53 protein-coding genes (1 of these 53 running past the window's edge) are annotated in these 57,671 nt (G+C 34.8%); 24 read left to right on the forward strand and 29 right to left on the reverse strand.

The window, feature by feature from the left end; translation table 11 throughout:
* Nucleotides 1–153: 153 nt before the first annotated feature.
* The 3 genes from FNW38_RS04275 to FNW38_RS04285 all read right to left on the reverse strand — a co-directional run bounded on the left by FNW38_RS04275 (nucleotide 154) and on the right by FNW38_RS04285 (nucleotide 5,227).
* Nucleotides 154–2,472, reverse strand: coding sequence for a TonB-dependent receptor (locus FNW38_RS04275; RefSeq protein WP_143386914.1), 2,319 nt, complete (start codon nucleotides 2,470–2,472; stop codon nucleotides 154–156).
* A gap of 971 nt (nucleotides 2,473–3,443) precedes the next feature.
* The gene (locus FNW38_RS04280; protein WP_143386915.1) at nucleotides 3,444–4,367 is read right to left on the reverse strand and encodes a DMT family transporter; all 924 of its coding nucleotides are present in this window, start codon (nucleotides 4,365–4,367) and stop codon (nucleotides 3,444–3,446) included.
* Nucleotides 4,364–5,227: a Rossmann-fold NAD(P)-binding domain-containing protein gene (locus FNW38_RS04285; RefSeq protein WP_143386916.1), complete on the reverse strand. Its 864-nt coding sequence runs from the start codon at nucleotides 5,225–5,227 to the stop codon at nucleotides 4,364–4,366. Before FNW38_RS04285 ends, FNW38_RS04280 begins: the two co-directional genes overlap by 4 nt.
* Before the next feature lie 471 nt (nucleotides 5,228–5,698).
* Between FNW38_RS04285 and hflX the strand changes: the two genes are divergently transcribed.
* The gene (gene hflX / locus FNW38_RS04290; RefSeq protein ID WP_143386917.1) at nucleotides 5,699–6,928 is read left to right on the forward strand and encodes a GTPase HflX; all 1,230 of its coding nucleotides are present in this window, start codon (nucleotides 5,699–5,701) and stop codon (nucleotides 6,926–6,928) included.
* Nucleotides 6,929–7,197: 269 nt separating this feature from the next.
* Here the strand turns inward: hflX and FNW38_RS04295 are convergent, their stop codons facing one another.
* The 7 genes from FNW38_RS04295 to FNW38_RS04325 form a co-directional block, all read right to left on the reverse strand.
* Nucleotides 7,198–8,046, reverse strand: coding sequence for a DUF3078 domain-containing protein (locus FNW38_RS04295; protein ID WP_143386918.1), 849 nt, complete (start codon nucleotides 8,044–8,046; stop codon nucleotides 7,198–7,200).
* A gap of 49 nt (nucleotides 8,047–8,095) precedes the next feature.
* On the reverse strand, nucleotides 8,096–8,608 hold the full coding sequence (locus FNW38_RS04300) for a DUF2480 family protein (protein WP_143386919.1): 513 nt from the start codon (nucleotides 8,606–8,608) through the stop codon (nucleotides 8,096–8,098).
* An 87-nt stretch (nucleotides 8,609–8,695) separates the two neighbouring features.
* Nucleotides 8,696–9,019: an SUF system Fe-S cluster assembly protein gene (locus FNW38_RS04305; protein ID WP_143386920.1), complete on the reverse strand. Its 324-nt coding sequence runs from the start codon at nucleotides 9,017–9,019 to the stop codon at nucleotides 8,696–8,698.
* A gap of 69 nt (nucleotides 9,020–9,088) precedes the next feature.
* Complete coding sequence (locus FNW38_RS04310; protein ID WP_143386921.1) at nucleotides 9,089–9,502, reverse strand: GxxExxY protein; 414 nt, start codon at nucleotides 9,500–9,502, stop codon at nucleotides 9,089–9,091.
* A 151-nt stretch (nucleotides 9,503–9,653) separates the two neighbouring features.
* A complete protein-coding gene (locus FNW38_RS04315) occupies nucleotides 9,654–10,073 on the reverse strand; it encodes a SufE family protein (RefSeq protein ID WP_143386922.1) in 420 nt (139 codons plus the stop codon).
* Nucleotides 10,074–10,096: 23 nt separating this feature from the next.
* Nucleotides 10,097–10,531, reverse strand: coding sequence for a hypothetical protein (locus FNW38_RS04320; RefSeq protein WP_143386923.1), 435 nt, complete (start codon nucleotides 10,529–10,531; stop codon nucleotides 10,097–10,099).
* Between the two features lie 142 nt (nucleotides 10,532–10,673).
* Nucleotides 10,674–11,888: an aminotransferase class V-fold PLP-dependent enzyme gene (locus tag FNW38_RS04325; RefSeq protein WP_143386924.1), complete on the reverse strand. Its 1,215-nt coding sequence runs from the start codon at nucleotides 11,886–11,888 to the stop codon at nucleotides 10,674–10,676.
* A 253-nt stretch (nucleotides 11,889–12,141) separates the two neighbouring features.
* Here FNW38_RS04325 and FNW38_RS04330 point away from each other — a divergent pair, with 253 nt between their 5' ends.
* On the forward strand, nucleotides 12,142–13,488 hold the full coding sequence (locus FNW38_RS04330) for a serine hydrolase domain-containing protein (RefSeq protein WP_144064594.1): 1,347 nt from the start codon (nucleotides 12,142–12,144) through the stop codon (nucleotides 13,486–13,488).
* 72 nt (nucleotides 13,489–13,560) lie between these two features.
* Here the strand turns inward: FNW38_RS04330 and sufD are convergent, their stop codons facing one another.
* The 5 genes from sufD to FNW38_RS04355 all read right to left on the reverse strand — a co-directional run bounded on the left by sufD (nucleotide 13,561) and on the right by FNW38_RS04355 (nucleotide 18,033).
* Nucleotides 13,561–14,877 carry a Fe-S cluster assembly protein SufD gene (gene sufD / locus FNW38_RS04335; protein WP_144064595.1) on the reverse strand — a complete coding sequence of 439 codons (1,317 nt, stop codon included), beginning with the start codon at nucleotides 14,875–14,877 and terminating at the stop codon, nucleotides 13,561–13,563.
* Nucleotides 14,878–14,957: 80 nt separating this feature from the next.
* Nucleotides 14,958–15,710: a Fe-S cluster assembly ATPase SufC gene (gene sufC / locus FNW38_RS04340; RefSeq protein WP_144064596.1), complete on the reverse strand. Its 753-nt coding sequence runs from the start codon at nucleotides 15,708–15,710 to the stop codon at nucleotides 14,958–14,960.
* Nucleotides 15,711–15,752: 42 nt separating this feature from the next.
* Nucleotides 15,753–16,142 (reverse strand): four helix bundle protein, encoded by a 390-nt coding sequence (locus tag FNW38_RS04345; RefSeq protein WP_143386928.1) that lies wholly within the window; start codon nucleotides 16,140–16,142, stop codon nucleotides 15,753–15,755.
* A 94-nt stretch (nucleotides 16,143–16,236) separates the two neighbouring features.
* Entirely contained in the window at nucleotides 16,237–17,685 is a 1,449-nt protein-coding gene (sufB, locus tag FNW38_RS04350) for a Fe-S cluster assembly protein SufB (protein WP_144064597.1), read from the reverse strand.
* An 18-nt stretch (nucleotides 17,686–17,703) separates the two neighbouring features.
* Entirely contained in the window at nucleotides 17,704–18,033 is a 330-nt protein-coding gene (locus FNW38_RS04355) for a HesB/IscA family protein (RefSeq protein WP_039108447.1), read from the reverse strand.
* Between the two features lie 165 nt (nucleotides 18,034–18,198).
* On the opposite strand from FNW38_RS04355, the gene FNW38_RS04360 reads away from it, so the two are divergent.
* From FNW38_RS04360 to FNW38_RS04375, 4 genes are all read left to right on the forward strand, one after another.
* Nucleotides 18,199–19,059, forward strand: a complete 861-nt coding sequence (locus FNW38_RS04360; protein WP_144064598.1) for an MBL fold metallo-hydrolase — start codon at nucleotides 18,199–18,201, stop codon at nucleotides 19,057–19,059.
* A 74-nt stretch (nucleotides 19,060–19,133) separates the two neighbouring features.
* Nucleotides 19,134–20,759: a S8 family peptidase gene (locus tag FNW38_RS04365; protein WP_144064599.1), complete on the forward strand. Its 1,626-nt coding sequence runs from the start codon at nucleotides 19,134–19,136 to the stop codon at nucleotides 20,757–20,759.
* A gap of 186 nt (nucleotides 20,760–20,945) precedes the next feature.
* Complete coding sequence (locus tag FNW38_RS04370; RefSeq protein WP_144064600.1) at nucleotides 20,946–22,556, forward strand: S8 family peptidase; 1,611 nt, start codon at nucleotides 20,946–20,948, stop codon at nucleotides 22,554–22,556.
* Nucleotides 22,557–22,698: 142 nt separating this feature from the next.
* A complete protein-coding gene (locus FNW38_RS04375) occupies nucleotides 22,699–24,573 on the forward strand; it encodes a M1 family metallopeptidase (RefSeq protein WP_143386933.1) in 1,875 nt (624 codons plus the stop codon).
* A 69-nt stretch (nucleotides 24,574–24,642) separates the two neighbouring features.
* On the opposite strand, the gene FNW38_RS04380 is transcribed toward FNW38_RS04375, so the two are convergent.
* A complete protein-coding gene (locus FNW38_RS04380) occupies nucleotides 24,643–25,581 on the reverse strand; it encodes an L-threonine 3-dehydrogenase (protein ID WP_143386934.1) in 939 nt (312 codons plus the stop codon).
* Between the two features lie 314 nt (nucleotides 25,582–25,895).
* On the opposite strand from FNW38_RS04380, the gene FNW38_RS04385 reads away from it, so the two are divergent.
* Both FNW38_RS04385 and mfd read left to right on the forward strand, forming a co-directional pair.
* Complete coding sequence (locus tag FNW38_RS04385; protein ID WP_144064601.1) at nucleotides 25,896–26,513, forward strand: hypothetical protein; 618 nt, start codon at nucleotides 25,896–25,898, stop codon at nucleotides 26,511–26,513.
* A complete protein-coding gene (gene mfd, locus FNW38_RS04390; protein WP_143386936.1) occupies nucleotides 26,506–29,871 on the forward strand; it encodes a transcription-repair coupling factor in 3,366 nt (1,121 codons plus the stop codon). Before FNW38_RS04385 ends, mfd begins: the two co-directional genes overlap by 8 nt.
* A 70-nt stretch (nucleotides 29,872–29,941) precedes the next feature.
* On the opposite strand, the gene FNW38_RS04395 is transcribed toward mfd, so the two are convergent.
* The 3 genes from FNW38_RS04395 to FNW38_RS04405 all read right to left on the reverse strand — a co-directional run bounded on the left by FNW38_RS04395 (nucleotide 29,942) and on the right by FNW38_RS04405 (nucleotide 32,689).
* On the reverse strand, nucleotides 29,942–30,598 hold the full coding sequence (locus FNW38_RS04395) for an aspartate kinase (protein WP_035669162.1): 657 nt from the start codon (nucleotides 30,596–30,598) through the stop codon (nucleotides 29,942–29,944).
* Between the two features lie 107 nt (nucleotides 30,599–30,705).
* Entirely contained in the window at nucleotides 30,706–31,065 is a 360-nt protein-coding gene (locus FNW38_RS04400; protein ID WP_144064602.1) for a YraN family protein, read from the reverse strand.
* 727 nt (nucleotides 31,066–31,792) lie between these two features.
* Entirely contained in the window at nucleotides 31,793–32,689 is an 897-nt protein-coding gene (locus FNW38_RS04405) for a S66 peptidase family protein (RefSeq protein WP_235890147.1), read from the reverse strand.
* 233 nt (nucleotides 32,690–32,922) lie between these two features.
* Here FNW38_RS04405 and FNW38_RS04410 point away from each other — a divergent pair, with 233 nt between their 5' ends.
* The 3 genes from FNW38_RS04410 to amaB all read left to right on the forward strand — a co-directional run bounded on the left by FNW38_RS04410 (nucleotide 32,923) and on the right by amaB (nucleotide 36,760).
* Complete coding sequence (locus tag FNW38_RS04410) at nucleotides 32,923–34,008, forward strand: endonuclease/exonuclease/phosphatase family protein (protein ID WP_143386939.1); 1,086 nt, start codon at nucleotides 32,923–32,925, stop codon at nucleotides 34,006–34,008.
* Nucleotides 34,009–34,049: 41 nt separating this feature from the next.
* The gene (locus FNW38_RS04415) at nucleotides 34,050–34,580 is read left to right on the forward strand and encodes a 3-hydroxyanthranilate 3,4-dioxygenase (protein WP_143386940.1); all 531 of its coding nucleotides are present in this window, start codon (nucleotides 34,050–34,052) and stop codon (nucleotides 34,578–34,580) included.
* 626 nt (nucleotides 34,581–35,206) lie between these two features.
* Complete coding sequence (amaB, locus tag FNW38_RS04420; RefSeq protein WP_143386941.1) at nucleotides 35,207–36,760, forward strand: L-piperidine-6-carboxylate dehydrogenase; 1,554 nt, start codon at nucleotides 35,207–35,209, stop codon at nucleotides 36,758–36,760.
* A 117-nt stretch (nucleotides 36,761–36,877) separates the two neighbouring features.
* Here the strand turns inward: amaB and FNW38_RS04425 are convergent, their stop codons facing one another.
* The 3 genes from FNW38_RS04425 to FNW38_RS04435 all read right to left on the reverse strand — a co-directional run bounded on the left by FNW38_RS04425 (nucleotide 36,878) and on the right by FNW38_RS04435 (nucleotide 39,828).
* Nucleotides 36,878–37,372, reverse strand: coding sequence for a DUF6646 family protein (locus FNW38_RS04425; RefSeq protein ID WP_143386942.1), 495 nt, complete (start codon nucleotides 37,370–37,372; stop codon nucleotides 36,878–36,880).
* 45 nt (nucleotides 37,373–37,417) lie between these two features.
* Entirely contained in the window at nucleotides 37,418–38,143 is a 726-nt protein-coding gene (locus tag FNW38_RS04430; protein ID WP_143386943.1) for a metallophosphoesterase family protein, read from the reverse strand.
* A 545-nt stretch (nucleotides 38,144–38,688) separates the two neighbouring features.
* The gene (locus FNW38_RS04435) at nucleotides 38,689–39,828 is read right to left on the reverse strand and encodes an ATP-binding protein (RefSeq protein ID WP_143386944.1); all 1,140 of its coding nucleotides are present in this window, start codon (nucleotides 39,826–39,828) and stop codon (nucleotides 38,689–38,691) included.
* Nucleotides 39,829–39,947: 119 nt separating this feature from the next.
* On the opposite strand from FNW38_RS04435, the gene FNW38_RS04440 reads away from it, so the two are divergent.
* On the forward strand, nucleotides 39,948–40,814 hold the full coding sequence (locus FNW38_RS04440; protein ID WP_143386945.1) for a DUF4382 domain-containing protein: 867 nt from the start codon (nucleotides 39,948–39,950) through the stop codon (nucleotides 40,812–40,814).
* A 134-nt stretch (nucleotides 40,815–40,948) separates the two neighbouring features.
* Here FNW38_RS04440 and FNW38_RS04445 read toward each other — a convergent pair whose 3' ends face one another.
* Nucleotides 40,949–41,821, reverse strand: a complete 873-nt coding sequence (locus FNW38_RS04445) for an aldo/keto reductase (RefSeq protein ID WP_143386946.1) — start codon at nucleotides 41,819–41,821, stop codon at nucleotides 40,949–40,951.
* Nucleotides 41,822–42,033: 212 nt separating this feature from the next.
* Here FNW38_RS04445 and FNW38_RS04450 point away from each other — a divergent pair, with 212 nt between their 5' ends.
* From FNW38_RS04450 to FNW38_RS04490, 9 genes are all read left to right on the forward strand, one after another.
* Nucleotides 42,034–43,038 (forward strand): AAA family ATPase, encoded by a 1,005-nt coding sequence (locus FNW38_RS04450; RefSeq protein ID WP_131990630.1) that lies wholly within the window; start codon nucleotides 42,034–42,036, stop codon nucleotides 43,036–43,038.
* A 186-nt stretch (nucleotides 43,039–43,224) separates the two neighbouring features.
* Nucleotides 43,225–44,088 (forward strand): DUF58 domain-containing protein, encoded by an 864-nt coding sequence (locus FNW38_RS04455; RefSeq protein ID WP_143386947.1) that lies wholly within the window; start codon nucleotides 43,225–43,227, stop codon nucleotides 44,086–44,088.
* Between the two features lie 153 nt (nucleotides 44,089–44,241).
* Nucleotides 44,242–44,601: a four helix bundle protein gene (locus tag FNW38_RS04460; protein ID WP_143386948.1), complete on the forward strand. Its 360-nt coding sequence runs from the start codon at nucleotides 44,242–44,244 to the stop codon at nucleotides 44,599–44,601.
* Nucleotides 44,602–44,694: 93 nt separating this feature from the next.
* On the forward strand, nucleotides 44,695–46,326 hold the full coding sequence (locus tag FNW38_RS04465) for a hypothetical protein (protein ID WP_143386949.1): 1,632 nt from the start codon (nucleotides 44,695–44,697) through the stop codon (nucleotides 46,324–46,326).
* On the forward strand, nucleotides 46,326–47,327 hold the full coding sequence (locus FNW38_RS04470) for a vWA domain-containing protein (protein WP_143386950.1): 1,002 nt from the start codon (nucleotides 46,326–46,328) through the stop codon (nucleotides 47,325–47,327). Before FNW38_RS04465 ends, FNW38_RS04470 begins: the two co-directional genes overlap by 1 nt.
* Before the next feature lie 46 nt (nucleotides 47,328–47,373).
* Entirely contained in the window at nucleotides 47,374–48,405 is a 1,032-nt protein-coding gene (locus FNW38_RS04475; protein WP_143386951.1) for a VWA domain-containing protein, read from the forward strand.
* Between the two features lie 15 nt (nucleotides 48,406–48,420).
* The gene (locus FNW38_RS04480) at nucleotides 48,421–49,221 is read left to right on the forward strand and encodes a tetratricopeptide repeat protein (RefSeq protein WP_143387036.1); all 801 of its coding nucleotides are present in this window, start codon (nucleotides 48,421–48,423) and stop codon (nucleotides 49,219–49,221) included.
* Nucleotides 49,222–49,241: 20 nt separating this feature from the next.
* Nucleotides 49,242–50,999 (forward strand): BatD family protein, encoded by a 1,758-nt coding sequence (locus tag FNW38_RS04485; RefSeq protein WP_143386952.1) that lies wholly within the window; start codon nucleotides 49,242–49,244, stop codon nucleotides 50,997–50,999.
* Between the two features lie 128 nt (nucleotides 51,000–51,127).
* Nucleotides 51,128–51,871: a tetratricopeptide repeat protein gene (locus tag FNW38_RS04490; protein ID WP_143386953.1), complete on the forward strand. Its 744-nt coding sequence runs from the start codon at nucleotides 51,128–51,130 to the stop codon at nucleotides 51,869–51,871.
* Between the two features lie 140 nt (nucleotides 51,872–52,011).
* On the opposite strand, the gene FNW38_RS04495 is transcribed toward FNW38_RS04490, so the two are convergent.
* Complete coding sequence (locus FNW38_RS04495; protein WP_143386954.1) at nucleotides 52,012–52,515, reverse strand: CvpA family protein; 504 nt, start codon at nucleotides 52,513–52,515, stop codon at nucleotides 52,012–52,014.
* 151 nt (nucleotides 52,516–52,666) lie between these two features.
* On the opposite strand from FNW38_RS04495, the gene FNW38_RS04500 reads away from it, so the two are divergent.
* From FNW38_RS04500 to FNW38_RS04510, 3 genes are all read left to right on the forward strand, one after another.
* Entirely contained in the window at nucleotides 52,667–53,023 is a 357-nt protein-coding gene (locus tag FNW38_RS04500; RefSeq protein ID WP_143386955.1) for a hypothetical protein, read from the forward strand.
* Nucleotides 53,024–53,124: 101 nt separating this feature from the next.
* Nucleotides 53,125–54,144, forward strand: a complete 1,020-nt coding sequence (gene pheS, locus FNW38_RS04505; RefSeq protein ID WP_143386956.1) for a phenylalanine--tRNA ligase subunit alpha — start codon at nucleotides 53,125–53,127, stop codon at nucleotides 54,142–54,144.
* A gap of 85 nt (nucleotides 54,145–54,229) precedes the next feature.
* On the forward strand, nucleotides 54,230–54,637 hold the full coding sequence (locus FNW38_RS04510) for a hypothetical protein (protein ID WP_143386957.1): 408 nt from the start codon (nucleotides 54,230–54,232) through the stop codon (nucleotides 54,635–54,637).
* A 1-nt stretch (nucleotide 54,638) separates the two neighbouring features.
* Here FNW38_RS04510 and FNW38_RS04515 read toward each other — a convergent pair whose 3' ends face one another.
* The 5 genes from FNW38_RS04515 to FNW38_RS04535 all read right to left on the reverse strand — a co-directional run.
* The gene (locus FNW38_RS04515) at nucleotides 54,639–54,857 is read right to left on the reverse strand and encodes a hypothetical protein (protein WP_143386958.1); all 219 of its coding nucleotides are present in this window, start codon (nucleotides 54,855–54,857) and stop codon (nucleotides 54,639–54,641) included.
* A 45-nt stretch (nucleotides 54,858–54,902) separates the two neighbouring features.
* Nucleotides 54,903–55,898, reverse strand: a complete 996-nt coding sequence (locus FNW38_RS04520) for an NAD(P)H-dependent glycerol-3-phosphate dehydrogenase (protein ID WP_143386959.1) — start codon at nucleotides 55,896–55,898, stop codon at nucleotides 54,903–54,905.
* A 322-nt stretch (nucleotides 55,899–56,220) separates the two neighbouring features.
* Complete coding sequence (nadD, locus tag FNW38_RS04525) at nucleotides 56,221–56,802, reverse strand: nicotinate (nicotinamide) nucleotide adenylyltransferase (protein ID WP_143386960.1); 582 nt, start codon at nucleotides 56,800–56,802, stop codon at nucleotides 56,221–56,223.
* Between the two features lie 97 nt (nucleotides 56,803–56,899).
* Nucleotides 56,900–57,472 carry a guanylate kinase gene (gene gmk / locus FNW38_RS04530; protein WP_143386961.1) on the reverse strand — a complete coding sequence of 191 codons (573 nt, stop codon included), beginning with the start codon at nucleotides 57,470–57,472 and terminating at the stop codon, nucleotides 56,900–56,902.
* 118 nt (nucleotides 57,473–57,590) lie between these two features.
* Nucleotides 57,591–57,671, reverse strand: the 3' portion of a protein-coding gene (locus FNW38_RS04535) for a YicC/YloC family endoribonuclease (protein WP_143386962.1). Its footprint extends 780 nt past the window's final position; only the last 81 of its 861 coding nucleotides appear in the window; its start codon lies beyond the right edge, outside the window; the stop codon is at nucleotides 57,591–57,593.

A 57,671-nucleotide genomic window follows, 5' to 3' on the forward strand; every position in this document is an offset into this window, starting at 1 on the left:
ATCAAATTTCAAGATCAAAAAAATTAAAAACAGCTGTGTTTTTAAGAGAAATACTATTGAATTCTTTTTCGTTTTTTCAAAATTTGTCTATGACGTACAATTCCTGCTGGAGTCAAAGCGGATGTTAGCGTTTTCTTTATTCATTTAGCATGTTTAAAATTTGAAAATCAAATTACAAAACAATTGTCTTCCATGTTGTAAAAATTGTTTTGGACCACCTAATCTAATGTCGGGTTGATAAAATGTGGAATCAAATAGATTCGTAACTAGTAATTGTGTAGTAATTTCGGCATCATATACTTTTATTTTTACATAAGAAAATGTCAAATCAATCTTGGTATAAGATGGAATGGTAATTATTTGCATAATGTCTTTATTTCCATGTTTTGCTTGAATTTCAGAATAATAATTGATTCTTGAATTTATTGTAAAGGTATCAGTTGCATTATAAGTTAAACCTCCGGTTATTCGATGTTTATAAACGCCAAGATTTACAGTACTCGCTCCAGCGTAATCGTCAGCATCTTTTTGAACATAAGAATAACCAATTTCAGTTCTAATTTTTCCTATTTTATAAAACAATTGACTTTCAATGCCAAAGACATTGATTACTTTATCTGAATTTCTGAAACTTGTCGTTGCAGCCGGTTCAATAAAATTTGTTGCTGTATTTTTGTAGGCAACAATATTCATTACTAAATTACTTGTAAACGATTGATTAATTCCAATCTCAAAAGTGTTCATACGTACTGGATCAATTGTAGCAGTCTTATTGTTTATCGATAAATTACCAAGTTCAAAAATAGTAGGTTCACGAAAAGCCTGTCCAAAAAGGAATTTTATTGAAGTTTTCTGAAATGGGGTATAAACCAAACCACTGCGAAAGGTAAAAATGGATTTATAAATATTGTGATAATCAAATCGTCCGCCCAGTGTGAGATAAAATTTATCAAAAAGTGTTTTTTGCAATTGTAAAAACAGTGAATTTTTATACTGACGGAAAAAGGGTTTACGCATGCTATTATCAATAGAACGGGTTTCGTTAAAATCAGGATTTAATCTATCTGTAGAAAGCGCTATGCCTAATAAATCAAACATATCAAAAGTATACCCCCCGATAATAGATAAAGTTTGACTTGGAACATAATTTAATTGTATATTTCCTTTGTATCTTTTTGAACCTGAACTCGATTGCTGTGAATAGATATCCATAAAATTTTCTTGTATTTCTTGATCCGTAAGCGGTAAGTCCGGATTATGTCCGTTTTTTACAAGAGTATCATAAATAGCTTTGTTAAAAGAAGTGTTTAATCCCCAGAATCTTTCTTTATAAAATTGAAGCTCTGTATTAATTTTAAGTTTGGCAGTAATTACTTTGTCCATTCCGGCATAATACAAGGCTAATTGGCGGTAATCGTATTGCGCTTTATAGTCTAACGTTATATTTTCAAGTCCTCTACTGCCTCTAAGTTCGTATCCCTCTATTCCCACATAAAACCCTTTGTAAGAAATTTTTGCAGCATATGGAAGCGACCAGCTAGTCTGTTCAAATTGTTGGTTTACGGGAAATGCTTTAGCCGGAACTCCTTGTCTGAAATTTATGGTATCTTTTATAAAATCTTTATAATCCCAAAGATCACTGCGAAAATATCGAAAACTCCCACTAATACGAAAATCATTTAAATTTTTTCCAAAAACGATACTATGAGATTGAGTTTGTTGTGTTCCAATTCCAGCATGATACTCTGTTGCATTAAAATCAGCGGAATCATTTTTTGTGATGATATTAATAACGCCAACCAGAGCATTTGCACCATAAAGAGCAGAAGCCGGGCCTTGCAGAATTTCAACCTGTTTTATGTTATGTGTTGCAAATTGCGTTGCAATAAATGTTTCGGAAGCTATTAAATTTTGCATTTCTCTTCCGTTGACCAACAGTAGCGTTTGTGAAAAATTACTTAAAAAACCACGTTGTCCGCCAAAAGCAAAATGGTCGGTTCTTATAGCTACCACACCCGGAACGTTTTCCAATAAACTGGTTAAATCAGTGTAACCGTTTTCAATAATATCTTTTTCAGTGACAACATAAATTGTTGCCGGTGCAATTTTCTTATTTTCTGATTTTTTCGAAGCAGTTATAACTTCAATATTCATTAGTTCATCCAAACTGAGTTCAAACAAGTCAGTATCAGCAATCAATGTCATGTTTAAATCTACCACATCATCGGTAATTTCAACCACTTGGACTTTAAAATTTTCTTTTGCAAATTCAAGTGTTCCATAAGCTGCCGGCACTTCAATTGAATAGGCACCAGTCGCAGCTGTAAAAGTTTTTAGGTCTGTATTTTTTACGCTAACTTTTACACTTTCAATAGGTCTGTTTGTTTTGTCGGTTATTACCCCAGTTACTATTCGTTGTGCAAATGCTATATTCACTGTGAGAACCAATATAATAAGTAAAGACTTTTTCATAATTTCTTTTTTCAGTTATGACTAAGTAATCTCAATTAACGCTATAAAATATTTTCTTCTGTTACCTTTTAAATAACCACTAACTTTGGCACGTTTTGGACGATGGATTTGTTCAATCTCCATTTTTTTGAATTCAACGGTCTTGAAAAAGAGTTTTATCGTATTTACAATTTGGTTTCGATAGTATGCCGATAAATTGTTTTTAAGGATGAAGTTAGTATTCTAAAGTATCACATCCTCGGTGATTTCGGCAACTGTTTTTTCATTGAAGAAAACCAAAAACGATTTTAATGTTTCAGTATAAGTCGTGCTGTAACCATAGCGTTTGGATAGTAACCAGTGTTCAAATTTTTCTATTTGTGTCCTTACTTTCTATAGATGGAAGTTTAGGACTTTCTTCTTCTATCTTGAAAATAATTTTATTATCGGATGTATCGGGCAAGTGCCAAGCATCCAAAGTCAGGCTCCATCTTGCGCCTTATTGTTGTCTCATACTTGGAATCAAATCCGCTTTCTTATAAATAAACCGCGAACCGATTTTCACTTCAGTGTTTTATAGGTTTCGCTGTTGAAACTTTTTTTGGTTTTGGCGTATTAAAGTTAGTGAATTTTTTGTTTAGGATCGTTGCTTTTCTGATAAAAATGGATAAAAAAGAAGCCAAAAAAAGACTTCTCAATTAAAATCGTAATTTAATAGTTGCAAAATTTAAAATACGATTGATGAAAATAATTATTTTTCCCGTTTGTTTTCTGGGATAATAAGTCGATTTTGCGTCAACTTATTTCAGGACGGGACATTTTAGAAGATCCAAAAAGATTGGATTATTGATAAAGCTGAAATAGACCAACTATCATTTTTTTGACACCTTGTTTTGGGGAAAAATAAAACGCAAATAGCTAATTAAAAAATAGATATAAATTTAGAATCATCGAATTTTATTTTATCGGTCAATAATGACAAATAATATATTTTATTTACGGCCTTTTCTCAAGGAATAATTCACCATATACAATCCGCTTAATGTAACTGTGCCACCTATTGCAATGGCAGTTGTAAGAGATTCACCAAAAATTACAGAACCTAAAATTACTGCAATAATTGGATTGATGTATGCGTAGATACTACTTATTTCTGCAGGTAGGTTTTGAAGCGCATAGATAAAGGCAATGAAAGTAAGCACAGAACCAAAAACAACTAAATAAGCGATGGACCACCACGAAATGGCTGGAATAGAACTTAAACTGACAGATGTGCCGGTTGCTCCTGTATAAGCAAAAAGCAAAATACTGGACAGGAACATTTGTAATCCTAAACTAAAATAAGGATTAAAACTAGCTGCTTTTTTCTTAGTGTATAAAGATCCAAATGCCCAGGTTAGAGTAGAAATAATCGAAATGAAAATCCCAAATCTAAAATCAGGAATCAAGAAATCATTTAAATGGTCGTAGAAGATAACACAAACGCCACCAAAACTGACGATCAAACCAATAACGGCTAATCGTGCCAATCGTTCGCCTCTAAAAAAAGTAATAATCACAATCCATAAAGGGACAATAGCTCCAATGATAGCTCCCAGTCCGCTACTGATGTATTTTACACCCCAAGTGCTTAATCCGTTACTTAAAACAAAATTAAGAATGCTTAAAATAATGATGGTTTTCCATTGTTTCCCTTTTGGCCAAGGTGTTTTCTTGAATAAGAAAAACGAAATATACAGAAACCCGCCAATGAATTGTCTGATGGCGGCAAGTTGTAATGCAGGCATGTGTTTTACGCCTTCTTTTGAAGCAATCCAGGTGGTGCCCCAAAAAAAACTGACCCAACACAAAGCTAATATGGGTAATCCAATGGCATTAACTTTAGACGAAAAAGCGTTTTTAATTTTAGTTCTCACGTTATAAATTTGGTAAAAGTATAGCCCAAAACGGTTTCAATTTTTTTACTTAAAATGGTTTTCCCAATTGATGGTTTCGAATGATTAAATTTTGGTAAAGCCAAATTCAAATCAATTGCTTTTTGCGTATAATAAACGGAACGGGAAGGATGGGAGGGAGCTACTGCATTGAAGGTTTCGTTCCAAGAATTGTTTTCAATAATTTTCAGAATAATACCTATACAATCTTTCTGATGAATTAGATTTATTGGGGCATCTGGATTATCTAGGTTTTCTCTTCCCGATAAAAATTTTACAGGTTGACGATCTTCACCGATCAAACCACCAAAGCGAAGAACAGTAGTTTTGAAATGTTCATTGCTTTGCAAGAGCTGCTCTGTCTCTAGTAATTGTTTGCCGCCTTCGGTATCCGGTTTCGGAATTGTTTCTTCAGTTACAAATGGTTCGGCATCATTATAAACGGATGTGGAACTGATGAAAAGCACGTTTTTAACAGATGATTTTTCTATAAACGGAATTAAGATTGCTATTTTCTTAACGAATGTCTTCTCGAGCGCTCCCGAAGCATCGGGAGAGAGACCTTTAGCGTTTCCTCTCAATTTGGGTGGAATATCGATAATCAAAGTCGTACTTTTCTGTAAAAAAGAGTCAATAGTCCCCGAAATACTTTTGCTGTCAAGCGCCCCTTCGACTGCGCTCAGGGTGACATTTATTAAAAAAGGATTAATCCCAGAATTTTTTAATCCTGAAATTTTCTCCACCGTAGTCGTCGATCCATTCACGGAAAAGCCATTTCCTAACAAGGCTTTCGCCAAAGGTAAACCCAACCAACCACAACCCAGAATGCTAATTTTTGTCATTTCTATTTTAAATTTTTTAAATCACGGCTCGTCATTCCATCTGGTTTGTCATCCTGTGTTTGTTCTTTGAAAGAATTGAATTGATTTGAAGTAAATTCATCATAAACGTTTCAACAGTAGAAAGGAAAAGATAAAAATTAAAACGTGTCATTGGTCAAAAGTACTGTTCACAATGGGTACTCCTTTCTCTATCTGCGCTAAACTTGGACGATTTATTAGACATTGTAGCCTGTATTTTGGATTGATAAGTCAAAAGTAGTTTTCTTACGTTTACTCTTTTTTTCTAAAAACAAAGTTATGATAAAAACAATGATTATGCTGGTATTGACATCTCAAAATTAAGTTTTGATGTTTCCATTTGTCATAGTGCTTTCGCAAAAAACTATCATTATTCACGCCTTCTGACTTTTTATAAACTCAGAACTCCATAAGTCCCTCACAAATCATTAAATTTGTAGCTTATTCAAAGACATGTTAGAAAAAGAAGTAATAAATTTCGAAAAAACGGCTATAGTTGGTATTGTAACTCAAAATCAAAGTGAAGAGAAACTAAACGAATATCTTGACGAATTAGAGTTTTTGACCTTTACCGCTGGGGGCCAAGTGGTAAAACGTTTTTCGCAAAAAATGGAACGCCCAAATCCCAAGACTTTTGTTGGAACAGGAAAAATAGAGGAAATCAATCTTTTTGTAAAAGAGAATGATATCTCGACTTTGGTATTTGATGATGAATTGTCACCTTCCCAACAAAAAAATATATCTAAAATTATCGATTGTAAAATCCTAGATAGAACGCACCTAATCCTTGATATTTTTGCACAACGTGCCGAAACTTCGTATGCGAGAACGCAAGTAGAATTAGCGCAATGTCAATATTTATTACCAAGACTTTCGGGAATGTGGACTCACTTAGAGCGTCAAAAAGGGGGAATTGGAATGCGTGGACCCGGGGAAACCGAGATTGAAACAGACAGACGTATCGTTCGTGATCGGATAGCTTTATTGAAAGATAAAATAAAAACCATCGACAAACAAATGGGCGTGCAACGCGGCAATCGTGGCGCCATGGTTCGTGTCGCTTTAGTAGGTTATACCAATGTTGGGAAATCAACTTTAATGAATGCCGTTGGGAAAAGCGATGTTTTTGTAGAGAACAAACTTTTTGCAACACTGGACACAACCGTTCGAAAAGTAGTGATTAAAAATTTACCTTTCTTGCTTTCAGATACAGTAGGATTTATTAGGAAATTGCCAACACAATTGGTAGATTCTTTCAAAAGTACGTTGGATGAGGTTCGTGAAGCTGATTTGTTATTGCATGTGGTGGATATTTCGCACCCTGAATTTGAAGATCATATCGCATCGGTAAATCAAACTTTATTGGATATCAAAGCGAATGATAAACCCGTTATTATGGTTTTCAATAAAATCGATGCGTACAAGCATTTGACTATTGATGAGGATGATTTAATGACCGAAAAAACGCCAAGACACTACACATTAGAAGAATGGAAATCGACATGGATGAGTCGCGTAGGCGAACAAAATGCTTTGTTTATTTCGGCAACAAAAAAAGAGAATTTTGAGGAATTTAGGGAACGTGTTTATGAAGCGGTAAGACAAATTCACATCACCCGTTTTCCTTACAATAAGTTTTTATATCCTGATTATAAAGACGCGGTTGAAAAAGAGGAAGAATAATCCTCACCCCTCCCGACGCTTCGGGACTCTCCAAAGGAGAGGGAGAAAGAGCAAAAAAAATCCCTTTTGACTATTTCAAAAGGGATTTTTTTGTCAAACGCTGTTTTTTAGAAACCATAATTACCCCACTGGCGCTCGTTTATCCACGTTCTCTGGTGCTCGTCTGTGACGAGTGCCTACTTAAATTAAAAGACAAATTGTAGCGTTTGCAACGCGGATGGCTAAAACAGGAGTAACTCTAAAGGTCTTTTTTATAAAAATGCGTTTTTTTAGAAACCGTAATTTACCCCTAAACCAAAGACTTCTCTTACCTGAACTGCTTGTATGGAATTGTCGTCATATATTGCCTGTACGGCTACATTAGCCGACAAGTATTTGTTGATTCTCATAATCACATTCATTTGGTAATCGACATCAACATTTTGCGGATTTTCCAAATAATTAGAATATAAATTTAATCTGTTTTCTATGGACACATTTGTCATTACGTTAAATTTATAATATGCTGAAATACTTGCGCCAAATTCAAATCGGGAAGAGTCGCCTTGTAATACACCAAAGGAAGGACCAAATTCAGTAAAATGGGGGTGAACTAAAATTAATTTTGCGGTAGCGGGAGAAAAATTAACACTTAAGTTATTGCTTTTTTTCCACCACATTCCGGGTCCAAATTGAAAATAAGCAGGGGAGAAAAAATGAGAAATTCGTGTTCCATTTTTATCAAAGCCAGAATCCATTTGTGTTTTAAAATTAAAAAACAGGGAATAGTACCATTCTCCTTTGGTCTTCTTACCCCAAAGCGAGTTCAATTCTAAACGATCATCCGTCTTAGCTGTTTTTTCGGCTCCTTTTATTTTGCTTAAACCGTAAGCCAGGATGAACTTATTATCCCAGACTACATCACCATTTTTATAATTGAAATCGTAATTAAGACCAAAATTTCCCGCAACGTTTGAAGTTCCACCGCCAAGCCATTGTTTGTTGTAAGAGGATTGATTAAAAAGCAAAGAAAAATTTCCTTTTTTTATCCAAAGTTTCGTGGTGTCTGTTGCCGTTTCCTGTGCATTAATAGCAATTACTACTAAAAATAACACTAAAGAAAACACTGTTTTTTTCATGTCTTTATATTTTAAATTCTATCGTCAAAGTATAAATAAACGTAATACACTACTCTTTTTTATTCGCTTTGTACAATGGAACGGCAGAACACGCTTCGCCATACATAATACTTCGTGCAAAAGGTTGTAGGTAATGCGCTGCTAATACGTAAGCCCGCATCGGGACCGGTTTTCTGGAGCATCCTTTTATAATAACAGGCTTATTTTCATAAACCGAATAATCAATTTTAGGCAACAATTCTTCATAAAGCGAAGCGTCTAAATCTTCCAAAGTTCCGTTGATGATTTTCTTTGCAAATGGTGCTAATTGAATGGCGACTAAAATAGATGCCCAAGCAGGAACAATCGCATCAGTACTGCAATTAATAGCAACGTATTGATCTTGATATTGTGACCAATCGTGATTTTTCAGCTGCTCTCTAAAGTCTTTTTCTTTCAATAAAAATCCTTCTAAAAGCCATTGCGAAATGTCTATTTGTATACGAATTCCCTTTGGATAATAATCTTCGAGATCGAAAACTTCCAAGACACTATTCGCAACTTTGTTTATTATTTCTTCCATTTTTTAAATATTCAGTGTTCAGTGTTCGGTTTTTTAGTATTCAGTTAGTAACTGACCACTAAAAAACTGACCACTGACCACTTTTTGCTAAAGCATTCCCAATTCTAATTTTGCTTCTTCGCTCATTAAATCTTTACTCCAAGGCGGATCGAAAGTAATTTCTACTTCAGCATCTTTTACATTGTCGATTGATTTTACTTTTTCTTCCACTTCTCTTGGTAAACTTTCTGCAACTGGACAGTTTGGTGAGGTAAGTGTCATCAGGATTTTTACTTCATAATCGGTATTGACCATTACGTCATAAATCAATCCTAATTCGTAAATATCTACAGGAATCTCCGGATCGTAAATAGTCTTTAATATTTTTACGATTGATTCTCCTAATTCGGCAGTGTCTATTTGTTGTTCCATGTTTTTTAACAATTTATTTTTTATTATTTTTTTAAACCATATAAGGAAAATAAGTTCATTAAAGGTTTTTTATTCTTCCTCTAATCTTCTGTATAATTCGTTAACGTAGGTTTTTTGTCCTTCATTGTAAATATTTACAACATTATAATTTATCATTAATCCAATTGGTGATTCCAAAAGATTCATATAAGACATTAATTTTGCAACGTGAATTGGTAAAACCTTGTCAGAGGCTTTAAGTTCTAATACCAAACATTTTTCAATAAATAAATCACATCTTAAATCAGATTCTAATTCTAAACCTTTGTATTCAATTGGAATTGTTAATTTAGATTGAAAATTAATTCCTCTCAAAGATAATTCCTTAATCATACATTTATGATAAATACTTTCTAAAAGACCAGGTCCTAAATGTTTATGCACTTCTATTGCAGCTCCATTAACTCGGTAAACTAAATCTTTCAAGTATTTTTTTGTAACCATATGTAAAATTAAATTTTAAAAAGTAACGAAAGTTTATTTGAAATTATGTTGGGCACTTATAAATAGTATAACCTTTTTAAGTTATTTACTATCTTCTTAAATGACCTTAAAAGAACTTTTATGTTTTAAAAAAAATCTAAAAGGTTTTAAATCAATTCTTCGTGTTGAATGCCAAAGCATACATTTTTATATTTTTTATCATGGATACCAATCCATTGGCACGAGTAGGGGATAAATGCTCTTTTAAACCTATTTCGTCAATAAAACTCATGTCGGCTTCCAGAATATCGGAGGCTTTTTGATTCGAAAAAGTGCGGATTAATATCGCAATAATCCCTTTGGTTAAAATGGCATCGCTGTCGGCAGTGAAAACAATTTTATCGTCTTTTTTCTCTCCCTGCAACCAAACTTTTGATTGACAACCTTTAATCAGATTGTTTTCTGTTTTGAATTCTTCTTTTATCAAAGGAAGATTTTTTCCTAATTCGATGATGTATTCATAACGTTCCATCCAGTCGTCAAACATAGAAAACTCATCAACGATTTCTTCTTGTATGTCTTTAATTTTCATAGTATGCTGAATTTATTTCAGTATTATTCTTTTTTAGCAAATGAAGTTATTTTATTTACGAATTTCTTAATTTGTTTCGGTGGGAAACCATGATCAAAACTAGTCGTTTCATAGGCTTTGTCTTTGTAGGTGATTTTCAGATTGGCGATGGCGGCACCGTCATAAAAACGTTTTTCAGTAGGCGCTTTTAATCTTGCCAAACTATCCAATTCTACTGTTTTAAAACATTCTACTAGTTCTTTCCAGTCGGCATCAGCTATTTTTGTTGGTACCGGTTTGTCGTTTCCGCTTCTATCTTTTGAAACAGTGACCATCTGATTTTTCACTGTTATTTTTTGATAAAAACCTCTGGTATTGGCTTCATATTCAATTACAGCATTGCTAATTTCTTGTGCTTTGGCACTGTCACAACCTTTTCCAAGAAAAATAGTCAGGAACAATAAAGATAGTATTTTCATGTGTAGATAATATTTGTTTTTTATAGGAACATGGTATCGCCATTCTTCGTTATTGTTTATCTCACAGCACTTTTATTATTAGCTGTGTTCGATGATTTTCAATTGTGATTTCGAATCATGGCGATTTCATGATTTAAAATTTTTAAGACAACATGAGTTGCGCTTTTTTAATAGCTTCAACCATAACGTCAATTTCTTCTTTGGTATTATAAAAAGCAAATGAAGCTCTTATCGTTCCTGGAATACAAAAGAAATTCATAATCGGTTGTGCACAATGATGACCCGTTCTTACGGCTATTCCTAATTTGTCAATTATCGTACCAATATCATACGGATGAATTCCTTCAATATTAAACGAAACTACAGAAGTTTTTGCTGCCGATGTTCCAAAAATCTTCAAACCTTCAATTTCCAGTAAGCGTTGCGTTGCATGCTCCAGTAATTCTTTTTCTTGCTGTTGAATGTTTTCAAAGCCAACTTCATTCAAATAATCAACTGCAGTTCCCAGAACAATTCCTCCGGCAATATTTGGGGTTCCAGCTTCAAATTTATGGGGTAAATCAGCATAAGTCGTTTTTTCGAAAGTCACTTCCTTAATCATTTCGCCTCCACCTTGATACGGCGGTAATTTATTCAACCACGCTTCTTTTCCGTATAAAATTCCCGTTCCTGTTGGACCACACATTTTATGTCCTGAAAAAGCATAAAAATCACAATCTAATTCCTGAACATTTGGTTTCAAATGCGGAACGGCTTGTGCTCCATCAATCAAAATCGCTGCTCCAACTTCATGTGCTTTGTCAATCATATATTTAATTGGATTGACAGTTCCTAATGCATTCGAAATATGGTTTACGGTTACAACTTTAGTTTTATTCGAAAGTAATTTATCATATTCTGACATCATCAATTCGCCATCGGCATTCATTGGAATTACGCGCAAAGTCGCTCCTGTTTTCTCACATAACATTTGCCAAGGCACAATATTGCTGTGGTGTTCCAATGCTGAAACTAAAACTTCATCACCCGGTTTTAAAATCGAAGCAAAACCATTGGTAACCAAATTAATTCCGTGTGTTGTTCCCGAAGTAAAAAGTACTTCATGGGCAAATTTGGCATTGATATGATTTTGAATTTTACCACGTGAAATCTCGTAGGCATCGGTTGCTAATTGACTCAAAGTGTGAACGCCACGATGAATATTAGCATTAATTTCCTGATAATATTTTGAAATCGCATCAATCACAACTTGTGGTTTTTGCGAAGTAGCTCCGTTGTCGAAATAAACTAACGGCTTTCCGTTTACTTTCTGGGAAAGGATTGGGAAGTCGGCTCTAATTTTATTTATATCTAACATTTTATCTGCTTGTTTTTATTGTTTTTTATTGGTCAGATAGAACGCCAATAATTAACATTTTTTAGATAACCCAATTTGCTATTGGCGTTTCATTATTTAGAATTTTTCTAAATACAAAAGTAATAAAAACTAAATTGTTTTAGCCATGAATTCACCAATTTACTTCTATTAATTTCAGGGTTCTTATTAAAATAAAATTCGTGAATTTGTGACTAAAAAATAATTATATTGCATTATTTTTCAATTAGCTACTATGAAAAAATTTTTCAGGTTTGTTGGTTTTACCTCTTTTATTGGGGTTTTTTATTTTGGATTCACCACGTATCCTAAACTGGATTTAATTTCTGGCTTTTCAGCCAAAAGTATCGCTTCGGGACATTTTATTGATAATCGTTCTCAGGAAATGATTGAGAAAGGCGACAATGATATCGATATGATTGATTTGGCCAACAACAAAATTGAAGCTGTCGGAAAATATGCAGCCGCTTCGGTTTATGGTTTGAAAGAGCGAAAAGCGATTTACCGTGAAGGTTTGGGAGCGACTTTGATCAACGATGATTTTGATGTTTCAAAACGATATGAAGTTCCCAAAAGAATAAAATTGAACAATAATTTGCCTTTTCCGTATGGCAATAACGAACCCAAAGACACTGTTTTTAGCAATGTTGATTATACTAAATTAAATGCGGCTGTCGCCAATGCTTTTGATGCAAAAGGCGAAATCAAAAAAAGAACCCGTTCTGTTTTAGTAATTTATAAAGACAAAATCATAGCCGAAAAATATGATCGGGGTTTCGATAAAAATAGTAAATTATTGGGATGGTCCATGACTAAAAGTATCACGAGCGCGTTATTTGGAATCCTTCAAAAACAAGGAAAATACGATATTTACAAACCGGCTCCCATTGTGGAATGGCAAAATGACGAGCGCAAAATCATCACCACAAACGATTTGATTCACATGAATTCCGGTTTGGAATGGGAAGAGAAATACGATAAAATTTGCGATGCGACCAAAATGCTTTTTCAGGCCGAAGATATGTCACGCGTACAACTGGAGAAACCTGCCGCATTCAAACCGAATACCCATTGGAATTATTCTTCGGGAACGACGAATTTACTTTCTGGGATTTTACGACAACAGTTCAAAACATATAAGGAATACTTAGATTTTTGGTATTCGGCATTGATTGATAAAATAGGAATGAACTCCATGATTGTAGAAACCGATATGGTGGGGAATTATGTAGGCTCTTCTTACGGTTGGGCAACGACTAGAGATTGGTCAAAATTTGGGTTGTTGTATTTACACAAAGGCAACTGGAATGGAGAACAAATTCTGGAGGAGAGTTGGGTAAAATATTCAGCAACTCCAACGAATACTTCTAAAGGCGAATATGGCGCACACTTTTGGCTCAATGCGGGAGGAAGATACAAAGATGTTCCTAGAGATATGTATTTCTGTAGTGGTTATCAAGGACAGATGGTTGCGATTATCCCGTCTTTGAATTTAGTAATTGTTAGAATGGGTTTAAAAGAAGATCCTGGATTTGATTTTAATGGGATGTTGAGTGGGATTATTGAGAGTTTGGAGAAATAATGGTATAAAAAACCCTTTCAGAGTTTTAAACTCTAAAAGGGTTACTATGACAATTTCTTTCTTCGTAATGACTTACAAATCAAATCCCAATTTCACGCCTAATTTATTGGCGATAATAGTGGTAATTCGTTTTTTGAGTTCCGGTATTTTGATGTTTTCGATAACAGCATTCGAGAACGCATACATCAATAATGCTTTGGCTTCTTTTTTAGGAATTCCGCGTTGTTGCATGTAGAACATTGCTGTTTCGTCCAATTGTCCAACAGTACATCCGTGAGAACATTTTACGTCATCAGCAAAAATTTCCAATTGTGGTTTTGCATTTATAGTCGCTTTGTCGCTCAATAAAATATTGTTGCTTTTTTGGAATGCATTCGTTTTTTGAGCTTCTTTCTCCACATATACTTTTCCGTTGAAAACGCCTGTAGAACGATCAGAATAGATTCCTTTATAATCCTGAAAACTTTCGCAATTTGGAGTCGAGTGCTTCACCAAAGTATAATGATCTACGTGTTGCTTTTCGCCAATAATTGTTATTCCATTCAATGTACTTGTCAATCGTTCACCAAAGTGATAAAAATTCAAGTTGTTTCTCGTTAAGTTTCCTCCAAAAGAAAAAGTATGTACTGAAACGTGGCTTTCTTTTTGTTGAGAAACGTAGGTGTTGTCAATTAGATTTGCTTCAAGCGTATCGTTTTGAATTTTGTAATAATCAACGATAGCGCGTTTTTGGGCAAAAATCTCGGTAACGGAATTCGTCAACACGGGATTTTCGTTCAAACTTTGATGGCGCTCGATAATTTGAACATGAGAATTCTCCCCAACAATCACTAAGTTTCTTGGTTGGACCAAAAGAGCCGCTTCATTTCCTGTTGAGAAATACATAATCTCAATAGGCTTGTCAGTCACTTTACTTTTTGGGATGTGGATATATGCTCCTTCATTGGCGAAAGCCGTATTCAAAGAAGTCAAACTTTCGTCTTTACTCGCTATTTTATTAAAAAAGGTATCAATGATCATTTTGTATTTTGGTTTGGTCAATGCCGAAGACATCAAACAAACATCAATTCCGTCGTGTGTTGTTGACGATAAATGCGAACTGAAAACGCCATCAATAAACACCACTTTATAAGTGTCTATTTCGTGTAAAAAGTATTTTTTTACTTGGTTAAATTCAACTGCATTGTCTTGTTTAGGAAATACGGTAAAGTCATTTTTTAAGATGGCACTTAGCGAAGTATATTTCCAAGCTTCGTCTTTTTTGGTTGGGAAACCTTTATTTTCAAAGTTTTTTATGGCCGAAGTTCTCACATCATGAAGTTCAGATTGAACATCGATGCGCTCTTCGAAAGCCATAAAAGACGATAGTAATTTTTCTTTTAATTCCATTATTTTATTGTTTAAAGTTTAAGGTTTAAAAGTTTAAAGTTATCTCGTGGCAACTTTAAACTTTAAACTTTAAACAAAATTTATGCTTCTTGTTCTTGTTTAATCCAGTCGTATCCTTTTTCTTCCAGTTCGTGCGCTAATGCTGCCCCACCGGATTTTACAATTTTTCCGTTGTAAAGAACATGAACAAAATCAGGAACGATATAATCTAATAGTCTTTGATAGTGCGTGATAACGATGATTGCATTTTTGTCGCTTTTTAGTTTGTTAACGCCATTAGCAACAATTCGTAACGCATCAATATCAAGTCCAGAATCGGTTTCATCAAGAATAGCCAATTTTGGTTCCAGCATCGCCATTTGGAAAATTTCGTTACGTTTTTTCTCACCACCAGAAAATCCTTCGTTTAGAGAACGAGAAAGAAATTTTCTGTCGATTTCCAATAACTCTGATTTCTCACGAATCACTTTTAGCATTTGGTTGGCTGGCATTTCTTCCTGACCGTTTGCTTTACGAGTTTCGTTGATAGCTGTTCTCATGAAGTTGGTTACCGAAACTCCTGGAATCTCCACTGGATATTGAAACGATAAGAACACCCCTTTGTGTGCTCTTTCTTCTGGGGCTAAATCAGAAAGGTCTTCTCCATCTAAAGAGATTTCACCTTCGGTTACTTCGTAGTTTTCGTTTCCTGCAATGATTGAAGCAAGTGTGCTTTTTCCAGCACCGTTTGGCCCCATTATCGCGTGAATTTCTCCAGCTTTTACTTCAAGGTTAATCCCTTTTAATATTTCTTTGTCTCCAATGGAGGCGTGTAAATTTTTTATACTTAACATTTGTTTCTTTGGTTTAAAGTTTAAAGTTTAAAGTTCTCGTGTTTACTGAAACTTGGTGCCTTTAAAATCTTTCTTGTTTAAATATGATATAAAATTGTTTATTTTTCCGCTTAAATTCTCGTAATCAATTCTTAAAATATTGAATTTTTCTTCATTGATATAATTGTAATCAAAAACTCGGTATAATTGTGACCTAGATTCTCCAGCCGAACCTTTAGCAATTGACAAAAACTGTCTGAATTCTAAATTTCCATTTCTTTCAAATCCTTCAGCAATATTATCCATTACAGAACCGGATGATGCTTTTATTTGATCTCTAAACCTAAAATCATTTTTTAAATCTGATTCTATAGAAATAATATGAATTTCTTTGGCCAGTCGTCTGGCTTCCTTCCAAATTTCTAAATCTTCAAATCTAGTTACTGTCGCCATTCAATATTTTGTTTAAAGTTTAAAGTTTTTCTTTGTTTAAAGTTGTCAGTCGTTTCCGGTTATACAACGTTAAACCTTAAACTTTAAACAAATTTTATCCGACCGAACCTTCCAAACTAATCTCCAGTAACTTTTGTGCTTCTACTGCGAATTCCATTGGCAACTTATTCAATACATCTTTACTGAAACCGTTTACGATTAAGGCAATGGCTTTTTCGGTTGGAATTCCACGTTGGTTGCAATAGAAAACTTGGTCTTCGCCAATTTTACTTGTCGTAGCCTCATGTTCAATTTTTGCCGTTGGATTTTTACTTTCTATATAAGGGAAGGTATGTGCTCCACAATTGTTCCCCATTAATAAGGAATCACATTGTGAAAAGTTTCTGGCATTATCCGCTCTAGCGCTAATTTGCACTAAACCACGGTAGCTGTTTTGTGATTTTCCTGCAGAAATTCCTTTAGAAATAATAGTCGATTTAGTGTTTTTACCTAAATGGATCATTTTGGTTCCTGTATCGGCTTGTTGAAAATTATTGGTAACAGCAATTGAATAAAATTCGCCTACTGAATTATCTCCTTTTAAAATAACAGAAGGATATTTCCAAGTTATGGCAGAACCAGTTTCTACTTGAGTCCAAGAAATTTTTGCATTTTTCTCACACAAACCTCTTTTGGTTACAAAATTGAAAACCCCGCCTTTACCTTCTTTATTTCCAGGATACCAATTTTGAACAGTAGAATATTTTATTTCGGCATCGTCTAATGCAATTAATTCTACTACTGCAGCGTGCAATTGATTCTCATCACGACTTGGAGCGGTACAACCTTCTAAGTAAGAAACATAACTACCTTCGTCAGCAACTAATAATGTTCGCTCGAATTGTCCTGTTCCAGCCTGATTGATTCTAAAATAAGTAGAAAGTTCCATTGGACAACGAACGCCTTTTGGAATATAACAGAAAGAACCATCAGAGAAAACTGCCGAATTTAGGGCAGCATAAAAATTATCTTTTTGTGGCACAACCGTTCCTAAATATTTACGAACTAATTCTGGATGCTCTTTGATGGCTTCGGAAATACTCATAAAGATAATTCCTTTCTCCCCTAATGTTTTCTTGAAAGTAGTCGCTACTGAAACCGAATCAACTACGATATCCATAGCTACATTATTCATCATCTTTTGCTCATCAACAGAGATACCTAACTTTTTATACATTTCTAAAAGTTCAGGATCTACATCGTCCAATGTTTTATTAGGATCTACTGCTTTTGGAGCTGAATAATAGGAAATGGCCTGAAAATCAGGTTTAGTATAATGTACATTAGCCCATTCTGGCTCTGTCATTTGCTCCCAAGCACGAAAAGCCTCAAGACGCCAATCAGTCATCCATTGAGGTTCTCCTTTTTTGTGTGAAATAGCCCTAACGATATCTTCATTTAAACCAATAGGAAACGTTTCTGATTCTAATTCGGTATAAAATCCGTATTCGTATTCTTTGTTTTCGAGTTCGATTTTTAAGTCGTCTTCGGTATATTTTGACATATTTTTTTATTTAATGTTTTACAGAGAAAATGATTCTCCACATCCACAAGTTCTATTGGCATTTGGGTTATTGAAAACAAATCCTTTACCATTTATTCCTCCCGAAAATTCTAATATTGTTCCGGCTAAGTACAGAAAAGATTTTTTTTCTACAGCGATAGTGATATCGTTGTCTACAAAAATTTTATCGTCTTCGCTTTTTGTTTTATCAAATTTTAAATCATAAGACAATCCAGAACATCCGCCGCTTTTTACACCAACTCTTACGTAGTCGATTGCAGCATCAAAACCATCATCTTTCATTAGATCGATGATTTTTTTTCTTGCAGTGTCAGAAACTTTTATCATAGCTTATATTGATTTTGTCTAAATTAAGCACAAAGATACTATATAAAAAGCTTTTTCCATAATTGATGCCATTTTTATAGCCAATGCCAAAATAGAAAAAAGTTATTTGGAATGAGTAATAGCAATTGAATTCCTTAACTTTGGTTCCTCTCAAAAAAGAAAAAAATGAAATTATATCCTATAGAAACAGGCAATTTTAAATTGGATGGTGGTGCGATGTTTGGCGTGGTGCCAAAAACCATTTGGAATAGAACCAATCCAGCCGATGAAAACAACTTAATTGATATTGCTGCTCGTTGTTTATTGATTGAAGATAACAACCAATTGATTTTGATTGATACCGGAATGGGAAACAAACAATCAGAGAAATTTTTTGGGTATTATTCGCTTTGGGGAACGCATTCGATGGATAAATCCTTAGCCAAATTTGGCTTTCATCGCGATGATATTACCGATGTTTTTATGACGCATTTGCATTTTGATCACTGCGGGGGAAGTGTGCAGTGGAACAAAGACAAAACGGGTTACGAACCGGCGTTTAAAAATGCTAAATTCTGGAGTAATGATAAGCATTGGGAATGGGCGACAAAACCTAATTTAAGAGAAAAACCCTCTTTTTTGTCAGAGAATATTTTGCCGATGCAGGAAAGTGGCCAGCTCAATTTTATCCAAAGACCGGAAGGTGATTTCCTTGAAAAATCGGAACTGGGTTTTGGTATTTTCTTTGCCGACGGCCATACCGAAAAGCAAATGATTCCGCATATTCAATATCAGGATAAAACGATTGTCTTTTGTGCTGATTTATTGGCAACAGCCGGACATATTCCAATTCCTTATGTAATGGGCTATGATACCAGACCACTTTTAACATTAGACGAAAAAGCAAAATTTATGAATGCTGCGGCGGATAATAATTACTATTTGTTTTTGGAACATGATGCGCATAATGAAATCATAACCGTTGAAAAAACGGAAAAAGGAGTTCGGTTGAAGGAACGATTTACTTGTGACCAAATCCTAATATAGTGTTAATACTGTTTATTTTTGTAACAAAAAGATATACTTTAGACCAATTTTGTAACTTTTTAAAAAACGTACACATGAATAGCATTAAACCCATTTACATTTCTGCTTTTGCCATTTTAGCTTTAGCAGGATGTGGCGCTTCAAAACAAGTTTCAAATACTTCGGCGGTAGTTGCCGTAAGCGCACCATTAAACATTAAAAAAAATGCACCAATAAATGAAAGTGATTTAAAACGCTGGAGTCATTTAGATATAGTAAAAGATACTATTCCGGGAATGAGTGTTGATAAAGCCTATTCCGAATTATTGAAAGGTAAAAAAGGAGTAACTGTAATTGTTGGGATTGTAGATTCTGGAGTGGATATCGAACATGAAGATTTAAAATCGGTGGTTTGGACCAATAAAAAAGAAATCGCCGGAAATGGAATTGATGATGATAAAAACGGATATATCGATGATATTCACGGTTGGAATTTCTTAGGAGATATCACCAAAGAAAATTATGAATATGAGCGAATTATTAAAAATAAAAACCTCGTAGACGAAAAAACGTATCAAGATGCTAAAGCCATAAGTGATAAAAAAACAGCTGATGCAACAGCTGGGAAAACGCGTTCGGAACAAATGTTAATAGCCCTAAATGAGAGTGATGTAACTCTAGTGAGACATTTTGGAAAATCGGTTTATACGATTGAAGAGGTAAAAGCAATTGTTTCACAAGAACCGGAAATGCAAAAAAGTAAGGCCGCTATGGAACAAATGTTTTCTTTTGGGATTCCTATAGCAGACCTGAAAGTTGCTGTTCAAAAACAACTTAATGGTTTTAATACAGTCTTAAATGGAGAAAATCTAAAAACTGACTACAGAAAAGTTTTGGGTGATAATCCAGAAGATATTACAGATACAAAATACGGAAACAATAATGTTATGGGTCCGGACAAGAATAGTATTCTTCATGGAACCCACGTTGCCGGAATTGTTGCTCAAACTAGAAACAACACAATGGGTGGTGACGGAGTGGCAAACAATGTTGAGATTTTAACCGTTCGTGCCGTGCCAGACGGAGATGAATATGACAAAGATATCGCTCTTGGTATTCGTTATGCAGTTGACAATGGCGCTAAAGTAATTAACGGAAGTTTTGGAAAAAGCTTTTCTCCTCAAAAACAATGGGTTTATGATGCTATCAAATATGCAGAAAAAAAGGATGTGTTGATTGTTCATGCAGCCGGAAATGATGCTAAAGACATTGACTTTGCGGATAATTTTCCAAATGATTCTGAGGATAAAATAACTGAATTTGCTGATAATGTAATTACAATTGGGGCATTAAATTTTGAATACGGAAACAAAGTGGTGGCACGATTTTCTAATATTGGAAAAATCAATGTTGACGTTTTTGCTCCAGGAGTGAAAATTTATGCCACTACGCCAAATGATTCTTATAAATATTTGCAAGGAACATCCATGGCGGCACCAAACGCTGCCGGAGTTGCCGCACTAATACGTTCGCATTATCCAAAATTATCTGCGCAACAGGTAAAACATATTTTGATGGATTCAGGAGTGGCGATTATAACAGATGTTGTTATTAGTGGAAAACCTAATGACACACGTTCTTTTGCTACCTTATCTAAATCAGGAAAAATAGTGAATGCTTATAATGCATTACTGATGGCTGAGAAAATGTCTAAAAAATAATAGTTCCAATTTATTTATAAATGGAAGGGCAATTTGTCCTTCCATTTATATTTTAACCCATATTAAGAACTCCTCTGATATTCATTCTTTTACTTTCGACCAAATCTTAATAGAGTGTTAATCCATTTATATTCTGTTGTAAAAAGACATAATTTAGGCCCTGCATTTAATTTTAAAAATTTATAAATGAACAATATTAAACCAATCTATTATTCTGCCGCTGCTTTTTTTGCATTAGTAGGATGTAACGCTCAAAAACAAGTTTCCAAAAGTACTGTGCCTATAGCAGTAAGTACTCCGTTGATTATTAATAAAGTTGCACCTATAAGTGATACAGATTTAAAGCGTTGGAGTCATTTGGATTTAATAAAAGATACGATTCCTGGAATGAGCGTTGATAAAGCGTATGCCGAATTATTGAAAAATAAAAAAGGAGTAAAAGTTATTGTGGGAATTGTTGATTCAGGAGTCGATATTGGTCATGAAGATTTGAAATCAGTGATTTGGACAAATACCAAAGAAATTGCCGGAAATGGCATTGATGATGATAAAAACGGATATATCGATGATATTCACGGTTGGAATTTCTTAGGAGATTCAGGATTTGAAAATTTAGAAATGACTCGTATTCTGAAAAAAGCGGATGATGGATCGGTGACATATAAAAATGCTAAAGCGGATTATGAAGATGAATATAAAGAAGCATTAGAAGGGAAACAACAAGTAGATTTTCTTTTAAACACCAATAAAATAATACAAACGTACTTAAAGAAAGACGATTATACACTTGAAGAACTGAATGCAATTGTTAGTACAGATGAAGTTTTGAATAAAAGCAAAATGATTATGACTCGAGTTATTGGGCAGTCAGGTCCAAAATTTAGTGCTGATATTGAGGAATACAAAAAGTACATTTACGACCAATTGAATTATAATTTGAACAAAGATTTTAATGGTAGAAAAGTTGTTGGCGATAATCCTGATGATATAAATGATACCAAATACGGTAACAATATTGTTTATGGACCGGATAAAGAAGAAGCATTGCACGGAACCCACGTTGCCGGAATTATTGCTCAAGTGAGAAATAACAATATTGGCGGTGACGGAGTTGCAAATAATGTCGAAATTATGGCTGTAAGAGCTGTTCCTAATGGTGATGAATACGATAAAGATGTTGCTTTGGCAATACGTTATGCAGTAGATAATGGGGCAAAAGTAATCAACGGAAGTTTTGGAAAAAGCTATTCTCCACACAAGCAATGGGTTTTTGATGCTATAAAATATGCTGAAAAGAAAGATGTTTTGTTTGTACACGCATCAGGAAACGATGGGAATGATATCGATCTAGAAAAAAATATCAATTTTCCAAATGATTCTGAAGACAATAAAACGGAGTTTGTTACTAATGTTCTTACTGTTGGAGCCTTGAATAATACGTACGGAGAAACGGTAGTAGCGCCTTTTTCGAATTACGGAACAATCAATGTGGATGTTTATGCTCCAGGAATGGAAATTTACGCATCAGTGCCAAATAACAAATACAAATACGAACAAGGAACATCGATGGCTTCACCAAATGCGGCTGGAGTTGCGGCATTAATCCGCTCGTATTATCCAAAATTATCAGCAGCGCAAGTCAAAAAAATTATGATGGATTCCGGGACGCCGCTACCAGCAACAGTTGAATTGGGAGAATCTCAAGAGAAAAAATCAATAGCTGATACTTCAAAATCAGGAAAAATGGTCAATGCTTATAATGCCTTGATTCTTGCTGAAAGAATGTCAAAAAAATAAATTAAATAGTTATTAATCTAAAGGAAGAGCGCTTGTTCTTCCTTTTGTATTAAAGAAATAATGAAATCGACAAGATTTAAAAATACAAATCCACATAAAGAATGACGATTCCATATTCCATTAAAAAAAATATTATCCTCGTATGAAAAAATTCCTTTTACTATCTTTTATCACACTTAATTTTGGGTCCCTATTTGCCCAAAGTTCTACTTATTGGCAACAACACGTCGATTACAAAATGGACGTTACGATGGATGTGAAGCATTACCAATACAAAGGAAAACAAGAATTGGTTTATACCAATAATTCTCCTGACACTTTAAGAAAAGTCTATTACCATTTATTCAATAATGCCTTTCAGCCCGGAAGCGAGATGGATGCCAGAATCCAAAGCATCAAAGATCCAGACGGAAGAATGGTGAACAAAATAAAAGTTGGCGATAAAGAAGTCAAAGAAAGCCGAATCAAAACTTTGAAACCGAATGAAATTGGGTATTTGCGAATCTCTAATTTCAAACAAGACGGAGTAGTTGCTAATGCAAAAGAGGTTGGAACGATTCTCGAAGTTACTTTGGCGAAGCCAATAGTACCGAATTCTAAAACCATTTTTACATTAGATTTTGACGGACAGGTTCCAATTCAAATTCGTCGTTCCGGAAGAAATAATGCCGAAGGCGTAGAATTATCGATGGCGCAATGGTATCCAAAAATAGCCGAATTTGATTTTGAAGGTTGGCATGCTGATCCTTACATCGCTAGAGAATTTCACGGTGTTTGGGGAAATTTTGATGTCAATATTACTATTGATAAAGCATACGTTTTAGGAGGTACTGGTTATTTGCAAAACAAAAACGAAATAGGTCATGGTTATCAAGACCAAGGGCTTGTAGTCTCTGTTCCAAAGAAAACAAAAAAACTGACTTGGCGTTTTACAGCGCCAATGGTTCATGATTTTACTTGGGCTGCCGATAAAAATTACATTCATGATGTGGTGAAAGGACCTAATAATGTTGATTTGCATTTCTTGTATAAAAATAATCCAAAATATATTCAGAACTGGAAAAGCCTACAACCTAAAACGATTCAGTTGATGGAGATTTACAACAAAACAGTTGGGGATTATCCATACAAACAATATTCCGTGATTCAAGGCGGTGATGGCGGAATGGAATACGCGATGTGTACTTTGATTTTGGGTCAAGGCGATTTCGAAGGTTTGCTTGGTGTAACCGCTCACGAAATGGCACATTCCTGGTTTCAACATGTTTTGGCTTCCAATGAATCAAAACACGGATGGATGGATGAAGGGTTTACCTCTTTCCTTGAAGATTTTGGACTGAATGAAATGGCAGATAAGAAAATGGAAAACCCATTTACGGGAGCTTATAAAGGGTATTCCTCGATGGCGAATTCCGGAAAAGAATTGCCTCAAACCACACATGCGGATCGTTTTGATGAGAATAGAGTGTACAGCATCACTTCTTACAGCAAAGGAGAACTTTTCCTGACACAATTAATGTATTTGATAGGAAAGGAAAATTTAATGAAAACCTTGAAAAAATACTACCAGGATTTCAAATTCAAACATCCTACGCCAAATGATATCAAAAGAACTGCTGAACGTATTTCAGGAGCAAATTTAGATTGGTATTTGACCGATTGGACGCAAACTACCAATACGATTGACTACGGAATAAAAGACGTAAAAGAAAATGCAGATAAAACTGTTGCAACATTAGAAAGGATTGGCAGAATGCCAATGCCAATTGATCTGACTGTTGAATATATGGACGGAACAAAAGAAAGTTTCTACATTCCGTTGCGAATGATGAGTTTCGAAAAAGAAAATCCGAATCCTTCATTAAAAAGAACGATTCTGAATGATTGGGCTTGGGCGTATCCAACTTTTGAATTTAGTATCTCGAAATCTAAAACTTCAATCAAGAAAATCACTATCGATCCAAGTGGATTAATGGCGGATCTAAAACCAGAAAATAACACGTTTGAAATAAAGTAAGGTTTTATTAAAATCAAAAAAAGTCTAGTTTTAAAGCTAGACTTTTTTTGGGGTTTGTTTTTTTGGGAACTATTTCAAATGCTCTAACATATCTACCGTCATTGATTCCAGATCAAATTTATGTTTCCAGTTCCAATCTTTTCTGGCTTCGGAATCATCAATACTCGCTGGCCAGCTGTCGGCTATTTTTTGACGAAAGTCAGGTTTGTAAGTAACAGTAAATTCAGGAATATGTTTTTTGATTTCGGCAGCAATTTCAGTTGGTGTAAAACTCATTGCGGCCAGATTGTAGGAAGAATGAATTTTAATTTGTTCAACTGGTGCTTGCATAATCTGTATCGTCGCAGCAATCGCATCATCCATATACATCATGGGCATTTTAGTTTCGGAGGATAAAAAGCATTCGTATGTTTTATCCGAAATTGCCTTGTGGAAAATATCTACGGCATAATCCGTAGTTCCGCCACCAGGAGGCGTAGACCAGCTAATTAAGCCGGGATAGCGGATGCTTCGCACATCGACACCAAAAATATTGTGGTAGTATTCACACCATCTTTCGCCAGCTTGTTTACTGATTCCATAAACCGTTGAAGGTTCCATGATTGTGTATTGTGGTGTGTTTTCTTTGGGCGTTGTTGGGCCAAAAACAGCAATACTGGAAGGCCAAAATATCTTTTTTATTTTTTTTGCTTTCGCCAAATTCAAAACATGAAACAAAGAATTCATATTTAAGTCCCAAGCAAAAGCTGGATTTTTCTCGGCAGTAGCCGATAATAATGCCGCCATTAAATAGATTTCATCGATTTGGTGAATCTCTACAAGATGCTCAATTTGATTAAAATCCAGCGCATTTACTACTTCGAAAGGACCCGAATTGACAACGTCATTATTCAGTTTTCGAATATCAGAAGCAATTACGTTTTCTGTTCCGTATATTTTTCGCAACTTATGGGTAAGTTCTGTTCCAATTTGTCCGCAAGCGCCGATAATCAATATTTTAGTACTCATTTTGTCTGTTTTGAAATACAAAGATAACGTTTTCGTAAATAACACAAATTTGATGTAAAAAGTTATAAATTTACTAAAATAGTGTTTAAAATGGGTGTAAAATTCTTAATTTTTTGTTTTTTTAAATACAAAAAGAGCTTCAGGAATATTAGATTGTTATTCCTATGCCGTAATTCGTAATTGTAAATTTACTTTGTAACTTTGTACTTTAATGAAAATTCAAATGAAATGAGCATAATGGTAATTTTATGCTAACAAGATGGAAGATGTATGCGAATTACATGCGACCATTAAAAAACAATAAATAGCTACACATGAAATACAATATAACGGTCTTCCTTTCTCTGATTTTCATTTTGTTCTCGTGCCAAAATGACAATCAAAAACGCATTGCCGAAAATAAGAAAGAGATCAAAAAAAGAGAAATCATATTTAAAAACATAGAAAAAGGCTGGGTTTTTTACGACACGCCTATAACGGAGGCTTCTGAAAAAAGCATCGCTACCTGGAACGAATTGCGTATGTTTTTGGCTGAATTAGCTCAAAAACCAAAAAAAACCATTGGAGCATTTCAACAAAAATCGAAAGCACTTTCTAAAAAAGCAATGGCCTTAAATGAGAATATTCCTTTAGAGTTTAATAAACCTCAGATAAAAAGTAGAATTTCGACGTTAATCACTAAAGTACGATTGTTGGATTTATTCATTCATTTGGATAATATTCCAGATAAAAAAGTGACGCAGTTAGTTGCGGAAATTAATTTGGAATTGGTTTCCTTACAAAGACAAATGGACAAAATTGTAGAGAAAAGCAAAATTCCTGTTGAAGAAGGAGAATCTGACTTATTGAAAATGATGGATACTGCAAGAGCAATTCCTAGTACGCCTATTCCTAATACACCAATCGACCCAAATCTGCCACGCGTTGAGTAAAAAAGCCTTATATAGTATTTACGATAATTCGCCAAAAACCCAGCAAATAGTTACTCGTTTATTGGAAAATAATCAAGTAAAAATGCATCTTTCGGGATTACTCGGATCAGCACTTTCATTTGTAATTCGTTCGATTTTTAAGAAATCAGAACTTCCTTTTTTGGTTGTTTTAAACAATAAAGAAGAAGCCGCTTATTATTTGAACGACCTCGAACAGATGGTTGGCGACCAGGATGTCTTGTTTTATCCTGGTTCGTATCGTCGCCCGTACCAAATTGAAGAAACTGATAATGCGAATGTTTTGCTTCGCGCCGAAGTCCTAAACAGAATCAATTCCCGCAAAAAACCGGCGATTATTGTCACCTATCCCGAAGCATTATTCGAGAAAGTGGTGACTCGAAAAGAATTGGATAAAAACACACTGAAAGTATCCGTTGGAGACAAAATTTCTATCGATTTTATCAATGAAGTATTGTTCGAATACGAATTCAAAAGAGTTGATTTCATTACGGAACCCGGAGAATTTTCGGTTCGTGGTGGAATTGTTGATGTGTTTTCGTTTTCGAATGATAATCCATACCGAATTGAGTTTTTTGGAGATGAAGTGGAGAGTATCCGTAGCTTTGATGTTGCGACCCAATTGTCGATTTTACAACAGAAGAAAATTACGATAATTCCAAATGTGGAGAACAAAGTTTTTCAGGAAAACCGAGAAAGCTTCTTGGATTATATTTCAGAAAAAACGGTTGTTTTCATTCAAAACACCGAAGATTTTTTAGCTCAATTAGACAAACAATTTGCCAAAGCCGAAGAAGCTTTCGCAAAATTATCGCAGGAAATAAAACGTGCTGCACCGGAACAATTGTTCTTGAATCAAACGGAGTTTATAAAAAGAGCCTTAGATTTTTCAATTGTTGAATTGAGTTCTAAAGCTATTTTTAGAACCACCAAAAAATTCGAATACCACATTCAGCCGCAACCGTCGTTCAATAAGCAATTTGATCTGTTGTTGAATAACCTGAATGAAAATCATTTCAATGGCTACAAAAATTATTTGTTTTGTTCCAATGAAGCCCAAGCCAAACGTTTTCATGATATTTTTGAGACTTTGGACGAAGCGAATTCTGAAAACATTAGAAAACAATATCATACCGTTGTTTTGCCTTTGTACCAAGGTTTTATAGACGAAGAAAACCAAATTACCTGTTATACGGATCATCAAATTTTTGAACGCTATCATAAATTCAGCATTAAAAATGGGTATTCGAAAAAACAGAATATTACTTTAAAAGAATTGACGACGTTATCCGTTGGCGACTATGTGACGCATATTGACCACGGAATTGGGAAATTTGGAGGATTGCAAAAAATACAAGTCGAAGGCAAAACACAGGAAGCAATCAAACTTGTTTATGCTGATAATGATATTGTGTATGTGAGTATTCATTCGCTGCACAAGATTTCAAAATACAACGGAAAAGACGGAACGCCACCCAAAATTTACAAATTGGGTTCGAATGCCTGGAAGATTTTAAAACAAAAAACCAAGGCACGCGTCAAACATATTGCATTCAATCTGATTCAGTTGTATGCCAAAAGAAGACTCGAAAAAGGATTCCAGTTTGCACCCGACAGTTATTTGCAAAATGAATTAGAAAGTTCGTTTATTTACGAAGATACACCGGACCAAACCAAATCAACCCAAGAAGTAAAAGCGGATATGGAAAGCGACCGCCCAATGGATCGCTTGGTTTGTGGTGATGTAGGTTTTGGTAAAACTGAAGTCGCTATTCGTGCTGCTTTCAAAGCGGTGGATAACAGCAAACAAGTCGCCATTCTGGTTCCTACGACAATTTTGGCTTACCAACATTATAGAACTTTTACGGAACGATTGAAAGACATGCCGGTTTCTGTTGGCTATTTAAACCGTTTTAGAACAGCCAAACAAAAAGCGGAAACCTTAAAATTATTAGCCGAGGGAAAACTTGATATTGTTATTGGAACACACCAATTGGTCAATAAAAATGTTGTTTTCAAAGATTTAGGATTGTTAATTGTGGATGAGGAACAAAAATTTGGGGTGAATGTAAAAGACAAACTCAAAACCATTGCGGCCAATGTCGATACACTGACTTTGACAGCAACCCCAATACCGCGAACATTGCAATTTTCATTAATGGCCGCACGTGATTTATCAGTAATTACAACGCCTCCGCCAAACAGATATCCAATTGAAACGAATGTAGTTGGCTTTAGCGAAGAATTGATTCGGGATGCGATTTCGTATGAAATCCAGCGTAACGGACAGGTTTTCTTTATCAATAATCGAATAGAAAATATCAAGGAAGTCGCGGGAATGATTCAGCGTTTGGTGCCAAATGCCAAAGTTGGAATTGGCCACGGCCAAATGGAAGGAAAAAAACTGGAAGAATTAATGTTGGCTTTCATGAACGGAGAATTTGATGTTTTGGTCGCTACAACCATTATCGAAAGTGGATTGGATGTTCCCAATGCGAATACTATTTTCATCAATAATGCGAATAATTTCGGATTGTCTGATTTGCATCAAATGCGGGGTCGGGTAGGGCGTAGCAATAAGAAAGCATTTTGCTATTTTATTTGTCCGCCGTATTCAGCGATGACCGAAGATGCAAGAAAACGAATTCAGGCTTTGGAACAGTTCAGTGAACTCGGAAGCGGATTTAATATTGCGATGAAAGATTTAGAGATTCGTGGTGCCGGTGATTTATTGGGAGGCGAACAAAGTGGTTTTATCAACGAAATTGGTTTTGATACCTATCAAAAAATCATGAATGAAGCCATCGATGAATTGAAGGAAAATGAATTTAAGGATTTGTATCCTGAGGAAAACAATTTGGAAACCAAAGAATATGTAAAAGACCTGCAAATCGATACCGATTTTGAGTTGTTGTTTCCAGATGAGTATATCAATAATGTTTCGGAACGTTTGAGTTTGTATAATGAATTGGGTGCTATAAAAGATGAGGAAAGCTTAATTGTATACGAAAATAAGCTGATTGACCGTTTTGGACCTTTACCAAAACAAGCGGTTTCTTTATTGAACAGCATTCGGATTAAATGGATTGCTACTCGCGTAGGAATTGAAAAACTTGTGATGAAACAAGGCAAAATGATCGGTTATTTTGTTTCGGATCAACAATCTGATTATTACCAATCGAATCGTTTTCAAGACGTATTGCAGTTTGTGCAAAAACACAATGGTATTTGCAAAATGAAAGAAAAACAAACGCCGAATGGTTTGCGATTGTTACTTACTTTCGATAATGTAAAATCAATTCGAAAAGCGTTGGAGTTGATGGAGTTGTTTGGAAAGTAGATTTTAATGTTTTACAAAGCTTCCAGCCTTTTGAAGGCTGGAAGCTTTGTATATTGATTATCAAATTTTTCTAATTCTTCAAATCCTTAATTACTTTAAAAGCGACATCTACTTCATTTTCGCTTACCAAAATTGTAAACTCATTTGAAGTCGAAATTACTTCGTTAATGATAATTCCTTCCCAAGCCAAACGCTGAAAAATGAAATAGTAAATACCGGGAACTACGATATTTTCTTTAGGTAATTTTACCGTAATCGAAGCCAGATTGTCCAGTTTTTGAATCAATTTTTCGTTGGCAAAGTGCTTGTCCACTAAATGGTTTATCGTATTACTTACCACAATATTGGTTTCGTTTACGCCTCTTGATGAGGTATAAAAAATGTCTGGGAAAGCATTCAAATCGGTAATTAATTCAGCTTGTTTGTTTAAAACGGTATCTGATGCTGCAAAAGTATAATCGGTTAGTTCAGAACGAACTGTGATTTCTCCGATGTTTTTTATTACTTTATTTATTTTATGATTTAATCTAAAATCCAACTCTTCCGTAAGTCTTTTTAGAGACATAACGACTGCTCCTTGTTTTACTTCTTTACCAAATTCAGATTCCAATTCTGTCATTATATTTCGGGACAAGGAAGTCAAATTAATGATTCCAAGAGATAAAGCATTTAATAGAAAAGGCTTTGTTTTGATGTAATTTTCTACAATGGATGAAACAGTTTTCATAATGTATTAGGTGTTTTTACGTAGTTTTTACTTAGTTAGAGTGTCAAAAATCTCTGCAAAGATAGATAAAAAACAATTTGTTACAAATATAACATTGGTTTTTTTTGTTAAAAATGATAAAAAGCATCTATAAGGTGTTCAATTACAAAAGATTTGCCTTCTTTATGGATGGCAATGATGTCAAAACGGACTTCAATATCGATATTTTTGTAAATTACGTATGCATTTACGGCTTTTACGAGCAGTTGAATTTTTTTTGGTTTTACAAAATCCTGTGGTAAACCAAATTCCAAGGATGAACGGGTTTTTACTTCAACAACGGCGAGTATGTTTTCTTTTTGGGCAAGAATGTCAATTTCAGCCTTTTGGAAAGTCCAATTGGTTTCAAGTATAGTATAGCCGTCTTTTTGCAGGTATTCTACAGCCATTTCTTCTCCAAATTTTCCCAGTTCATTGTGTTCAGCCATAAAAAAGTGTTCAGTATTCAGTCGCAGTATTCAGTTCGTAAACATCTGCATCAAAAATCGTTAATCAACAATCAGCAATCAAAAAAGTATTCAGTGTTCAGTCGCAGTATTCAGTTCGTGAACATCTGCAATCAAAATTCGTTAATCAACAATCAAATATTCAGTATTCAGTATTCAGTATTCAGTGTTCAGTCGCAGTATTCAGTTCGTGAACATCTGCAATCAAAAATCGTTAATCAACAATCAGCAATCAAAAAAGTATTCAGTGTTCAGTCGCAGTGTTCAGTTCGTGAACTTCTGCAATCAAAAATCGTTAATCAACAATCAGCAATCAAAAAAGTATTCAGTGTTCAGTCGCAGTATTCAGTTCGTGAACATCTGCAATCAAAAATCGTTAATCAACAATCAGCAATCAAAAAAGTTTCAGTGTTCAGTCGCAGTATTCAGTTCGTGAACATCTGCAATCAAAAATCGTTAATCAACAATCAGCAATCAAAAAAGTGTTCAGTGTTCAGTCGCAGTATTCAGTTCACAAACATCTGCAATCAAAAATCGTTAATCAACAATCAAAAAAAGTGTTCAGTGTTCAGTCCCAGTATTCAGTTCGTAAACTTCTGCAATCAAAAATCGTTAATCGACAATCTTAAATCAAAAAAAGTGTTCAGTCGCAGTGTTTAGATCGAAAAACTTCTGCAATCTAAAATCGTTAATCAACAATCAATCTTTTTTATTCAAAAATAACGCTACTAGAATTTTCATTCAAATGCATAGTTACTTTACTTCCCAAAATCAAGGCTCTGTTATCATGGATATGTCCCGCCGGAAAATTATAAATAACAGGAATGTTGTATTTTTTAGTGACATCATCTATAATTTCAAGAGCATTTTTTCCCCAAGGAATATCATTGTCTTTCATTTTTGACATGGATCCGACAATAATTCCCTTAATACTTTCCAGGCAACCATTGCGTTTTAAGTTCATCATCATACGATCAATATGATATAAATATTCGTCCAAATCTTCTATAAACAAGATTTTATCGGCACAATCTATAGCCGATTTGGAACCAAATAAGCTATACAAAATAGATAAATTCCCGCCAACCAATTCACCGAAAGCATCACCAAATCGATTCATTGTATTTGGTTCAATCGCATATTTTAAGGATTCCCCAAACATGGCTACTCGTAAGGATTCAATGGCTTCAGGGGTTGCTTTTGGGATACTGATGGGCATAATACCATGTATAGATTTGAAACCCATCGTATTCAAATGATTGTGCAAAACAGTGACATCGCTAAAACCAATAATCCATTTTGGATTTTGTTTAAAGTTGGTAAAATCCAATAAATCAACCATTCGTACCGTACCATAACCACCGCGAACACACCAGATTGCCTTAATGTTTGGATTGTCTAATTGTTCCTGGAAATCGGCGGCACGTTGTTCATCCGTACCCGCCAATTGATTATCATCTAAACCAATACTTTTTCCAATGACGACTTCCAATCCCCAACTGTGTAACAGATCTATTGCAGGTTTAAGGTTGTCGTCTATGTTTTTTCTGGCTGTTGCCAAAATGGCTATCGTGTCTCCTTTTTGTAAAATAGGTGGTGTTATCATTAGTGTATGGGCTTGAGAATTGAAAGATTGGAAAACAAAAATAAGAAATAGGAATTTATATAAAACATAATTTCTGTTTATAAAAGTAAATCGGGTAGCATGCATATTTGTTGCTTTTTTCTAAAACAAATATAAGCAATTACAAAATAGTTTTAAGTTCCGTCTTCAAATGACTATTTTTACAATAAACGACACCATTAGGAATCACATTTATGATCAAAAATAAAACACATATGAAAATTACCCATCTGATTCTGTTATTGTTTTTGTTTTTTCCAATGATAAAATCGGACGCTCAGCAAAAGAATTATCTGATTCATACGGTTGCATTTTATAATTTCGAAAATCTATACGATACAATAAATGATGCGAATACTCGAGATGATGACTGGGTTTATTCCTCAAGCTATTACAGGAAAAAAATTAGTAACATAGCAAGAGTTATTTCAAAAATAGGAACAGGAGAGAATCCTAATTCGCCAACAATTATAGGTTTGGCAGAAGCTGAAAATAGAAATGTTTTGGAAGATTTAATCAAAGATCCTCAAATAGTCAATAAAGATTATGGAATAGTACATTTTGAATCGCCAGACAGAAGAGGTATCGATTGTTCTTTTCTATATCAAAAGAAATATTTTAAACCTACCAGCTATGCAAACATTCCATTGCTGATCTATGAAAAAGACACAAGACCAATTAAGAGAAAAATACTGGAAGACGATAAAGAGGATAGTAATGAACCAGATCAAACTACAAAAAGAATTTATACTAGAGATCAAATCCTGTTAACAGGATTTCTTGATGGAGAAGAAATGAATTTTATAGTAAATCACTGGCCTTCAAGACGAGGAGGGGAAGCTATAAGTAGCCTATTAAGAGAAAAGGCTGCGGCATTGAATGTGAAAATTATTGATTCTTTGCAAAAATTAAATCCAGATGCTAAAGTAATTACTATGGGCGACTTAAATGACGGACCTTTTAATACTAGTTTAAAAAAGGTACTTAAAACAAAAGCAAATAAAAACGATGTTCAACTTTTAGGAATGTATAACCCAATGGAAAGCATCGCCAAAAAAGGAATTGGAACTATTGCTTTTCGAGACGCATGGGATGTTTTTGATCAAATAATACTGACAGAATCATTAATAAGAGCCGATTATTCGACCTATAAATATTGGAAAGCAGGCATTTATAACGCTCTATTTATGGTTCAAACAACAGGACAATATAAAGGGTATGGTTTAAGAAATACACCAACTGTTCCAGGATTTAGTGACCATTTTCCGGTTTATATTTATTTAATCAAAGAAAAACAATAGCATTTTTAATTTCATAACTTTACATTTAAAAATTAGAAAAAATGGCAATAGCAAAACCTTTCAACCTCAATAAATGGATAGATGAAAATCGTAATCTGCTTAAACCGCCAGTTGGCAATAGAAATTTGTACAGAGAATCCGGCGATTATATCGTCATGATTGTTGCGGGTCCTAATGCCCGAAAAGACTACCACTATAATGAAACGGAAGAATTATTTTACCAACTCGAAGGTTCCATAAAAGTGATTATTCAGGAAGATGGTGAGCGCAAGGAAATGGAACTCCATGCCGGCGATATGTACCTTCATCCTGCTAAAGTTCCACATTCTCCAGTGCGTTCCGAGGGTTCGATAGGTTTGGTGATTGAAAGAAAACGCGCCGGAAAAGGATATACTGATGGTTTATTGTGGTTTTGTGATAATTGCAATCATAAATTGCACGAAGTCTATTTTGAACTGCATAATATCGAAAAAGATTTTCTGCCTCATTTTGAACATTTCTATAATTCAGAAGCATTGAGAACGTGTGAAAAATGCGGAACTGTTATGGAAACCGACCCAAGATTTGTTTAATCTGAATTAATTTCAGATTCTCTTTGCTTGGTGTCGATCATTTCGATTGCAAGAGAAATGTCACCCTGAGCGAATTCGAATGGAGGAGCTATTTAGCTTCGCTGAATCTTCGATTTCCCGCTGTGCGTTATATCTTTTTTTCCCTAAAGAAAGGAGAAAAAGGATGCCACTTCCATCCTACCGTGTGGACACAAATTTTTATACATTAGAATAGAACACAGATTTGACAGATTAGACGGATTGTCACAGGTTTTTTTGATTATAACATGAAAAAGCCAACATGATTATGACATTTCGGGACACGACTTTTTTAATTAGAAAAGAACAAATTTAAATCTGTGTTAATTTGTTCGATCCGTGTTATCTGTGTTCTATTTTAAGATGTGTCCAGACGGTTAGACTTCCATCGGGGCTAAAAACCGTGCATCGGACCACTTTTTCATTCCGACGAAGGGGGAATCTCATTCGATGAATGCTTTCTAAAGAGCTTTCCGCTTGGTTAAAAGGACAAGTTTTGCAAAATTTTTGGATGTGAAAGAGTTAAATAAAAGCGGCAATGTTTAGTATTTCAGGTTAAAATAATATATTTGTAAAAAAATACAACAAATTTCAATAAAAAAGTTACAATGATAACAATAGTAGGTCAATTCGGAATGAAAGAGGCATTGGGGCAATTGGGTGTAAAAGCCATAAACGAAGGAACATCAACAGGAATAAACCATTTTTCAAACGGTGAAATTCTGGAAAGTTATTCGCCAGTTGACGGTCAATTAATAGCATCAGTAAAAACTTCAACCGCCGCCGATTACGAAAAAGTAATGCAAACTGCAACCGAAGCTTTTAAAACATTTAAATTGATGCCAGCACCACAACGTGGGGAAATCGTGCGTCAGTTTGGAGATAAATTACGTAAAAACAAAGAAGCTTTAGGCAAATTGGTTTCCTACGAGATGGGAAAATCATTGCAGGAAGGATATGGAGAAGTTCAGGAAATGATTGATATCTGTGATTTTGCAGTTGGATTATCCAGACAATTACACGGATTGACCATGCATTCAGAACGTCCGGGACATAGAATGTACGAGCAATACCACCCAATGGGCGTTGTTGGAATCATTTCGGCATTCAATTTTCCAGTAGCAGTTTGGGCTTGGAATACCGCTTTGGCTTGGATTTGTGGAGACGTTTGCGTTTGGAAACCTTCAGAAAAAACACCACTTTGCGGAATTGCCTGTCAAAATATTATTGCTGAAGTAATCAAAGAAAACAACCTTCCAGAAGGAATTTCTTGTTTGATAAACGGAGATTATAAAGTGGGTGAAATGATGACCAATGATAGACGTGTACCATTAATTTCAGCAACCGGTTCCACTCGTATGGGTAAAATCGTGGCACAAGCTGTAGCGGGTCGTCTTGGAAAATCATTATTGGAATTAGGAGGGAACAATGCGATAATAGTAACACCAGATGCTGATATTAAAATGACTGTTATCGGTGCTGTTTTTGGAGCAGTGGGGACGGCAGGACAACGTTGTACTTCAACTCGTCGTTTAATCATTCACGAAAGTATTTATGATAAAGTAAAAGATGCCATTGTTTCGGCTTACAAACAATTACGCATCGGAAATCCATTAGATGAAAACAATCATGTTGGTCCGGTAATTGACAAACATGCCGTTGAAATGTACAACAAAGCGTTAGAAAAAGTGGTTGCCGAAGGCGGAAAAATCCTTGTAGAAGGTGGCGTTCTTTCGGGTGAAGGATACGAAAGTGGCTGTTATGTAAAACCAGCGATTGCTGAAGCTGATAACAGTTTTGAAATCGTTCAACACGAAACATTTGCACCGGTATTATACTTATTGAAATATTCCGGTTCCGTAGAAGATGCCATTGCTATTCAAAACGGAGTGGCTCAAGGGTTATCATCTGCGATTATGACGAACAATTTGCGTGAAGCAGAACTTTTCTTATCCGTTACAGGTTCTGATTGCGGAATTGCAAACGTAAACATAGGAACTTCAGGTGCGGAAATTGGTGGTGCTTTTGGTGGAGAAAAAGAAACAGGTGGCGGACGTGAGTCTGGTTCTGATGCTTGGAAAATCTACATGAGAAGACAAACCAATACAATCAACTATACAACGAGTTTGCCATTGGCACAAGGAATAAAATTCGATTTGTAGGATAACAAATAATCATAAACTAAAAAAGGCCATTTGATAGTTACATTTCAAATGGCCTTTTTTTATTTTATAAACTGCTTCGTGAACTTCACGAGAAATCTTTGTGCTTAAACCATTCTACATATTAAACGAAGCACCAATATTAAAAGTAAATTGGTTGTTTAAATGATTAAAAACTTCAGAATTGCTGTCGTATTTTGCTATCGGGAAACCAGCTTCGGAATAAATTCCAAATCCTTCCGAAAAGAAATAGCGCATACCAACGTGTCCGCCAAAGTTTTTAAGCCCTAAATTCAATCCTGGATAAAAATCTAATTTCTCATCAACTTTTAAAACGTTTCCAAGATTAGCATTAATTCTAAATTTAGCATCAAAACGATCTTTGAATTCTGGTTTTTCGCCTAAAACTTCTTTTACGCCCAATAAATAAGATCCAACAAATCCGTACGATAAGTTTTCGCCAATTCCAAAATCAGTAGATACTTGAATTCCTGTTCCTCCGTTTTGAATATTAGCTCCTACATTAAATTTCGCATCGCCTTTTCCTTTAAAAGCTTGTGCGTTTATCAAACTAAATGACAGCAATAATGCCAGCGTAATAATCTTTTTCATACTCTTGAGATTTAATAATTTCTTGCAAAAATAGTTTTTTTTAAACTAATTCCTACCTTTTTCACTTGGATATAAAGTTGGTAAAGGTTCGCTCTGCCAGAATTCTTTTGTATCAACATCCATAATAGTTAAAGAACCTTTGAAAGCGGCGCCGGTGTCTATATTCCAAATACAGGCCATTTGAACCGGAGTGGTTTCGCCAATTCGAGAAACAGGCGTGTGACCAATGTAAATTTCATTGTATAATGTGAATCGTTTGGGATACAATAAATCATCGGATTTCATGTTTTTATCCAATGCCAAAGCGGTTTCCCACAAGGTTCTGTCCCAATAAAAAAGCTTTGGAAAATATTCGAAATCGATGCCATTCATATTGGTAAAACCGGCGTGAATAAACAAACGGTTTTGTTCATCAAGATAAAAATTTTCCAGTGATTGGAGGAATTCAATATGTCTTTTCTTGGTCTCCGCATTAGTTTTTTCATACGCAATAACCGTTGCTTCGCCTCCATGTTTGTACCATAAAAGATTGTCTTTGCTGTCGTTAAGCCAGTGCAGCAGTAATTCATCGTGGTTGCCGCGAATAAAAACACAATTGTTTTTGGCACTCAATTCAATTAAATAATCAATTACCTGAGGGGACTGGCTCCAGCCATCAACATAATCTCCCAGAAAGATTAAGGTATCTTTTGTAGTTACGTTGGCTCTTTCCATAATTTGGTGTAGCGCATGCAAACCACCGTGTATATCGCCTATGACGAGTGTTCTCATTTCTTATTATCTCAATTTGTTCTTTTACAAAAATAGCAGAAAAGAGGTTTGTTTTTATAATTTTTTTAAACTTCTAGCTTTCAATATAGTTAGAATGAATTGCCGTTGGTTTTAACCAACGGATAGGTAGGTTTTTATTGGTATTGACTTTAACCAAAACAAAGCGATATTTTGACTAAAGCCAATGAGAATTGCTTTTTTGCGTTCCGTTGGTTAATACCAAAGGCAATTCAAATCATAGTGAATCATACTTCTTATTCCGAAGCTAATGTGAGAGGTATAACATTAAATGGCATTATTCAAATTTTTATTTCAGTGCTGCAAAAAAATCACTGTTTTTGGTGATAGTTTGATAAAGTATTTTAGGTTATTTTTACCAAAACTTAAAACATATATAAGATGAATGCAGTTCTCGCTTTGTTGCTTCTATTGACCAGTTTTGTATGTCAAGTAATAAATGAAATTATAGTTTGGTTTGCGGCATTGTGGTCGTAAATACTTTGTAAATAATCTGTAATTTATTAAAAAGATTGCTTTTTAATATTTCACTGCACATCATATTTCATCTTTCTCAAAATTCGCAATGCTTCTTTAAACGATAAATATACTTGGTTGAAAGGTTTTAAAAGCAGTTTGGCATCAATCAGTTTTTGTTTGGCTTCTTCAAAACCGTTGAGGTAACAAATCATGAATGTCGAGGGTAAGTTCTCTAAATCTTTGTGTTCTCTTTCAGTTAACGAAAGTCCTTTTTTTAGTTTGTTCAGCAAAGCAATATTGGAATTGTAAATATGAAACAACATTTTCTTATTGAATTCCGGTGGCTGAAAAAGCATTTCCCTTTCAATTTTGTAATAACCATTATCATGAAAATGAATGGTTTGTTTCTCCAAAGGATAATAACTCGTTTTGTCATTTAAACCTAAGGGAACATATTCTATAATCGTGAAAGTGTCCTCGTCAAAAGTAATTTCGACAACATCCTGAGCCGAGTAAAACAGCTTGATTTGTTCGTTTATCAGTTCAATGTCAACACGGGATAAATAGGTTTTATCACGGGATTTTTTAGCAATTCCTGCCCAGCAAATCACGAATAATTCTTTAAAAACTTTATACTTTGGTGACATATCCTTGTGCCGAAAATTCATGAAATCGATCACGCCATCGAGCGTATATTTGATGCTGTTTCTAGAATTGTTTTCGATTCCAATAACAGTTTCTGTGTTCTGGTAATTCTTCTCGATTTCGCCTTCCACCGGCATTGTATTACTGCCTCGTCGTATAAAAACGGCATTGGCTGGAATAGTATGAATTCCTTTTTTGAAATGAGAAGTTTTGCTTTTTGGTTTGATGGTTACCAATCCTATCACTTTATCCTTTGGCAAATTTGGGAATGGTACATTCTCGTACTGAATTTTCGGAGGATTTTCAAGATATGCATTCACTAAATTCTGAATCCGGCTATCGTCAAAAAAGTCATCACCCACAATGGCATTGTCTTGGTCCTCAACTCCAACCACTATATAAGAATTATTAGTGGGATTCGAATTGGACAAGGCGCAAATGTGTTTGAGGAACTTGGCTTTTCCCTCTCTGGTATGTAAATTCAACTGACGCTTTTTGTCATAAAAACTGCTCTCATCATTGTGGGCAAGGAGGTTTTTTATAAGTAAACGTTTGTTAATCATTGTTAATGTTGATTATTAGATTTAGAAACGCACTAAAAGGAAATTTTCTACGTTTTAAATTTACTAATTTTGTACGTATAAAACTCACTAAAAATAAAGAACTAAAAAATACGAAAACCATGAAAAATATAAAATTTTACGTATTAGGCTTTTTTGCGATAACGCTGCTGAGTTTGTTTTTCACAAGGTGTGACAACAATGATTCAACAGGAACAGCAAGAGTTACCGTGAGACTGTTCGATGCTCCGGGAGATTATGACCAGGTGAATGTGGAAGTGTTGGATGTTTTGATAAAAAACAGTTCAGACCCCAGTGATCAGGGATGGGAAAGCATTGGAAATCTTCCCGAAGGAGGCAAAATTGTTGATTTGCTGACATTGAGAGGCGGAGTTAACGCTTTATTGGCAGATGACTTGGTCCCTTCAGGGAATTTGGGGCAAATTCGATTGGTGCTTGGTGATGATAATTCGGTATTGCTTAAAGGTGAAACTGTTCCAATTCCCTTGAATACCCCTAGTGCCCAACAATCCGGTTTGAAACTAAAAGTTAACCAAATCCTGGAGGCGGGCAAAACATACGATTTCCTATTGGATTTTGATGTGGATGGCTCTATCGTCAAAGCCGGGGGTTCCGGAATTTATAATTTGCACCCAGTTGTCAGGGTTTCCACGGTAGAAGCTTCGGGAGGTATTACAGGCAAAGTTACTGGTCCATTACTTACTAGTTCACCACTTGCATTCCCAACTGGGTTTGGGGTAGGGGTGTCGGCGGTAAAGGCAGGGAATGATCCCATTACGACAACTATGAATACGGATACCGGTGTATTTCTGTTACCCGGGCTTCCCGCAGGAACGTATACGGTAACATTAACCCCTAATACTCTTCCTACTCCTCCTACTGTGACATGGTCACAAACACCACAAATTATTACGGGAGTAGTTGTAAGTAACGGAGTAACGACTGACATGGGTAATTTTTCATTTTAAAAGAACTTTAGAACAAAAAACAGCTGAAAATACAGCTGTTTTTTTGTTCTAAAATAAATGGAATAGCGAATGAGAATTGCAGATTTATAAATTTAAAAGACACTCCAAAATCTGCAACCTGTCATCTGAAATCATTAAGGTACATTATTCCCCATACTTTCTGTCCAAATGGCAAACCAATCTTCTTGTTCCAGTTCTAATTCAACTGCTTTCATCAACGATTGAATTCTGGCCACATTTACTGTTCCGGCAATAGGAATAACTTTTGCAGGATGTTGTAAAACCCAGGACAGCAAAATGGTATCGGAACCCAAATGGTATTTTGAAACCAATGTCGCCAATAATTTTTTTAATCGGTGGGTTTGTGGAATATCTTCCCTAAAAACACATCCCAACGGATTCCATGACATAGGACGAATGTGGTTGGTTTGCATATAATCAAAACTTCCGTCAAGCATCGGTTCAAAGTTGGTAGCCGAAAATTGCACCTGATTGTAAGTGATTTCCGTTTTCTGACGAATCAATTCTGTTTGCGAAGAAGTGAAATTAGAAAGGCCAAAATCAATAATTTTTCCATCGGATTTTAGTTTCAAAACAGCTTCGGCAATTTCATCCGCCTGCATCAAAGGACTGGGTCTGTGAAGCAAAAACACATCCAGATAATCGGTGTGTAAATTTTTTAATGAATTTTCAACGGACCAAATAATGTAGTCTTTCGAATACTCATAATGTTTTATGGTATTGGTGCGATTTTCCGTCACCATTTGGATGCCACATTTAGATATGAGTTGCATTTTTTCTCTGGCTATTTTGCCGGAAGCAAATGCTTTTCCAAAATCAGATTCCGTGGTATAGTCACCATATATATCCGCATGATCAAAGGTGGTAATTTTGTTTTCTAAACAGATATTTATCATGTTTTCCATTTCTGTTGTATTGAGATTTTTATCCCAAATTCCCCAATTCATGACACCTGCTACAATAGGTGATAATTTTGTTTTACTCATGGTTTTTATTTTTTATTGAAATGCTTAATTCTTCGATTTCAAAGTATATTTTTCAAAGTTCTTAAAAATAGGTAAATTCTATCATAATTCATCCTTAAAATTAGGGCATTTGTCGAAGTTTTAACCATTTTTTAACATCTTACTTCTAAAAAAAAATTCAATTTGCACTCTCAAAAGTAAGGCATTAAACACACGGTTTTAAAAATAATAAAATGGAAGAAAATACAGCGACTTTAGACATCAGAGCAATCAATGAAAAAATTGAAAGAGAGAGTGCTTTTATAGACCTTCTCACTATGGAAATGAACAAGGTTATCGTAGGTCAAAAGCACATGGTGGAGCGTTTGTTAATCGGACTTTTGGGTCAGGGACATATTTTGTTGGAAGGAGTTCCCGGATTAGCAAAAACTTTAGCGATAAATACCCTTTCACAAGCGGTACACGGATCTTTCAGCAGAATACAATTTACACCGGATTTATTGCCTGCCGATGTTGTTGGGACAATGATTTACAACATCAAACAAAATGAATTTTCGATAAAAAAAGGACCAATTTTCGCTAATTTCGTCCTTGCCGATGAGATTAACCGTGCGCCAGCCAAAGTACAATCGGCATTGCTAGAAGCGATGCAGGAAAAACAAGTGACTATTGGTGATACAACTTTTAAACTAGACCGACCATTCTTGGTTTTGGCTACGCAAAATCCAATCGAACAAGAAGGAACATATCAATTGCCTGAAGCACAAGTCGATCGTTTCATGTTGAAAACGGTTATTGATTATCCAAAAATGGAAGATGAACGGTTAGTGATTCGTCAAAACTTAAAAGGAAGTTATGAAAAAGTAAATCCTGTAGTTTCAGTAGAACAAATTTTACGTGCTCAAGAAGCGGTTCGTGAAGTGTACATGGACGAAAAAATAGAAAAATACATACTTGATATCATTTTTGCCACGCGTTACCCAGAGAAATACAAATTGGCCGATTTGAAACCATTAATCAGTTTTGGAGCTTCGCCACGTGGAAGTATCAATTTGGCGAATGCCGCAAAATGTTACGCCTTTATCAAACGTCGCGGATATGTAATTCCAGAAGATGTTCGTGCTGTAGTTCATGACGTATTGCGTCACAGAATAGGAGTTACCTATGAAGCCGAAGCCGAAAATATTACTTCAGTGGATATCATTAACAAAATCGTAAACGAAGTAGAAGTACCATAAGAATAGTATTCAGTGTTCAGTTTTTAGTGTTCAGTCTAGGTCGTTTCAAAAATATTTGTTGTTAAATAATTACAATGTAAAAAACTTTAGACAATAGACTTAATACTAATAGGAAAGACTGACATAAATTAATTAACTGAATACTCTTACTGATCACTCAATACTGAACACTGATCACTAAAAAAAATGGATACAAAAGAGCTTTTAAAAAAAGTACGAAAAATAGAAATTAAAACCCGAAGATTGAGCGATCATATCTTTTCGGGAGAATATCACACCTCTTTCAAAGGACGTGGAATGACGTTCAGCGAAGTGCGCCAATACCAATACGGGGATGATATCCGTGCTATTGATTGGAATGTAACTGCACGTTATAATGAAGCACACGTAAAGGTTTTTGAGGAAGAACGTGAATTGACCATGATGTTAATGGTTGATATTTCGGGTTCAGAAAGTTTTGGTTCGAAAAACCAATTCAAAAAAGACATCGTTACGGAGATTGCTGCAACAATGGCTTTTTCAGCGACTCAAAACAATGATAAAATAGGTTTGATTTTGTTTTCAGATGAAATAGAATTGTATATTCCACCCAAAAAAGGAAGATCACACGTATTGCGAATCATTCGGGAATTGATAGAATTTCAGCCTAAAAGCCGTAAAACAGATGTTGCCCAAGCCTTGAAGTTTTTATCGGGAACCCAAAAAAAGAAAGCCATCGTATTTGTAATTTCTGATTTCATGTCGGAGGATTATGAACAGACATTAAAAATAGCTTCCAAAAAACACGATATAACAGGTATTCGCGTCTATGATATTCGAGAAGAAAAAATGCCCAATTTGGGTATGGTTTCTATGCTCGATGCTGAAACCGGAGAAATCGAATTGATTAATACTGGTTCAAAATCGGTGCGAATGAATTATGAAAAACAATATAACGATAAAGTAAACTATTTTAAAGAAACATTCAGTAAATCAGGTTCAGGTGTTGTAAACACTAGAGTTGACGAAAGTTATGTCACTAAATTATTAGGCTATTTTAAATCGAGATGATGATTTCAGATTGTTGATTAACGATTTTTGATTTCAGATTTTGTTGGGATGGAGCAATGATTTTAAATTGAAGATTGAAGATTAACGATTTTAGATTTTGTTGAAGTGGAAAATTGATTTTAGATTGGAGAAATAAAAATAGAAAGTGAGTAAGTGAATAAACAAGAATTAGAAAATAGATTGATAGATTTTGCGGCGATAATAATAATTGTTGCAGGTAAATTTGAAAAAAACTATGCTGGAAATCATCTGGCAGGACAAATAATTAGATCTGGAACTTCACCCGCTTTAAATTATGGAGAAGCGCAAAGCGCAGAAAGCAGTAAAGATTTTATTCATAAAATGGGTATTTGTTTAAAAGAATTAAGAGAAAGTTTTGTTTGTTTGAAAATTATTGAAAAATCAAATTTAATCTCAGATTTAAATAATTTATCGATTGCAAAAACAGAAGCCAATGAGTTAATTTCTATTTTCGTATCAAGTATTAAAACAGCTAAAACAAATCTGAAATAATTTAGATTTTCGATGTTAAACGAATAGAAGTTTCGGGAGAAATCTGAAATCGTTAATCTTCAATCAAAAATCAAAAGGTTTCAATAATAAAAGATGAAAAAACAATTATACCTACTATTATTGCTGCTTTCTACGGCTGTTTTTGCACAACAAAAACAAGTAGTCACAAGTATTGACACGATTAAAAATAAAATTGGTGCGGAATTTAAACTATCGATAAAAACGACTGTTGACACATCGTCTAAAGTGATTTTTCCAAACCTGAAAAACTTTGGCGCTTTAGAGGTAATTCAGTCCTATCCTATTGATACCGTCAAAACGGATGGCCGTTATGAATTGGTGAAAAAATATGGTTTAACCCAATTTGATTCCGGTAGATATGTTATTCCAAGCATAAAGATTTTTATCAACAGTAAACCATTTTTTACGGATTCGTTTTTGGTTGAAGTGGCGAATGTTCAGGTGGATACTTTAAAACAAAAAATGTTCGATATTAAGGATATCGCTGCTGCGGATAATTCGATAGGAGATTGGTGGAAATATCCTTTAATACTGGCATTGATTGTTGGAATTGGAGCATTGGTTTATTGGTACATTAAAAAACAACAAAAGAAAAAGCTGGAAGAGGAAATATTCAAAACGCCAATTGAGAAAGCAACCAATTTGCTGGATACTTTAGAGAAAAAAGAACTTTGGCAAAAAGGAGAAGTCAAAGCCTATTACAGTGAATTGACGGATATCGCCAGAAATTATATCGAAGAAGCAATTGAAATTCCAGCGATGGAAAGCACTACAATGGAACTGATTCAGGGACTTAGAGCGGCTTCTGTCAAAAAGAAAATGACGCTTTCTCAGGAAACAATTGAAAATCTGGAACGTGTTTTGAAACAAGCCGATTTAGTGAAATTTGCCAAATCTAAACCATTGGATTTTGAAATTACCGAAGATAGAAATAAGATTCAAAAAGCAATTCTGACATTAGATAGCTCCATTCCAGTGGAAGTTCCAGTAGAAGAAGATACTTTATTGAATGAGGCGCAAAGACAAAAACAGATACAAATTCAATTGCAAAAAAAGAGGAATAAGCGTATTGTTACTGCAGTTGTTTCGGTTGTCTTTTTAGCGGTGGCAATCACGACTTTTTTCATTGTTCTCAAAGGATTTGATTATGTAAAGGACAATATTTTTGGCCATCCTACTAAAGAATTATTGGAGGGCGAATGGGTGAAAAGTGATTACGGAAACCCAGGTGTTATTATAGAAACACCAAAAGTGTTGAAAAGAGTTGATCTGACCAAAACGCTGCCTAAAAACGGAATGGCTTTGATTAAAGAGATGCAATCTTTTGCATATGGAAGTGTTGTAGATCCTTTTTACCTTATGGTTTCTACTTTAAAATACAAACAGGAGACAGAAATAGATTTGGCAAAATCAATGGACGGTGCATTGCAATCATTTGAAGCTCAAGGAGCCCAAAACATGATTGTTAAGCAAGAGGATTTTGAAACCAAAGAAGGAATTAAAGGATTGAAAGCCTACGGAACATTCTCGCAAATTGATGGCGATAATAAAGCGAGCGTTAAAATGTATTATGAAGCATTATTGTTTAGTCAAGAAGGCGGATTACAACAAATTTTACTCTTCCATGAAGAAGGGGATAGGTATGCAAATGAAATATCAGAACGAGTTTTGAACTCTGTCGAATTAAAACAAGCAAGTAAATAATGGCTAAAGTAACTTTTTTAAACCCAGAATTTTTTTGGTTGTTTCTTCTGATTCCAGTCGCAATTGTCTGGTTGTTTTGGAAAAAGAACCAACAATCAGCAACGTTAAAAATAAGTTCAATACAAGGATTTAAAGGCACAACTTCTTATTTAACAAAGCTGAAGCCAATATTGAATGTGTTTCGAGTGTTGGCTTTATGTTCTTTGATTGTTGCAATGGCAAGACCAAGAACGGTTGATATAAGCAATAAAACTAAAACTACGAAAGGAATTGATATTGTTATGGCAGTTGACGTTTCCGGAAGTATGCTGGCCAAAGATTTGAAACCAGATCGAATGCAGGCGCTTAAAAGATTAGCTGCAGATTTTGTTGAAGAAAGACCAAACGATAGAATTGGATTGGTGGTTTATGCTTCTGAGGCGTATACAAAAACGCCGGTAACAAGTGATAAAGCCGTTATTCTGGACGCTATCCAAAGTATAAAATACGATAACATTCTAAAAGACGGAACAGGAATAGGAATGGGATTGGCTACTGCTGTAAACCGTTTGAAAGACAGTAAAGCCAAAAGCAAAGTGATTATTTTGATGACTGACGGGGTTAACAACGCGGGATTTATTGAGCCAGACACAGCCTCGGATATCGCCAAACAATACGGAATAAAAGTATATACTATAGGAATAGGAACAAACGGAATGGCAATGTTTCCGTACGCAGTTGCACCAAATGGACAATTTCTTTTTCAAATGATGAAAGTTGAAATTGATGAGCAAATGATGAAAAAAATTGCAAACAATACGGGTGGAAAATATTTTAGAGCGACGAGTAATAGCAAGTTAGCCGAAATTTATGCAACAATAAACAAACTGGAAACTACAGAAATTGAAGAATTAAAATTCTATGATTATGATGAAAAATTTAGGCCATTTGTATGGTTTGCAGGTTTTTTGTTATTACTTGAGATAGGATTGCGAAATACAGTTTTTAAAAGCTTTATATAATGTCAGTCGTAGTTTTCAGTCGTAAACTGCAACTAAAAGGAAAAAAATGGAATTAGACGAAAAAAAATATTTATACCTCCTTTTTATACTACCCATTGTGGCGCTGGTTTTTCTAGTTAATTTATATTGGAAAAGAAAAAAACAACGCGAATTTGGAGATTTAGAGATCGTAAAAAAACTAAGCCCGGAAAGCTCTGTTTTTAAACCAGTTTTGAAGTTGGTATTGTTATTATTAGCATTACTTGGACTGATTCTTGGATTGGTAAATCCAAAGATTGGTACTAAAATGGAAACCGTAAAGCGAGAAGGAATTGATATTGTTTTTGCAATGGATGTATCCAAAAGTATGCTGGCTGAGGATGTAGCACCCAATCGTTTGGACAAAAGCAAGCAAGTTGTCTCGCAAATTATCAATCAATTAGGGAGTGATAGAATAGGAATTGTCGCTTACGCCGGAAGTGCCTTTCCCGTATTGCCCATTACGACTGATTATGGTGTTGCAAAAATGTATTTGCAAAGCATGAATACTGACATGGTTTCATCTGTAGGAACATCGTTCAACGAAGCAATCAAACTGTCTACGACTTATTTTGATGATAAAAAAACGAGTAAGTTATTGATTATGATTTCCGATGGTGAAGACCATGCCGAAGGAGCAGAAGAAGCTGCAGAGGAAGCTAATAAATTAGGGGTAAAAATCATCACAATAGGAATAGGAACTGAAAAAGGAGGTGCCATTCCTTTGAAAAGAAACGGCATTATCGAAAGTTTTAAAAGAGACAATAACAATGAAGTGGTTATTACCAAATTAAATCAAGAAAGTCTAAAAGCAATTGCAAAAGCCACAAAAGGCGGTTATGTGAACGGAACGAATACTAAAGAAGTGCTGGAGTATGTGAAAAACGCATTAAATAATATTCAAAAAACCGAATTTGAAGCCACACAAATGGCCGACTTTCAATCGCAATTTCAATGGTTTTTAGGTTTTGCTTTTGTTTTCTTATTTCTGGATATTTTTCTTTTGGAAAGAAAAACAAGCTGGGTAAACAAATTGAATTTATTTAACGAGAATAAATAAAATAGAATGACAAAAATGTATTTAGCTTCGTCTCCCTCTCCTTTGGAGAGTCCTGACGCTTCGGGAGGGGTGAGGAAAAACATAATTTTACACCTGTTATTACTTTTTTCTTTTGTTGTAAACGCACAACAGAAAGACAGGATATTGCCTAAAGCAAACGAGGAATATGCTGAAAATAAATTTGTGGATGCCGAAGCTAATTATAGAATTTCGGATTCAAAATTTCCGAATAAAACAGTTGCACCTTACAATTTAGGGAATGCTATTTATAAGCAAAACCAAGTTGCAGAGGCTAAATTTGCTTACGCAAAAGCATTGAAAAACGCTAAATCAAGACCTGATAAACACCAAGCATTTCATAATTTAGGAAATGTTTTCATGAAAGAAAAGGATTATACGCAAGCAGTGGAAGCCTATAAAAACGCACTGCGAAATGATCCTGCTGATGAAGAAACTCGTTATAATTATGCTTTGGCAAAGAAAATGCTAAAAAAAAATCCGCCAAAGGATGATAATAAGAAAGACGACAAGAAGAGTGATAAAGAGAAGAAAGAGGATAAAAAGGACGACAAGAAAGACGGAGAAAAAGATAAAAAAGATAAAAAGAAAAAAGACGACAAAGGAGATAAGGACAAAGATAAGAAAGAGCCTAAACCAAATGAGAATGGGGAACCAAAACCGACGCCTGGAGGAATCTCTAAAGAACGTTTAGAAAATCTTTTGGATGCGGTAAATAAGGAAGAAAAGAAAGTTCAGGATAAAGTGAATGCCCAAAAAGTAAAAGGAAAACCAATGAAAACGGAGAAAGATTGGTAATTCAATTAGATAATTTGAAAATGAAAAGATTTATAGCAGTACTTGTTTTAATGGTGTGTAGCTCACTTAGCGCTCAAGTACAATTTGAAGCGAGAGTAAGTAAAACCACGCTAGGCTTAAACGAAAGACTTCGTATCGATTTTATAATGAATGTAGATGGAGATAATTTTAATCAGCCATCTTTTGAAGGATTTAGAATTATTGCCGGACCGAGTCAGCAGGTTAGTCAGTCTTGGGTAAATGGGAAGAGTTCTTTTGAAAAAGTATATTCTTATTTTCTTTTGCCAAATCAAAAAGGATCGTTAGTTATCAAGCAAGCAGCGATAGAATACAACGGGCAAATTTTTAAAACATCGCCCATAAGAATTAATGTTACTGCGGCAACGGAACAGCCTAGAGATCCTAACGATACTCAAGTTTCTGCGGATGACAATATCTATCTTGTGGCGGATGTTTCCAAGACAAATCCCTACATCAACGAACCTATTACGGTGGTTTATAAATTGTATTTCAGTTATAATATTGGAATTACCAATTGGCGAGAATTAAACAAACCAAAGTACAACGACTTTTGGAGTCAGAACATCGATATCAAACAGCTTGTTGCTGAGGAAGGCATGTTTAAAGGGCAAAAATACCGTTATGTGGTATTGAGAAAAACCGTTTTATATCCGCAAAAATCCGGAAAGTTAGCAATAGAACCTTTGTCATTAGATATTGATGTGCAATTGCCTACAAATCGCAGAGATATGTTTGGACGTGTAATTGTTAATGAGGGTAACAAAAGAGTTTCTGCAGGAACAAAAACAATAACCGTTAAACCACTTCCTGAAGCAGGAAAACCAGAAGATTTCTCTGGAGCTGTTGGGAATTTTAGTTTTAAAGTAACACCATCAAAGACCGATTTAAAAAACGGAGAAAGCCTTGATTTGGTTGTAAGTGTGACTGGAAAAGGGAATATGAAACTATTCAGCTTGCCAAAACCGGTTGTGCCAAATGCGCTGGAAATGTATGATGCGGTTCATAATGAGCAAGTGAATACACCGCTTTCAGGAATGTCAGGAAAAATTTCTGATAGTTATACTATTATACCACAGTACAAAGGGGATTATCCTATAAAACCATTAAAGTTTTCTTATTTTGATTTGGGTTCAGAAACCTATAAAACACTAAGTTCACCAGAGATAATGATTAATGTTCTCAATGGTCCTACAGCTTCGGATGCTACTACAGCTTCGAATTCAGGGGAGAACAAAAATAAAATTACAAACGTTGAACAATTCAAATTCATCAAGTTAAAAAGCAATCTTTTGAACATGAATAAAAAAGATTTCTTCGGTTCTAATTTATTTTATGGATTGCTATTTTTCCCGTTTCTATTATTGCCTTTGATTGTATTATTCAAAAAGAAAAAAGAAGCTATTGACGGTGATATTACCGGAAATAGAATCCGAATGAATAATAGATTGGCAAAGAAATATTTATCGGAAGCCAAAAAACAAATCAACAACAAAGAACTGTTTTATATTGCACTTGAAAAAGCGATGCATAATTTCCTGAAAGCTAAATTACATATTGAGACTTCAGAAATGAGCAAGGATAATATTCAGGAATTCTTGTTGTCGAGAAATGCTAATCCAGAAGCGGTGAATGATTTTATCGCACTTACAGAAAACTGTGAAGTGGCCAGATATGCACCATCGTCAAGTGTTACGATACAACAGGATTTTGATAAAGCGGTAGCGATAATCTCTGACTTAGAAAAACAGATTGTTTAAATATCTATTTAAAATAGACACTAAGACACAACGCAGATTGGACTAATTATTGAGTTAACTAATTTTGCGTCTTTGTGCCTTCGTGGCAAAAAAAATGAAGTAGTGCCTCCGGGTAAATAAAAATAGAAATGAAAAATATACTATACATACTCTTACTTTCAACCCAAGTTTTCTTTGCCCAAAATGGCTTTGAAAAAGGGAATGCCTTTTACGAAAAAGGGAAATATGAGGAAGCTGTTACAGCTTACGAAAGTGTTTTGAAAGACAACAAACATTCGTCAGAATTGTATTTTAATTTGGGAAATGCGTATTATAAATTGAATAAAGTAGCACCTTCCATTTACAATTATGAAAAAGCATTAGTGCTCAATCCAAATGATAGCGAAAGTATCAACAACTTAAAATTTGCTCAAAAAAGAACCATTGATGAAATTAAAGTAGTGCCAAAAGTTGGTTTTGGAAAGTTAGTCCGTGATTTCACGGGAATCTATCATTACAATACCTGGGCGTGGATTTCTGTTGGACTTGCAACATCATTCTTATTGTTTTTTCTGGGATATTATTTTTCACAAACAACAGTATCCAAAAGAATATTCTTTTTTGGAATGGTTGTACTTATTTTTCTGATTCTAATAAGTGTTTTATCAGCGATTTTCGAGAAAAGCCATTTTGATACTGAAAAACCGGCTATTGTTTTTGCCGAAATAGCAGATGCAAAAAGCGAACCCAGAAATGGAGGTCAGGCAATCTTTATGTTGCACGAAGGGACCAAAGTGTACGTGGAGGAAATCATTGGAAAATGGAAAAAAGTGCAATTAACGGATGGAACCGAAGGTTGGATCGAGAGTAGCGCGATAAAGGAAGTGAAATAATAGTATTCAGTGTTCAGTTTTTAGTGTTCAGCATTCAAATTGGAATAAATGAATTAACAAACAATATTGGCTAATCGCTTTACAAAATCGAAACTTAAAACAGAGTGTCCAATTACTGACCACTAAAAACTGAACACTGATTACTTCTTCTTCAAACCATCGTACCATTTCTCTATGGAAGGATACATAAATCTAGCTGTTTTTTGGATGGGATTATAAAATAGAGATTTATCCAATGTCTCTTTTTTGGCTATAAAATTATGATAATTTATTTTTTCGAAAACAGCGAATACAATACCTAATATCAAAACAGTTTTTAAAACCTTAAAAAATCCACCACCCAATTTGTTAATCCAACCTAAATAAGCAAAATCCGCTATTCCGGTAAGGAATTTTTCCAATAATGATATTCCAATCACAACAAGGATAAAAGTGAGCACAAAAGCAATCACTTGAATGGTATGGGGATTCCAATGAACAAATCCTGCCAACAGTCCTTTTATAAGTGAGGAAAATTTTATGGCAAAATAAATCCCGACTATTATTGAAACTAAAGAAGCTAATTCAACAAAAAGACCATTTCTAATGCCTTTATACAAAGCAAAGGCAAGTAATCCACCCAAAACGATATCTAAAAAACTCATAATTATATTTTATAAAAGAAAAAGTGCAAATATAAAAGAATTGTTCGGTATCAATTGCCAAATTTCAAGTTCTTATCTTTGTCAAAATAATTCGATTACTATTTTTGAAAATCTACAATCAAAAGTCGTTAATCTGCAATCAAAAATAAAAATGTCAAGAGACACACAACTTAAAGAACGCTGGGAACAGCTTGTAAATATACTTTCTAATCAATTTTCTCAAGGGGAAGATTTAGATCTCGATGCTATTATTTATCTGATTGGAGTACAAGAACTCGGGAAAGTACATAGCGAATACAAGAAAGACGAAAAATTAAACCTGATGCACATCGCGATTTGCAGGTTATTAGAGCCTTATGGATTCTATGAATTCGAATTTTTTGATGAAGAAGGATGGCCTCATTACAAAGTAAAAGAGGAATTACCGCCACTAAAAGCGGGAGAACAATCGGTTTTAATGAAAGAAGCTATTGTTAATTATTTTATTGAAAGAGAACTAATTTCGTAGTTTGCAGTCTCAGTCTCAGTTTTCAGAACGAATCTACTGAAAACTGAGACTGAAAACTGAAAACTTTTCCCTAAATTTGCACTCTCAATTATTGGATGAAAATGATAGACAAGATAAAAGAATATATTGGCGAAGCACAAGCTTTCTCAACGCAAAATACAGCAGATTTAGAAGTATTCCGAATTAAATTTCTTGGAAGTAAAGGGCTTTTAAAAGAACTTTTCGCTGAATTCAAAAACGTTCCTAACGAACAAAAAAAAGAATTTGGTCAAGTAATCAATTTGCTTAAAACTTCTGCCGAAGATAAAGTAAAAACCATACAAGAAGCTTTAGAAAGCAAAGAAGAAATCAAAGGGTTGCACGGGGATTTGACGCGTTCAGCTGAACCGATTACTATTGGTTCCCGTCATCCTATTTCATTGGTAAAAAACCAAATTATCGATATCTTTTCGAACATTGGTTTCAATGTTTCCGAAGGTCCTGAAATTGAAGATGATTGGCATAATTTCACCGCATTAAACCTGCCAGAATACCATCCGGCACGTGACATGCAAGACACGTTTTTCATCCAAACCAATCCTGATATTTTGTTGCGCACGCACACATCATCCGTTCAGGTGCGTTACATGGAGAACAACAAACCGCCCATTCGTACGATTTCTCCGGGAAGAGTTTTCCGTAATGAAGCCGTTTCGTCGCGTTCGCACTGTATTTTTCACCAAGTGGAAGGATTGTATATAGACAAAGACGTTTCTTTTGCCGACTTAAAACAAACGCTTTTGTATTTTACCAAAGAGATGTTCGGAAAATCAAAAATCCGTTTGCGTCCGTCTTATTTCCCGTTTACTGAGCCAAGCGCTGAGGTTGATATTTATTGGGGTCTGAAAACAGAAACCGATTATAGAATCACCAAAGGAACCGGTTGGCTAGAAATCATGGGTTGTGGAATGGTAGATCCTAACGTTTTGAAAAACTGTGGCATTAATCCTGACGAATACAACGGTTTTGCATTCGGAATGGGAATTGAAAGGATCGCCATGTTGTTGTATCAAATCGGCGATATCCGTATGTTCTACGAAAATGACGTTCGTTTCTTAGAGCAATTCAAATCAAGCATTTAAATATTTAAGAATGTTGATTAACGATTTCTGAAGGATTTAAAATCTGAATTCAGAAATCGTTAATCTTATATCTAAAATCAAAAATATGAAATCCGACATCATCATCCCCGAAGTAGAAAACGTATTCCTTGCTGCAGTTCAGGAATGGAGCGACGATTTCATGGAAAAAGTATGGTATGCCTATTTAATAAATGATAGTGATTACCTTATAGAAAGTGTAATGGTCGTTTCCAAAGCTTTTGGAACCATAGACGGCGAAATGAAAAAAACATCACTTTTGCGTCATGCTTTTGTAGAAGTGCCGCCAGTTTCAGTGATCAAAATAGAAATGATAGAAAAAAGTGTTCTGGCACTTAACAATGAATTTATGTTGACTTATTTCATCGGGGATAAATTGCACGACAAAAAATTCATTTTTAAGGCACATTCCATCCATGAAGATTTTGTGGAAGAAGTGCCTATTTTATTCGTTGACGGAGTTATTGTGAGGTAAATTATTGATTGTTGAGCCTTTTGTTTTTGGATTTCCAAGTAAAATAACCCAAAACAAAAATGCCGAGTATAATGTAAGCACCCCCGCGAATATAAAAACTAGGTTTGGAAACCTGTTCTAAAAAAGGAACTTCTTTTATTTCAAATAAAATCATAAAGACGGTCATGAAAACACCCCAAATTCCACCGGTTTTAATCTGATATTTCCATCTTTCGCCCATGACATGTGTATTTTGATTATTGAAATCTGCTATCTGTAATCTGAATTAATCTAATTTGTCAGTCAGGGCCTTAAAGACAGTTTTAGCATCCTTTCCTTCATATAGAATCTCGTAAACGGCATCTATAATTGGTGTTTTAGCACCGTAGCCTTGATTGAGTTTATAAGCACTTTTAGCGGCATAATAGCCTTCGGCAACCATGCTCATTTCCATCATCGCTGATTTTACCGTGTAGCCTTTACCAATCATATTCCCGAACATTCTATTTCTGGAGAATACAGAGTAACCCGTAACCAATAAATCGCCTAAATAAGCTGAATCATTAATGTTACGTTTCATTTTATGAACTTTCTTGATGAATTTTCTCATCTCTCGAATCCCGTTACTCATCAACACCGACTGGAAATTATCACCATAACCCAATCCATGGGCCATTCCAGCTGCAATTGCATAAATATTTTTTAGCATGGCAGCATATTCGGTTCCTATAATATCATCTGTAATCTTCGTTTTGATGTAATTTCCAGATAAATTCTTAGCAACAATTTTAGCTTTTTCATCATCGCCACAGGCAATAGTCAGATAAGACAATCGTTCCATAGCAACTTCTTCTGCGTGACAAGGTCCGGTAATTACACCTATATTATAATAAGGAATGTCATATTTAACATGGAAATGTTCGCCAACAATCAAACTCGTTTCGGGAACGATACCTTTTATTGCCGAAAAAATGATTTTGTCTTTCAATGAAACCGTCAGTTTTTCTAATTCAGCATCTAAAAAAGCAGATGGAATAGCAAAGATTATATAATCAGCATAAGCCACAGCCTCATTTATATCACTGGTCAATTTCAGTTTTTTGACATCAAATTCAACGGAACTTAGATAATTTGGATTGTGTTTGTAGGTTTTAATGTGTTCTATAGCAGCTTCATTACGCATATACCACGAAATCTCCGAAAGATTTACACATAGCATCTTTGCAATCGCTGTTGCCCAACTTCCTCCGCCAATCACTGCAAATTTTATATTTTCGGTCATTTTTTTATTAAATTTAATCAAAAGTACTTAAAAAAGTAGTGATTATACAAATAAAATTGGAACAAGAAATTTGTATTTTTAAGAGTTTTCAAAATGCAATAATTATAAGGCTTAAAAAATAATTTTACTTTTTTTACTTCTTAACACAATATATACATGTAACTTGCGTTGTAGATCTTTATAAATTAATCATTTAACAAATATAATGCATATTGAATTAGTTGGTTTTGTTTTAGTATTTTAAAAGGCGTCCCCATTATAAATAGGAGAACGCCTTTTTATTTGTGCTAAAGTCAACCAGCATCAGTATTATTTGGAATAATTACTTCTTATAAAAGTTATTATGATCAATATATTCCCAAACTTTTGCAGGCAATAACGGCTGTACATTTTTCCCCTTCTTAATATTATTCCGAATAAATGTCGATGATATTTCTACAACCGGAGCATCAATCATATGAATTCTTGGATGGTCCTTAAACATTACGTTCTCTGCTTCGGTTGAAAGTCGAGGATAGACATAAATTTCATGATTTGCCAGAATAGCTTCGTAGTTTTTCCATTTGTGCAACGACTTGAGATTGTCTTCGCCCATGATTAAGGAGAACTCGTAACTTGGATATTTTTCCTGTAAGTGAACTAAAGTGTTCACGGTGTAATTAGGCTGTGATAATTTAAATTCAATATCCGAAGGTTTGATTTTTGGAAAATCCTCGGTGGCGAGATGTACCATTTGCAAACGATGGTAATCATCAAGTAAAGTGCTTTTTTTCTTCAAAGGATTGTGAGGCGTAACCACCATCCATACTTGGTCTAAATCGGCATGTTCCGCCATGTGGTTGGCAATGATGAGATGCCCAACATGAATGGGGTTAAACGTTCCGAAATAAAGACCTATTTTCATATTTTACCGCTAACTAGTAATTTATTTTGCACAAAGCCGCAAAGGCTCAAAGTGTTTATAAAACAATTCGTTCGTGCTAATTCGTGAAATTCGTGTTTTATTTTACAAAATTCTTTACCAATTGATAGGCTTCTTCAAGCGCAATATCTAAATCGTAGTTTTTTATAATAACATCAAACTGTGGTGCTGTGGCTAGTTCAACAGAAGCTTTGGCAATACGCATATTGATTTTGTCTTCACTTTCAGTAGAACGTTCTTTCAGTCTTCTTTTTAGTTCATCCACGCTTGGTGGCTTTACAAAAACAGCTAAAGTTTCTTCTGGGAATTTATGTTTGATACGTAATCCGCCCGATACGTCAATATCAAAAATCACATTTTTTCCTTTAGCCCAAATGCGTTCCACTTCACTTTTTAAGGTTCCGTAGAAATTGTCGCGATAGACTTCTTCCCATTCCAGAAAGTCTTCGTTTTTGATGTGTTTTTTAAACGCTTCGGTCGATATGAAATAATAATCTTTTCCATTTACTTCTTCGCCTCTTGGTGCACGGGAAGCTGCCGAAATTGAAAATTCAAGATTCAAATCTTCTTTGCTTAATAAATGCCTAACTATGGTGGTTTTTCCAGATCCTGATGGTGCCGAAAAAACGATTAATTTTCCTCCTGTACTCATTTTATGCTGAATTTATTTCAGTATCTATTTATGTTTTCCTGCAAGGTTTTTTTAACCTTGTAGGTATGGTTTAAAATTAATAAACCTACAAGGTTAAAAAAAACTTGCAGGTTGTGACTTATAGAACGTTCAACACCTGTTCCTTAATTTTTTCCAATTCGTCTTTCATCTGAACGACTAATTTTTGCATTTGTGCGTG

It is taken from the genome of Flavobacterium gawalongense (assembly GCF_007097265.1).
Classification (GTDB): Bacteria; Bacteroidota; Bacteroidia; order Flavobacteriales; family Flavobacteriaceae; genus Flavobacterium; species Flavobacterium gawalongense.

Excerpts from the sequence above, each read along its gene's own strand:
- FNW38_RS04275 (WP_143386914.1), bottom strand. The coding sequence starts at position 2,472 with ATGAAAAAGTCTTTACTTATTATATTGGTTCTCACAGTGAATATAGCA.
- FNW38_RS04285 (WP_143386916.1), bottom strand. The coding sequence starts at position 5,227 with ATGACAAAAATTAGCATTCTGGGTTGTGGTTGGTTGGGTTTACCTTTG.
- hflX (WP_143386917.1), top strand. The coding sequence starts at position 5,699 with ATGTTAGAAAAAGAAGTAATAAATTTCGAAAAAACGGCTATAGTTGGT.
- FNW38_RS04295 (WP_143386918.1), bottom strand. The coding sequence starts at position 8,046 with ATGAAAAAAACAGTGTTTTCTTTAGTGTTATTTTTAGTAGTAATTGCT.
- FNW38_RS04300 (WP_143386919.1), bottom strand. The coding sequence starts at position 8,608 with ATGGAAGAAATAATAAACAAAGTTGCGAATAGTGTCTTGGAAGTTTTC.
- FNW38_RS04305 (WP_143386920.1), bottom strand. The coding sequence starts at position 9,019 with ATGGAACAACAAATAGACACTGCCGAATTAGGAGAATCAATCGTAAAA.
- FNW38_RS04310 (WP_143386921.1), bottom strand. The coding sequence starts at position 9,502 with ATGGTTACAAAAAAATACTTGAAAGATTTAGTTTACCGAGTTAATGGA.
- FNW38_RS04315 (WP_143386922.1), bottom strand. The coding sequence starts at position 10,073 with ATGAAAATTAAAGACATACAAGAAGAAATCGTTGATGAGTTTTCTATG.
- FNW38_RS04320 (WP_143386923.1), bottom strand. The coding sequence starts at position 10,531 with ATGAAAATACTATCTTTATTGTTCCTGACTATTTTTCTTGGAAAAGGT.
- FNW38_RS04325 (WP_143386924.1), bottom strand. The coding sequence starts at position 11,888 with ATGTTAGATATAAATAAAATTAGAGCCGACTTCCCAATCCTTTCCCAG.
- FNW38_RS04330 (WP_144064594.1), top strand. The coding sequence starts at position 12,142 with ATGAAAAAATTTTTCAGGTTTGTTGGTTTTACCTCTTTTATTGGGGTT.
- sufD (WP_144064595.1), bottom strand. The coding sequence starts at position 14,877 with ATGGAATTAAAAGAAAAATTACTATCGTCTTTTATGGCTTTCGAAGAG.
- sufC (WP_144064596.1), bottom strand. The coding sequence starts at position 15,710 with ATGTTAAGTATAAAAAATTTACACGCCTCCATTGGAGACAAAGAAATA.
- FNW38_RS04345 (WP_143386928.1), bottom strand. The coding sequence starts at position 16,142 with ATGGCGACAGTAACTAGATTTGAAGATTTAGAAATTTGGAAGGAAGCC.
- sufB (WP_144064597.1), bottom strand. The coding sequence starts at position 17,685 with ATGTCAAAATATACCGAAGACGACTTAAAAATCGAACTCGAAAACAAA.
- FNW38_RS04355 (WP_039108447.1), bottom strand. The coding sequence starts at position 18,033 with ATGATAAAAGTTTCTGACACTGCAAGAAAAAAAATCATCGATCTAATG.
- FNW38_RS04360 (WP_144064598.1), top strand. The coding sequence starts at position 18,199 with ATGAAATTATATCCTATAGAAACAGGCAATTTTAAATTGGATGGTGGT.
- FNW38_RS04365 (WP_144064599.1), top strand. The coding sequence starts at position 19,134 with ATGAATAGCATTAAACCCATTTACATTTCTGCTTTTGCCATTTTAGCT.
- FNW38_RS04370 (WP_144064600.1), top strand. The coding sequence starts at position 20,946 with ATGAACAATATTAAACCAATCTATTATTCTGCCGCTGCTTTTTTTGCA.
- FNW38_RS04375 (WP_143386933.1), top strand. The coding sequence starts at position 22,699 with ATGAAAAAATTCCTTTTACTATCTTTTATCACACTTAATTTTGGGTCC.
- FNW38_RS04380 (WP_143386934.1), bottom strand. The coding sequence starts at position 25,581 with ATGAGTACTAAAATATTGATTATCGGCGCTTGCGGACAAATTGGAACA.
- FNW38_RS04385 (WP_144064601.1), top strand. The coding sequence starts at position 25,896 with ATGAAATACAATATAACGGTCTTCCTTTCTCTGATTTTCATTTTGTTC.
- FNW38_RS04395 (WP_035669162.1), bottom strand. The coding sequence starts at position 30,598 with ATGAAAACTGTTTCATCCATTGTAGAAAATTACATCAAAACAAAGCCT.
- FNW38_RS04400 (WP_144064602.1), bottom strand. The coding sequence starts at position 31,065 with ATGGCTGAACACAATGAACTGGGAAAATTTGGAGAAGAAATGGCTGTA.
- FNW38_RS04405 (WP_235890147.1), bottom strand. The coding sequence starts at position 32,689 with ATGATAACACCACCTATTTTACAAAAAGGAGACACGATAGCCATTTTG.
- FNW38_RS04410 (WP_143386939.1), top strand. The coding sequence starts at position 32,923 with ATGAAAATTACCCATCTGATTCTGTTATTGTTTTTGTTTTTTCCAATG.
- FNW38_RS04415 (WP_143386940.1), top strand. The coding sequence starts at position 34,050 with ATGGCAATAGCAAAACCTTTCAACCTCAATAAATGGATAGATGAAAAT.
- amaB (WP_143386941.1), top strand. The coding sequence starts at position 35,207 with ATGATAACAATAGTAGGTCAATTCGGAATGAAAGAGGCATTGGGGCAA.
- FNW38_RS04425 (WP_143386942.1), bottom strand. The coding sequence starts at position 37,372 with ATGAAAAAGATTATTACGCTGGCATTATTGCTGTCATTTAGTTTGATA.
- FNW38_RS04430 (WP_143386943.1), bottom strand. The coding sequence starts at position 38,143 with ATGAGAACACTCGTCATAGGCGATATACACGGTGGTTTGCATGCGCTA.
- FNW38_RS04435 (WP_143386944.1), bottom strand. The coding sequence starts at position 39,828 with ATGATTAACAAACGTTTACTTATAAAAAACCTCCTTGCCCACAATGAT.
- FNW38_RS04440 (WP_143386945.1), top strand. The coding sequence starts at position 39,948 with ATGAAAAATATAAAATTTTACGTATTAGGCTTTTTTGCGATAACGCTG.
- FNW38_RS04445 (WP_143386946.1), bottom strand. The coding sequence starts at position 41,821 with ATGAGTAAAACAAAATTATCACCTATTGTAGCAGGTGTCATGAATTGG.
- FNW38_RS04450 (WP_131990630.1), top strand. The coding sequence starts at position 42,034 with ATGGAAGAAAATACAGCGACTTTAGACATCAGAGCAATCAATGAAAAA.
- FNW38_RS04455 (WP_143386947.1), top strand. The coding sequence starts at position 43,225 with ATGGATACAAAAGAGCTTTTAAAAAAAGTACGAAAAATAGAAATTAAA.
- FNW38_RS04465 (WP_143386949.1), top strand. The coding sequence starts at position 44,695 with ATGAAAAAACAATTATACCTACTATTATTGCTGCTTTCTACGGCTGTT.
- FNW38_RS04470 (WP_143386950.1), top strand. The coding sequence starts at position 46,326 with ATGGCTAAAGTAACTTTTTTAAACCCAGAATTTTTTTGGTTGTTTCTT.
- FNW38_RS04475 (WP_143386951.1), top strand. The coding sequence starts at position 47,374 with ATGGAATTAGACGAAAAAAAATATTTATACCTCCTTTTTATACTACCC.
- FNW38_RS04480 (WP_143387036.1), top strand. The coding sequence starts at position 48,421 with ATGTATTTAGCTTCGTCTCCCTCTCCTTTGGAGAGTCCTGACGCTTCG.
- FNW38_RS04485 (WP_143386952.1), top strand. The coding sequence starts at position 49,242 with ATGAAAAGATTTATAGCAGTACTTGTTTTAATGGTGTGTAGCTCACTT.
- FNW38_RS04490 (WP_143386953.1), top strand. The coding sequence starts at position 51,128 with ATGAAAAATATACTATACATACTCTTACTTTCAACCCAAGTTTTCTTT.
- FNW38_RS04495 (WP_143386954.1), bottom strand. The coding sequence starts at position 52,515 with ATGAGTTTTTTAGATATCGTTTTGGGTGGATTACTTGCCTTTGCTTTG.
- FNW38_RS04500 (WP_143386955.1), top strand. The coding sequence starts at position 52,667 with ATGTCAAGAGACACACAACTTAAAGAACGCTGGGAACAGCTTGTAAAT.
- pheS (WP_143386956.1), top strand. The coding sequence starts at position 53,125 with ATGATAGACAAGATAAAAGAATATATTGGCGAAGCACAAGCTTTCTCA.
- FNW38_RS04510 (WP_143386957.1), top strand. The coding sequence starts at position 54,230 with ATGAAATCCGACATCATCATCCCCGAAGTAGAAAACGTATTCCTTGCT.
- FNW38_RS04515 (WP_143386958.1), bottom strand. The coding sequence starts at position 54,857 with ATGGGCGAAAGATGGAAATATCAGATTAAAACCGGTGGAATTTGGGGT.
- FNW38_RS04520 (WP_143386959.1), bottom strand. The coding sequence starts at position 55,898 with ATGACCGAAAATATAAAATTTGCAGTGATTGGCGGAGGAAGTTGGGCA.
- nadD (WP_143386960.1), bottom strand. The coding sequence starts at position 56,802 with ATGAAAATAGGTCTTTATTTCGGAACGTTTAACCCCATTCATGTTGGG.
- gmk (WP_143386961.1), bottom strand. The coding sequence starts at position 57,472 with ATGAGTACAGGAGGAAAATTAATCGTTTTTTCGGCACCATCAGGATCT.